This window comes from Rhizobium aureum (genome assembly GCF_030182495.1).
GTDB lineage: Bacteria > Pseudomonadota > Alphaproteobacteria > Rhizobiales > Rhizobiaceae > Rhizobium > Rhizobium tropici_C.
On the sequence record NZ_JAQJCI010000006.1, the window covers coordinates 1 to 56,772 of the forward strand.

The following is a 56,772-nucleotide window of genomic DNA, read 5'->3' on the forward strand; positions in this document are numbered from 1 at the left end:
ATCTTGGAAGGAAACACCTGGAAGAAGGTCAGTTGGCGTCACGGCACGAAAGGTCGACTGACAGCACGCTTCGCTGCCCTACGCATTCGGATTGCTGATGGCAACCCGCAACGCATCCTCGACAAGGGACAGCAGCACATGCCGGGCGAAGTGGCGTGGCTCGTTGGTGAATGGCGTTCAAACGACGAGCGCAAATACTACCTCTCCAATCTGCCGGCCGAGGCGACCTTGAAAGCGCTCGCGGCGGCCATCAAGGCGCGATGGGTCTGCGAGCAGGCCCATCAGCAGATGAAGGAAGAGCTCGGCCTCGATCACTTTGAAGGTCGATCATGGCAGGGCCTCCACCGACACGCGTTGATGACGATGATTGCCTATGCCTTTCTTCAACATCAACGCCTCAACAAGGCAAAGCGGGAAAAAAAGGAAGAGGCACGGCCCGCCTAAGCCGACACTGCCGGCCATCCGACGCGCTGTCATAGCCGCGCTCTCAAACCACCATCCACCACAACGATGTCCTCACTGCCGTATCAGGTTCCTAATGACCCCAAATTCAATTCTGCCAAAGTAGTGCTAGTGCATGTCATTGCCGCAAAACCGCTACGCACTTTTGCGCGACATGCCTTAGCGGCTGCGACCTCGTGTTCGGCCACGCCGGCGGGTTCGTCATCGATGTTCCCGCCGGTTGATATTTCATCACCCTCCGATCAGGGTCTCTCTTGCCATTGCCGAAAGGGATCAATCCTCACGGATGGCGCTGCTTTTGGCCGTATCCCGCATGAAGAGATAGATGACGAGCGAGATGCCGATCATTGCCGTCACATACCAGTAGAAGCCTTGCTCCCAGCCGCTGCTCTTGAACTTCAGTGCCACGAATTCGGCCGTACCGCCGAACAGCGTGTTGGCAAGAGCGTAGGGCAATGCGACGCCGAGGGCACGGATATGGGCCGGAAAAAGTTCCGCCTTCACCACCGCATTGATCGACGTGTAGCCGGTGACGATGATCAGCGCACCCATGACGAGCAGCCCTGCGATCAGCGGGTCCTTCGTGGTCTCGAGGGTCGAGAAGATCGGGTAGGTGAACAGCACGCCGCAAAGACCGAAGCCGATCATCAGCGGCTTGCGGCCGATCTTGTCGGAAAGCCCGCCTGCGATCGGCTGCAACAGCATGAAAACGAAGAGCGTGATCGCATTGATCTGGCTTGCCGTCTCGCGCGTGAATCCGGAGGTATTGACCAGGAATTTCTGCATGTAGATCGAATAGGCGTAGAAGGCGAGCGTGCCGCCGGCCGTCAGCAGCATCACCAGTGCGGTTTCCTTCGGATGCTGGGTGATGAGCATCCAGAAGCCGGATTTCTGCATATCGCTCGCGCGCACATTCTTGAAGCTCTCGGTTTCGGCAAGGCCGCGCCGCAGCCAGAAGACGACGACGGCAAGCGCCGCGCCGACGAAGAAGGGAATGCGCCATCCCCAGGCATTGAGCGTCTCCGCCGTCATAAAAGCCTGCAATATGATGAGGACGGCGATGGCGAGGAGCTGCCCCGAGATCAGCGTGACATACTGGAACGACGAGAAGAAACCCCGGCGCTGCCGGCCAGCCATTTCGGAAAGATAGGTCGCCGAAGCGCCGTATTCGCCTCCCACCGACAGGCCCTGCATCAGGCGGGCAAGGACCAGAAGTGCCGGTGCCGCCACGCCGATTGCTTCGTATCCCGGTGTCAGGGCGATGATCAGCGAGCCGGCACACATCAGCGTCACCGAAAGCGCCAACCCGGCCTTGCGACCCTTGCGGTCGGCATAAAGCCCCATGATCCAGGCGCCGATCGGCCGCATGACGAAGCCTACGGCGAAGACTGCTGCCGAGTTCAGCAACTGCGCCGTCTGATCGCCGGCGGGAAAGAAGTGCGGAGCAAAATAGAGTGCGAATGCGGCATAGACATACCAGTCGAACCATTCGACCAGATTGCCCGTCGAGCCGCCGATGATCGATTTGAGACGATTGCGTTTTCCGGCGGCATCCGCTGCTGCCGTCGTCTCGATGGAATCTTGCAATGTGTCCAGCATTGAACCTCTCCTCCCTTGGTCGCTTCAGCCGCCGCCATCACGATCGATCGCGACGGGATTTTGAGAGAAGCCGCATATGCGCTTGCCCGCCGGCCCATCGTTGCGAGACGGAACGGGCCAATACCGATTACTATCGAGGATCACTCTCCCAGTGCCATCATTGTTGCGTGTGGAAATCCCAGAGACGAGGACTATCAGGCGTCATGATACCCATATTGAAATATTTCATATTTTCATGATCTCACCGTGGTTCTTGCTATTATTTGCGCAAGATTCTGCATGGCAATTTCGAGGCTTGTGCAATATTCTGCACAAATGACTGCATTCGGATGGGCACGGATTCTACTTATAGCAATGGCTGGTGTGGCTGCCGCAGCCGGCATTTGGCTTACGGCGCTCTCGCTGTCGCGCCATGAGGCGCTGGCGCGGCTGGAAGCGGAGGCCGCCGGGCTTGCCGTGCAGCACAGCCGCCTGGTCGACAGCGAGCTGGCTCGTTTCCGGCTGTTGCCGATCGTGCTTGGCGAATATCGCGATCTAGGCGAGGCTCTTGCAAGCCCCACCGCCGACGCAGCCCGTCGGCTCGACCAAAAGCTCGGCTTTCTCGCCCATCAGACCGGTGCCTATATCATATATCTGGTCGACCATACCGGCCTCGTGATCTCCGCATCGAATGCGGGGACCGAGGATAGTTTCGTCGGCAAGAATTTCAGTTTCCGGCCCTATTTTTCCGAGGCGATGAAAGACGGCATGGCGGAATATTATGGCGCCGGTGCAATCAGCGGCCGGCCAGGCCTGTTTATCGCGCGCAGGGTCGGCGATGCGGCGGCGCCGGCCGGCGTCGTAGTCGTCAAATTCGAATTCGAACCCGTGTCGCGGATCTGGGCGAACGATCCGGGTAAAACGCTCGTCGTCGACGAACATCAGATCATCCTTGCCGCATCCGACCCGTCACAGGTGCTGACCGCGCTCGCGCCGCTATCGCCGGAGGACCGTGCCCGCGTCGTCGCGAGCGGCCAGTATCGGGACGCGGCGCTGGGGCCGGGGAACTACCGTGTGGAAGATGCCGGCCGTATTCGCGGACCGCGAGATCAGATCATGGTCGCAGCCGAGCAGCCGGTCGCCGGCACGCGTCTGCGCCTCCTGCATCTTCTCGATACGCGCATGGCCTTGCAGGAGGCCCGCGCGCAGGCTTGGCTGCTGGCCTTGCCAGTCATCCTCGGGCTCGTTGTCATCGGGGCTGCGATCTGGTGGCGAATGACCCGCGTCGCGCGGGCGGCGGCTGATCGGCGGGCGCTTGAAGAGGCCGTCGCCGCGCGCACGGCCGAACTGCGTGACGAGATGGCCGAACGCACCCGCGCCGAAGACCGCTATCGCGATGCCCGCGAAGAGCTTGCCCAGGCCAATCGGCTCGCTTCCGTCGGCTCGATCACGGCGGGGCTGATGCATGAAATCAACCAGCCGGTCGCCACCATTCGCACCTTGGCCGAAAACGCTCGCCACCATCTCGCCGCCAACCGCCTCGATCGCGTCGGAGCCAATCTCGATGCCGCGGTCGACGTGACGGCGCGCATAGGAACGATCATGCAGGAGATGCGGCGGTTTTCGCGCCGGGGGCGGCATGCCGCCGGGCCGGAACCGCTCGATGCCATCATCGCCTGTGCCTTGCTGTTGGTCGGGAACCGGTTCCGCAAGGCGGCTGTGCGGCTGGATCTTCCGCCACAGGGCCAACCGCAGGTGCTGGCCGAACGGGTGCGGCTGGAACAGGTTCTCGTCAATCTGCTGCAGAACGCCATCGATGCGGTGTCGAACGTCGACGATCCGCATGTTGCTTTGCTCGTCGAGGCCGCGGAGAAAGATACGGTGAGGCTGACGGTCGCCGACAATGGTCCGGGCATAGACCCGGACTTGGGGAAGGAGATATTCCGTCCCTTCATGACGGGCAAGCCCGATGGGTTGGGCCTTGGGCTTGGAATCGCCCAGGACATCATGAACGATCTTGGCGGATCATTGACGATCGGCCCGTCGCCGCTTGGTGGTGCGGCCTTCATAGTTACGATGAGGCGGGCATGACGCTGCAAGTGCCGCAGAAAGTGCTGCTGGTGGAAGACGACGGCCCTTTCAATGCCGCTCTCAGCGATTCCTTTGCCATAGCCGGTTTCGAGGTGGAGACGCATGGCGATGGGCAGTCGGCGCTGGCGAGCCTTGCCGTTGCGCTGCCGGGCGTGGTCGTCACCGACATCCGCCTGCCCCGCGTCGACGGACACGATCTCCTCGAGGCAGTGCAGGCGCGCGATCCCGACCTCCCCGTCATCCTGATGACCGGTCATGGCGATATCGCCATGGCGGTCGGTGCCTTGAAGCAGGGCGCTTATGATTTTATCGCCAAGCCTTTTGCCACGGATCACATGATCGCCTCCGTGCGCCGCGCGCTGGAAACGCGGCGTCTGGTGCTGGAAAACCGCCGCCTGCGGCAGGCCGCGGCGGAAGCGGAAGATACTTCGCCGCTTCTGGGCCAGACGCCGATCATGGCGCGATTGCGTGAAACGATACGCCAGGTCGCCGTCGCTGATGTGGATGTTCTGGTCGAAGGTGAAACCGGCACCGGCAAGGAACTCGTGGCGCGCCTCATCCACCGCTGGAGCAGGCGGCATGGGCGCAGCTTCGTCGCGGTCGATTGCGCCGCCCTGCCGGATGTGATCGCCGACGAAACCCTGTTCGGAAACCGCGCCCGGCGCGGACGCATCGCCGAGGCGGATCGCGGCACGCTTTTTATCGATGAGATCGACAGCATGTCGCCCATGCTGCAGGGGCAACTTCTGCGTGTGGTCGAGGAGCGCGAATTGCCCTCATCGACAGGCGAGCCGGCTCCCGTCAATCTCCGGATCGTCGCGGCGACCAAGACCGATCTGCATGGTTCGGTCGCCGAGGGCCATTTCCGCGCCGATCTGCTCTATCGGCTGGAGACCGTGCGGATCCGCATCCCGCCGCTACGCGAGCGCCGGGCCGATATCGGCCTGTTGTTCAGTGCCTTTCTCGACGATGCCGCGCGCCTACACGGTGTTGCGCGCCCGCAAATCGATGCTGCGATGGAGGCGCGTTTCCTGACTGATGATTGGCCGGGCAATGTCCGCGAATTGCGCAACTACGCAACCCAGGTCGTTCTGGGTCTGACGTCAGCCCGGAGCCGACCCGCTTCGGAACTTGGTCTGTCAGATCAGATGGATCAGTTCGAGGCGAGCGTCTTGCGCGCAGCGCTTGACCGGTTCGAGGGTGATATCGCCAAGGTCGCTGCGGCGCTGCAATTGCCGCGCCGCAGCCTCTATGCCCGCCTGCAACGCCACGGCATCAACCCATCGGTTTATCGAAAGCGAGATAATGCGCATGGTGACGGTGGGAGGGGCTGATCAAATATGGCTCGGTTCGTTCGTATAGCATTCGTGCATATTGCGTGCGACCCGCATCCTCAGTGAGCGCCTCCGCCACCGCCTGCCTGTGGGCGCTTGGTGAACAGCATCGTGATAGCCGCGATGGCGAGCACCACGCCGATGACTGCGAAGGTATCGCTGAATCCCATGATCAGCGCTTGCCTTTTGATGACTTGGCCGAGCGCGATGATTGCCTTCTGCTGGGCCGCCTGATGATCCGAAATACCGTGTGACAGGAAGTAGTTTGTCATCTGGTCTATTCGTTGACGAACCTCATCGCGAGCAAGGGTCACGGATTGGCCGATGATGTTGGAGTGAAACTGCTCGCGTTTGGTCAGGATGGTCCCAAGCGAGGCGGTTCCCACCGCGCCACCAAGATTTCTCAGCATGTTCGCCAGGCCGGAGGCCGCCGCCGCATCCGCAGGGGCAATGCCGGCCGTGGTGATTGCGGTAACCGGGGTGATGACGAACGCCTGGCCGATGGCGCGGATGATGTTCGGAATGAAGAACTGGTCCCCGGCATTGTCGGCCGAAAGCGTGACGTTCATGAAACAGCTGAGCGCAAAAACCGCAATGCCGAAGAAGGCAAGCCAGCGCACATCCACGCGTTTCATCATCAGCGGCACCAGCGGGATCAGCAGTAGCTGTGGCAACCCCGTCCATGCCAGGACGTTGCCGATCTGCTCGGCATTATACCTCTGCACCTGGCCGAGATATTGCGGCAGGATGTAGACTGTGCCGAACAGCGCGACGCCCACGAGAATATTCGCAAGCACGCCCAGCCCGAAGTTCCGTTGCTTCAGTAGCCGCAGTTTCACCAGCGGCTTCGAAACCTTCAGCTCGATGATAATGAAGAGCGTCAGGAACACGGCCGCGACGATGCTGAGCCGGACGATGAAGGGCGAGGAGAACCAGTCGTCCTTGTTGCCCTCTTCTAGCACGGTTTGCAGGGCGGAGAGGCCGATCGCCATCGTGACGATACCGGCCCAGTCGCCTTCGCGCAGCAATTTCAGCTGCATCGGCTGCTTGTCCAGCGCCAGCGCCAGCGCCACCACCATGATGGCGCTCGGGCCGGCATTGATGAAGAAGATGGTCTGCCAGCCGTAATTCTCGGTCAGGTAGCCGCCGATCGTCGGGCCGATGGCCGGAGCGAAAGTGACGGACAGGGCAAAGATCGCCAGCCCCAAGGGCTGCTGCGGCTTCGGAAGCTTCGTCAGCACCATGGTGAAGGCCATCGGGATCAACACGCCGCCGGCAAATCCCTGCAGACCACGCAGCACGATCATCGTTCCGAGATCGTGGGCAAAGGCGCAGGAGAGAGACAACAGCGGAAACAGAACCGAGTTCACCAGGATGTAACGGCGAAACGAGAAGACGCTGCTGAGATAGGCGGTGAGCGGAATGACGACGATCTCGCCGATCAGGTAGGAAGTCGAGATCCAGGCGCCATTATCAACTCCGGTGCCGATGCCCCCCTCGATGTCGAGGAGGGAGGCATTGGTGATCTGGATATTCAGGATCGCCATGAACGCGCCGATCATGCCGGCCAAAACCGCGATCCACTCTCTTGTCGATGCGCGCGGCTCCGCCGCTGCGGCCGGCATCGGACGGCCATCCATCGTAATCGTTGACATTGTGGGCTCCCGCCGTCAGTTCCGCTGTGCGGCGTCTGCTTTGGTGTTGATGCTCGGCTCGACGGACATTCCCGGGCGCAGTTCACCGCTCTTCATGGTCTGCGCGTCGAGCGCTATCCTGACCGGAATTCGCTGAACGACCTTGGTGAAATTGCCGGTCGCATTGTCAGGCGGCAGCAGCGCGAATTCCTGCCCGCTCGCCGGCGCAAGGCTATCGACATGGCCATGGAAGGTCTTGCCGGGGAACATGTCGACTTCGATATCGACGGGTTGACCGGCATGGACATCCGTCAGCTGCGTCTCCTTGTAATTGGCGACGACATAGGCTTGGTCGGTCGGCACGAGTGACATCAGCTGCGTTCCGGCCTGAACATATTGGCCGATGCGCAGCGTGCGGTTGCCGATCGTACCGTCGACGGGAGCAATAATGGTTGCATAGGAGAGGTTCAGCTCAGCCTGATGCTGGACCGCCTGGCTTTTCTGCAGGGCGGCTGTCGCCTGTGCGATCTGGGCCTTCAGAAGTTCGACCTGCTTGATGGCGCCTTCCAAGGTTGCGGTGTCCCGGACGATGGAAGCTTGCGCTGCGGCGATCTGCGATGCCGCCTGCTGCGCTGTCTGCACGGCGGCATAGCCGTTGGAGGCGAGGCTGGCATAGCGCCTGTTGTTCTGCTCTGCGAAGGTTTCGTTGGCCTTGTCCACATCCAGCGTGGCGCGCGCGGCCGCAATCGTCGACTGCTGGATATCCAGCGACGCCTGCTCGGCCTGTATGGTTGCCTGCGCGGCGGCGACATCGGCCTTTGCCTGGTCGAGCGCTGCGCGGAAATCGCGGTCGTCGATGCGGGCGAGCGGCTGGCCGGCCTTCACGGTCTCATTGTCCTTGACCAGGACTTCCGCCAGGTAGCCCGAGATTTTTGGGGCGATCGAGCTGTTGTCGGCCTGCACATAGGCGTCGTCGGTCGACACCTCGAAGCGGCCATTTTGCCAGTAATTGTGCCCGCAGTAACCCGCTGCAGCCATGATGACGATTGCGCCCGCGCCGTACATCAGGCGGCGCGGCATCTTGTTGCGCTTTGCGGCGGCATCGCCGGCCGCCGGGCCCTTCGGTGTCTCTGGACGGGGTTCGGTCGTCACCCCTTCCTTGACCTTCGCCTCGACACTCTCCTGCGCTTCGCCGGAAGTGTCCTTGGAGGTCACGATATGCAGATTGTTTGCCATGTACTTGCTCCTGACAGGGGTCGCTGCCGGGCAGGGGTAGCGGCCAAGTTCTATTTGGAAACTTGATATTTTCCAAAATAAGCGCTATAAGATGCAAGTCAACTATATTTTGGAAAATATTTATGGTCCTAAATCCAAAAACCACGAAACGACCACGAGGACGCCCACAGGTTCGTTGTGATGACGAAACTCGGGCAATCGTGCTCTCTTCGGCGCGCAAGCGCTTTCTGGAAGCGGGCTATGCCTCGGCATGCATCAACGACATCGCGCAGGGCGCCGGTGTCTCCACGAAGACGGTCTATCGGCTGTTCGAAAGCAAGGGCGAGATCTTCAATGCGGTGATTACGGATCGCATCGCCCGTTTCAACGTCGAAGTGGATCAGGGTCTCCTGAAGCATCCGGACCTGCATCACCAACTCGAGCAAATCCTGATCGCCTATGGCCGTCTGGCGCTGGATCCGGAAACGATCGCCATCAATCGGCTGGCGGTCGCCGAAGCGGATCGCTTTCCCGAAATCGCGGCGTCCTTCTACGAGCGGGCAATCAGGGCCTCGACCGTGGTCTTCGAGGTCTGGCTGCGCAGCCAGCGCGACAAGGGCGCGATCGGGATCGCGGATGTTTCTCTTGCCGCCGGCTTTCTGCGCGGGATGATGACGATGGAGCCGCAAAGGGCCGTCATGCTGGGCCAGCGGCAAGCGCCGGACGACGAAGAAATCAGGATGCGAGCCGCCGAATGCGCCGCGATTTTCCTGCGGGGTTGCGTTACCGCTTCGTCCTGAGCCTTTTCTGGACAGAAAAAGAGCAGACGGATATCACATCTGCCGGGAGCGAGGCCGCCCGCGTGACCGCGGACGGCTTCGGGATCGTTCAGGGCGCCACCGTAAAGCCATAGGTGCCGTTGGTCTTGTGCCCGTCCGTGGACAGAACATGCCATTCGACCGTGTACTTGCCGGGCGCAAGCCTGTCGCTCACGGGCACCATCAATGTCGTGTCGCCGTTCATCAGCATGCCTTCGCCGGTCTTGACCGCCGTCTTGTCAGGACCTGTGACCTTGATGCCGCTGAATTTCAGGTTGAGGCCTTCGCTAAAGGTGAGGTCGATTTCCGAGGGGGCGGCCTTCACCGTCCCGTCGGCCTCCGGAACGGCCGATTTCAGATGGGCATGGGCCATGACCTGGCCGGCAAGCGCGATGCTGATTGCGGCGGCAGCGAGGAGCATTTTCGTCATCGGGGACATATCTGGTTTCCTTATCATGTTGATGACCCGCGAAAGTTCGCGAGCGTGCGATGGCGATCCAGTGATCGCCGATATTCACCGGCGGGCCTGCCGGACGATATTATCTTTTTCGAGTGGCCGCCGAGACCACCGAACTATTCCCGTTGCAGCAGCTCCCGGATTTGTTTCGGCGCGGCATCGGCGAGCAGCGCGGACGCAATGTGATCCATACTGGAGGAGGGCGGGAGCAGCAGCACCAAGACGGCGGAAGCAAAAGCGTGTTTCGGCATGATCGATATCCTTGATCTGGAAAAGGAGAGACAGGCGAAGCCTCAGGCTCCCCCTGATCTCGTCAGGAAAAGAAGCGCCGGAGCGGCGGGACGAAACGAACCACGAGCTGGTCGAAGAGCAGCATCGCGGCGATGGCGGCTCCCGTCAGCGGAAAGGCCGCGCCGAAGATGATGGCGATGAACCAGAGGCCGACATAGACGGACTTTTGCGGCGGCATCGGCGGTACGCCGAGGCGGCCTGTTGGCCTGCGCTTCCACCACATGATCGCGGCCGTCACGCAGCACAGGATGATGGCCAGGCAAGCGGCGAGCATCAGAAGCTGGTTGAAGAGGCCCCATTCCTGTCCCTGATGGATATTGATGCACCATTCGATCGCCCTGCCGAGCGCCGGATACTGATCATAGGAGATATCGACGAGCCGCTTTCCGGAATATTGGTCGATATGAACAGTGCGTTCCTTGCCAAGATCGCCGAAATAATGGCTGGCGGTGTAGACGCCGGTCTCATCCGTCGGGATAGCAAGGTCAGCGCCGGCGATCATGCCCAGGCCGTGCATGATCTCCACGGCCCTGTTCAGGCCAATCGGCTTTGCCGACTGCGCCGCCGGGATATCGGACACCGGAACCGGCGCGTTTTCGACCACCCAGCCGGGCCGGCTGACGATGTCCTGCGTGACCCTCGTCGATTTCGGTACATCGTCCCAGACTGCGGCCGGTGTTCCGAAATTGTGAGCGGTCAGCCAGGCATTGACATTGGCGCCCCAATAGCCGGACCAGGGCATGCCGCTGAAGGCCAGGAAGAGGATGAGGATGCCGGCAAGCGCGCCAGTCACGGCATGCAGGTCGCGCCAGAAGACGCGCCGCGACGGATTGCCGCGAACCGTGAGCACGCCGCCGCTCTGCTGTCGCGGCCACCACAGATAGATGCCGGTCACCACGAGAACGAGGGCAAAGCCCGCAACGATCTCGATGAGGCGATTGGTCCATGTCCCGAAATATTCGAGGCTGTGGATACGCTTGACGACCCAGCCGAATTCCTGCTTCGAGCCGACCGATCCCAGAATGCTGCCGTCATAAGGGTTGACGTAGACGATGGTTGATCGGCCGTCCTTGGATACCGTCACCCAGGCCGAGCGGTTTGGCGCCGACGCTTCGTGATAGGAGATTGCGCGGGCGCCCGGAAAGGCCGCAAGCGCCGCATCGGCAATCCGTTGCGGCGGCAGCATCGTGCCGGTCCCGGCAACGAGGTAGCGGTGCGAATAGAAAGTATCGGCGATCTGATCCTTGAACAGGTAGAGCGAGCCGGTGATCGCGAGATTGAGCATGAAGGGAATGACAAGAAGACCGGCGAAAAAATGCCAGCGCCAGATCGCGCGATAGAGCGAGATATTGTGGGTTGTTGCTGCTGCAGGCTCTGCAGCGGTAAAGGCAGACATGAAATCCTCCGAAGATCGGCAGGCTGCCACAAGCGGTCGATCCGAGGAGGAGCGGCGATGGTTCGCCGTTTTGGGGTGAGCTTGCTTGCCGATAACCAGCCGGGCCAATCGGCCACGTTCGGCATGGTACAGCTTGGAACACCAATCCTCAGATTTCACGACCCGATGGTCGTGCACGCGGCAGCGTTGACGGTGGGCGTCACGGGCAGAGCCGCAACGCGGGTTCAGCCAACGGTTTCGAGGATGGGTGGTGCTCTTGGGCCGGTGTTGGGCGGATAAAGCTGCCGGTAGAAGGCTTCCGATTTTACAACGACGATCTCGCCGCGCTGGGAGACGAGACGCTCGTAAACGTCGGTGGGTGGCGTCGGCAGGACCGCGGCAGAGGCGATCCGGCACGCCTCGCATCCGGGCGCATAGGCTTTCCCGTGTACCTTGCCGTCGGCATCCTTATAGGTGATGCAGAGGATGGGCAGCGATCCATCCGGGAGCCGGTATTGGGCAATCTCCAGCGGGGATATCTCATCCGCCGTGGCGACGACAGGCTGATGGGCGAAGCCGACAAACAACAGCGCCACGGCGCAAAGGATGCGCACGCTCCACTGCCATGTCAGCGAAATTGTCTTCCGCATACCTGCCCCCGCCACCGCATGTCGCGGATACGGTCTGCAGTCATAGGGCAGGCCCATCGCAGGCGCAATGCGGCAATTCGTGCCGCACTGGGCGAGGGCGCCGAAAGCAATGCCTGCAGATTGCGATCTAGCTTCGCGCAAGGTCTGGTTGCGATAGTCGATCCCGGGGCAAATGTTGGTGAATTGCGCTGTGGGGGCGATCGATGATTTCAACGTATCTCGGCTATGTGACCGCGACAAAGGATATGACGTCGACGCTTGCGCGCATCGCCAAGCAGCAAACGGTCAAAAGCGACCAGCAATATTATGACGAGCACATCGGCAAGATCAAGAATGTGGATGAGTTCCTTGCCGACCACAGGCTCTATAACTATGCAATGAAGGCCTATGGCCTGGAAGACATGGCCTATGCCAAGGCCTTCATGAAGAAGGTTTTGACAAGTGACCTCAGCGACACGAACAGTTTCGCAAATAAATTGACCGATAGCCGCTACCGGCAATTTGCCGCAGCCTTCAACTTCGGTGGCAAGTCAAAGAATCAGACGGCTCAAACCGATGCCCAGAAAAGCGATACGATCGGGCTCTATGAGCAATCTTTCGCCAATGAGGCAACTTTGGCTACGAAAGAGAGCAAGTTCTATAGCAGCTGGATCGACAAGGTGTCGAATGTCGACGATATCGTCAACAGCAGCAGGATGAGAGACTATGTCCTGCGGGCGCATGGCATCAATCCGGACAATATATCAAAGTCGTTTCTCAAGTCGGTTCTGACCAGTGATGTCAGCGATCCGAACAGCTTCGTCAATCAGGCAGGCAACTTCTCTTCGGCATCGGTTCAGGCGACCTATAAGCTGATCGCATCGCAGTTCAATTTCAACGATGATGGAACGCTTTCTGCCCCGTCGGCACAAACGGCGCAGCAGAAGGAAGCGATGATTTCTCGCTACAACAATACGGTTCCGAGCCTGCTGACCCCAACCATGGCTGTCAGCAACGACGATTATTATCGCCATGCAATCACGAAGGTGACGTCGCTGAGCGAAATCACCGGGGACAACAGGCTTTTCTCCTATATCAAGGAGGCTTTCGGCCTCAGCGCCAAACTTACGCCGACTCAATTCAATCTTGCTTTCGCCAACCCCGTCTATGCCGATGTTTCCGGTATGAAGGATATGGTCGCTCATTTCAATTTCGCATCCGACGGGACGTTGCCGGCGGGGCAGCCCGCGCAATCGGCGCAAGCCATAGACGACATCTCCATCAAATATTTGAAGCAGGCAAAAGGCGCCAAGCAGGCCTTGTTCAAGGATGCTGAGGACCACTACAAGTCGGCGGTGGGAAAGATCAAGACGATCGAGGATTTCTTTGCCGCCAACGACACGAAGAGCAAGGACCTGCCGACGATTGAGGACATGGCGCTCCGTGCTTTCGGGATCGACAGGAACGAGGTCTCGCGGGACCAATTGCGCAAGATCCTGGAAAGCGACCCCTATGACAGCAAGAGCTATGTCAGTTCCCTCAAGGACGACAGATACGTCGAGCTTGCCAAGGCGTTCAACTTCGACAGCAAGGGCAATCTCCGGGATCCGGTCACGGCTCTGTCGCAGAGCTCGATCAACAGCTTCATCTCCGCTTATTCGAAGGCAAAAACATTCGGGCTGACGGGTGAGATGCGCGACAAGGCGATCAAGGATGCGAAGGACGCGGCGACGGAATTCAGCAAATCGATTGCCAAGGTCGATACGGTCGATGAACTTCTGGCGGATAAGAAACTCACGGAATTCATTCTCGTTGCCAATAATATCGACCCCAAGACGGTCGACAAGGCGACCTTGAAGAAGGCCTTTACCGCCGATCCTGAAGATGCCAAGGGATTCCTGAACACGCCGGCAGGCGCGAAGTTCAAGGCCATGGTGAATGTCTTCAATTTCGACGCCAAGGGCAACTTGACGAACGCGAAGATCGGGCCGGGGCAGAACAAGGGCGCACGCCTCGCCACGGACGATCTCTTTCTCCATCAGACGTTGGAGACGCAGCAGGGTGCCTCCAACGATGGTGTCCGCCTTGCGCTTTATTTCCAGCGAAAGGCGCCGCAGATCAATTCCGTCTACGACATCATGTCCGATCCGGCGCTTTACAACGTGATCAAGACCACCTACTCGCTGCCGGCCGCCATGTCGAACATGGATGTGAGCCGCCAGGCGAAGATGCTGGAGAAGCTTTTTCCGATCAAGGATTTGCATGATGCCGGTAAGGTAGACAACCTGCTGAAGCGGTTCTCCGCCGTATATGACGCGGCAAACGGCGCAAATACCGCCTCGCCTGCATCCGCCATCCTAAACCGCGGCTCCGGAGTTGGCATGAGCGCGGATCTCATGCTGTCGATTGCCCAGCTCAGGTCGCGATAGGATATTCCGCGTTTGCCGTGTTGGATCGGGCTGGCGCCGGCAGCGCGAGCTTAGCGATGCCCTGCGCCCCGCCAAGCCCAGGGATGAGCCGGATTAGGCCGGTTCGTCTGTAGCAAGGAAGTCTCCCTATCTGCTATGTCCGGCATGACGGAGCGCACTATATTGTTAATCGGGATATTGAAACCTGGCCGGATGATTGGGCATAGGCAGTGCCGACTTTCTCCGTCCAATAGTTTTCGCCTCATGAGTTGAAACGCAGCCGCTGTCGCAATGCGGGGCTGTCCATGGAGGAGATTCGGAATGACGGAGGATGAAAAGGCAATCCGCAACGTCGTGGAAACCTGGATCACCGCAAGCAAGGCGGGCGATACGGCAACCGTTTTGGGGCTGATGACTGATGATGTCGTCTTCATGGTGCCGGGCCGAGAGCCGTTTGGCAAGCAGGCCTTCGCCGCAGCCTCCAAGGGAAGGGGCGGCGTGAAGATGGACGGCTCCAGCGAGATCGTCGAATTGCGGGTGCTGGGCGACTGGGCCTTCATTCGCAATCACATCGACATCACGATCACATCGCCCGACGCCGATGCCATCAAACAATCGGGTTACACACTCACGCTTCTGCGCAAGGAGGCCGATGGCCGGTGGCGCCTTGCGCGGGATGCGAACCTTCTGACCGTACATAGCTGATCGTTGCAGCGTTCAGCCGTGTCGTAAATCCGTAGGATTTACGTCATGCGGCTTCGAGCGCGGATGCCAGATCGGCGATCAGGTCGTCTGGATGCTCTATGCCGATCGACAGGCGAATCGTCGATTCCAGCACGCCGATGCGATGGCGCACATCCATTGGAACGCCGGAATGCGTTGTTGTCGCCGGATGGGAGGCCAGCGATTCCGTGCCGCCGAGACTGACGGCGAGTTTGAAGATCTGCAGCGCATTCAGGAATTTGAACGATGCCGGCTGGCCGCCCTTGATATCGAAGGAGAAGGTGGAGCCTGCCCCGCTGCATTGGGCGGCGAAAGTCCGGCCTACGGCCGATGCGGGGTCGGTATAGGGTAGATAGTGTATCTGCTCGACTTTTGGGTGATCCCGCAGGAAATCGGCCACGGCCCGGGCGTTGCTATCGGCCCGTTCCATGCGGATCTGCAGCGTTTCCAACGAGCGGCCGAGCATCCAGCAGGAATGCGGATCGAGCTGCGTGCCGATCGCGCCGCGCAGCGCCTTGACCTGTTTGATGACGGCCTTGGAGCCAAGGGCGGCACCGGCGATCAGGTCGGAATGACCGCCGACATATTTGGTCAGCGAATAAAGGGAGATATCGGCGCCGTGCTCGATCGGGCGCTGGAAGACCGGTCCCAGCAAGGTATTGTCGCACGCGATGATCGGCGTGTGACCCTGCCTCTTGCCGATCGCATAGGCCACGCGGCGGATCATGGCGATATCGACCAGGCTATTGGTCGGATTGGCGGGCGTCTCCACGAGAATGACGGACACTCGGCCCTTGGTCATTGCTTCCTCGGCACTCGCCATTACCGAGGTTTCGCTGACGCCATCGGCGAACCCCACCGCCGCAACGCCGAGATTGAGGAATGTCTTGGCGATAAGCGTTTCCGTACCGCCATAGAGTGGCTGGGAATGCAGGATCGCATCGCCAGGGCGGACGAAGGTCAGCAGCGTGGTGGCGATCGCCGACATGCCGGAGGAGAACAGCGCGCCGCTTTCCGTCCGCTCGTAGACGGCAAGGCGGTCTTCGACGATTTCACTGTTGGGGTGGTTGAAGCGCGAATAGACGAGGCCGACGCCCCTGCCTGCCGGCGGCTCGTTGCGGCCGGAGATGTAGTTGAAGAAATCCCGCCCGTCCTCGGCCGATTTGAAGACGAAGGTGGAAGTCAGGAAAACGGGCGGCTTGACCGCGCCCTCGGACAGCTCGGGGTCGTAGCCGTAATTCAGCATCTGCGTTTCGGGATGCAGGGCGTGGTTGCCGATATGCGTTTTCGAGGGATGCGGCGCAGTCATGACGGTCTCCTCGGCCGATGAAGTGAATTTTAGACTCACATTATACATCACTTAAGGTGCCGGCTCGCTATTCGCCATTGGCTGCGATTCAGTTTCGATATTGGCGCTGATATAGGCTGGAACTATCCAACCCGCGCATCACTATCCGAAATACGACAGAAAGGTCGCTATATTCGTTAGCAGCGCTCGTCTTGACACAGTCCCATCCCAGTTTCGAGGGCCTGCGGCTTCGCTATGCGCGGTCCTTGCAGAAGCGATGCATTTTTCAACCGGCTGCTTCCTGTCGATGAGGTGTTCGGTGGCGAAATGCGCGAAGAAAACAAGTGGGGTTTACATTTGAAATCGAGCGTTCGAAAATTTGTATTTCGCGATCTTCAGAAAATCGATGGTTATATCGACCCGCCGGATGCGCTTGTCTTCCTGTCGTTAATCGAAAAGCAAAGGCAGGAGAAACTCGACGGCGGCCTCGTCGAAATCGGGGTCTATTATGGGCGGTCCTATTTCTTGCTGCGCAAGATCAGCGCACCCGATGACAATGTGCTTGCAATCGACCTCTTCGACATAGAACCGGGCGGTGCGCAATATCAACGCTTCCTCGACAACGGGAGATCACTGGGCATTCCTGTCGACGAAGATCTCGTCATAACCGGCGATAGCACCAGGCTCGATCCGCAAGCCATCATCGACAAGGTTGGGCAGGTTCGTTTTTTCAGCATCGATGGAGGACATTTGCTTCGCCACATCGTTGCCGACAGCCGGTTGGCGAAGAGCGTGCTGGCCGATCATGGCATCATCGCCTTCGACGATACGTTCAATCCAGCCTGGCCGGAGGTGACGATCGGTGTCTCGGATTTTCTGCGCAGGAACAGCGATACCTTTGCCGCCTTCTGCATGACAAAGTACAAGACCTATGTCTGCCGGCGGGATTTTCATGAGGTCTATCGAGCCGCGCTTGGCAAGGCACGGCATCTTCTGCCATTCGAGCATGCGGAGATGGATTTTCTCGGCTCGAAAGTCCTCAGGCTGCACAATCCCATCAACCGGAGGGTCGCCTATGAACTCCTGCAGCGGCTGGGCTTGGGCGCCGTATCCGAATGGGCCTATCGCCCAGTCTGACTTCGGGCCGGCCTTGCTTACCGATAGGCGGAGTTAAAGGGATTTCGTTTTTCAAGTAATCCTTCAGAGGGGCCCGGCCGAGGCGGACCCCTCATCGATCCTGATCAGTAGATTTCCGGCACGTACATTTCCGGCGGCACCGGCGTGCGGTGATAGTCTGCATTGCGCATGCGTTCCGGCAGCACGATTTCCGGCTTCGGTACGCTTTCGTAAGGGATCTGCGTCAGCAGATGGGCGATGCAGTTGAGACGCGCCTTCTTCTTGTCGACGGCATGGACGACCCACCACGGCGCTTCCGGAATATGCGTGCGTTCCAGCATCTCTTCCTTGGCCTTGGTGTATTCCTCCCAATGCACGCGGCTCTGCAGGTCCATCGGCGAAAGCTTCCACTGCTTCAGCGGGTCCTGGATGCGCATGTTGAAGCGGAATTCCTGCTCCTCGTCGGTAATCGAGAACCAGTATTTCAGGAGAATGATGCCGGAGCGTACGAGCATGCGCTCGAAATCCGGCACGGAGCGGAAAAACTCCTCCAATTCCTCCGGCGAGCAGAAGCCCATGACGCGCTCGACGCCGGCGCGGTTATACCAGCTGCGGTCGAACAGCACCATTTCGCCAGCCGTCGGCAGGTGGGCGGCATAGCGCTGGAAATACCATTGGTGCCGCTCGCGCTCGGTCGGAGCCGGCAGTGCGACCACGCGGCAGACGCGCGGATTGAGGCGCTGCGTGACACGCTTGATGGCGCCGCCCTTGCCGGCGGAATCGCGGCCCTCGAACAGCACGACGACCTTGAGTTTCTTGTACTGCACCCAATCCTGCAGGCGCACCAGCTCGTGCTGGAGGCGGAAGAGTTCGCGGAAATAGACACGGCGGTCCAGCGCCGTTTCGCCTTCGCCGATAAGGCCTTCTGCGACCAATTCGTCCAGCCGGTCCTCTTCAAGCTGCATCTCCAGCTCTTCGTCGAAGCTGTCGACGATCTCATCCTTGATGCGGCTGAGCGGATCCTGGGTTTCATCAGTCATTATGCGCCTCCTGCTCTGTTTTCATGTTGATGCTGTGGCCTATAGCCACAGAAAGCCGGCGCGGTTTTCGAACCTGCGCCGGCTATGGTTTCGGCATTACTCAGCGGTCCAGCCGCCGTCGACGGAAAGCGTCGTGCCGGTAATCTGCTTGGCGGCGTCGCCGCAGAGGAAGACGGCGATGGCGGCCACTTCGTCGACGGTCACGAATTCCTTCGTTGGCTGGGCGGCGAGCAGCACATCGTGCTTGACCTGCTCCTCCGTCATGTTGCGCGCCTTCATCGTCTCGGGGATCTGCTTCTCGACGAGCGGCGTCCAGACATAGCCGGGTGCGATGGAGTTGACGGTCACGCCGTCCTGCGCGGCTTCGAGCGCGATGGTCTTCGTGAGGCCGGTGATCCCGTGCTTGGCCGAGACATAGGCGGACTTGAAAGGCGAGGCGACCAGTGCGTGTGCCGAGGACGTGTTGATGATGCGGCCCCATTTGCGTGCCTTCATGCCGGGAATGGCTGCCTTGATGGCGTAGAAGGCGGCAAGCAGGTTGATGCGGATGATCGCTTCCCATTTGTCGTCGGGAAACTCCTCGATCGGGGCCACGAACTGGATGCCGGCATTATTGACGAGGATATCGAGGCTGCCGAAGGCCTCCTCGGCTTCGCGCACCATTGATGTCACTTCTTCGCCATTCATCATGTTGGCGCCGGAGTAGCGGCATTGCACGCCGAAATCGGCTTCGATGGCAGCCCGTTCCTTTTCGATCGCATCGGCATCGCCGAGGCCGTTGATCGTTACATTCGCGCCTTCGGCGGCAAAGGCGCGGGCGATCGCAAGGCCGATACCGCTCGTCGAACCGGTGACCAGCGCATTCTTCGAAATCAACGAACCCATTAGGCTACTCCCGCGATCGCTTTGACATGGTTGGGTAAGGGGAAATGCTCAGGATGAGCGCACACTGCCAGCCGGATATGTCGCTTTGATAACAGTGGCCGGTCCGCTCCCGCGCAACCATTTGGCAGCTGACACTTCACTGTCATGCAACCGTGCAAGTTTTCGCTCCGGCGCCCGGCGATTTCCTCCAACGACGGACATAAGATGAAGGTCGAAGACATTCTGAAGCATGCCTATGCTATGCCGCTGACCAACCCTTCCTATCCCCCGGGACCCTACCGATTCTTCGATCGCGAATATATCATCATCACCTACCGCACCACGCGCGAGGCGCTTGAGGCTGTCGTGCCGGAGCCGCTCGAAATCGACGAGCCGCTGGTGAAATACGAATTCATCCGCATGCCCGATTCCACTGGTTTCGGCGACTATACCGAGACCGGACAGGTCATCCCCGTGCGATATCGCGGGCAGCGGGGCGGCTATGTCCACTCCATGTATCTCGATGACGATGCGCCGATCACCGGCGGCCGCGAAATCTGGGGCTTTCCGAAGAAGCTTGCCAGTCCGAAGATCGTCAACGAGGGCGAGGTCATCGTCGGCACGCTGCATTACGGCAGCGTTCTCTGCGCGACCGGAACGATGGGTTACAAGCACAAGCCGATCGAGCAAGGACCGCTTTTGTCCGCCCTCTCGGAGCCGAATTTCCTGATCAAGATCGTGCCGCATGTCGATGCGACCCCGCGCATCTGCGAGCTCGTGCGCTACTATCTGACCGATATCACGATCAAGGAAGCCTGGACCTCGCCCGCTGCTCTCGATCTCAGGCCGCATGTCATGGCCGACGTGGCGCGGCTGCCTGTGCTGGAAGTGGTTTCGGCGGTTCATTTCACTGCCGATCTGACGCTTGGGCTTGGCGAAGTCGTTCACGACTATCTCGCCGAGCGCAGGTAACTGAAAGCCTCATTGTTAGACCTTAGTGGAGACGGACCGTGCTTGAACGAAACACCAAGGCCGCAGCCCCGACCATCCCGGAAATTGCCGCTCAATATGATCGCGTCGCCCTGGTCTTTCAGGGCGGCGGCGCGCTCGGCGCCTATCAGGCCGGCGTCTACCAGGCGCTTGCCGAAGCCGGATGCGAGCCGACCTGGCTTTCGGGTGTGTCGATCGGCGCGGTCAATGCCGCCATTATCGCCGGCAACGAACCAAGCCGGCGCCTGCAGCGTCTTGAACAGTTCTGGCAGATCATCTCCGGCCGCAAGATCTGGGCCTATACGCCCGAAGGCGATTTCTTCCGCGATATCCGTAATCGCACCAGCTCGTGGATGACGATGACCATGGGCCAGCCAGGCTTCTTCAAGCCGCGCTTTCCTAATCCATGGCTCGAATTGCCGGGCGCCGAAGGCGCGACGAGCTTCTACGATTCGGCGGAGCTGAAGAAGACATTGGAGATGCTGATCGATTTCGACCTTTTGAACGATGGCAAGAAGCGTTTCAGCGTCGGCGCGGTGAATGTCCGCACCGGCAATTTCGTCTATTTCGACACCGACAATATCCGCATTGGCCCTGAGCACATCATGGCGAGCGGCGCGCTGCCGCCGGCCTTGCCGGCCATCCGCATCGAAGGTGAATATTATTGGGATGGCGGCATCGTTTCCAATACGCCGCTGCAATATCTGCTCGATCAGGAAGAAGACCGGAGCTCGCTGGTCTTCCAGGTGGATCTCTTCAGCGCGCGTGGCGTCCTGCCGCGCAGCATGCCGGATGTGCTGTCGCGTCACAAGGACATCATGTATTCCAGCCGCACGCGGCAGAATACCGACAACTTCAAGCGCATTCACGGGCTGAAGATGAAGCTCCTGGGTGCGTTGAGGCGTGTCCCGAAGGATCAGCTGACACCGGAAGAGGAAGAGCTGATCGCCGATTACTCCGATGCCGGCGTCGTCAACATCGTGCATCTGATCTATCAGCACAAGAATTATGAAGGCCATGCCAAGGACTATGAGTTCTCCGGCACGTCGATGCGCGAGCATTGGGACATGGGACTGGAGGACACCAAGCGCACGCTGCGCCATAGCGAATGGCTGCTGCCGCCCTTCAGCGGCGATGCCGTCGCCATCCATGATCTGCACCGGGAAGATCCGGTCTGAGCCGATCGATCGCTGTCGGATTTCAGCAGTGGTTGCGCCGGAGCGAGCTGTGCTCAGCTCCGGTTGATCTATGCACGTAACTTTTCGACTTTTTCACGCGCCAAGCCGGCAGTCCATCGGCATCAGCTCTGTTTGAGACGGTGCCGATGAGCTGCCTGTTTGGCGCGGTTGCCGCACATCGCCATGCTGCACCAACGTCTGCGGTGGCCGCGCGTGTGGTCGACGAAAAGCAAGGTGCATGCGTGGCCCTCGCAGGCCTTCACGTCAGAGAAATCCTCCGTGCAGACGAAGCGTCCCAGCGCTTCGCCGATCGGCAATAGCAGAGCTTCGGGCGAGCGCCATTTCCGCATCGGCTGAAAGCTGAATTTACCGTTTTCACCCGCCGGGCTCGCGACGATCCGGGCGAAGCCTTCGTCGCGTTCCAGCAGGCGGTTCAGTGGCTCCAGTTCGTTCAGGACATCCGATGTCAGCGGCTTTCCCTTGTGGGAGTTTACGAAAGCCCTGAACCATTCACGCAGGCTTCTTGCCTGGTCGGCGACCTTGTCAAGCTCGCCGGGCAACGCCTGTTCGCGCATGGCCGCGAGCGTCTCTCGCGGAACGAGGCCGGCCTGTTCCAGCCAGCGCAGCAGGCCCTCTCCGTCGTCGATCCAGTCGATCGGCACATCCACGGGCGTTGCGACCGAATTGAGGAAATCCAGTCCCAGCGTGTCGCCGACAAAGATGGCGGGCGAATGGTTGTCCATCGACTACTCCTGTTCCGGCCAGCAGCGATGCTGAAAGGCCGCTCGAAAACACAGCCTCGATATAACCTGTTAAAAGCCGCTTGACAAGTTACGCATATCAAGAGTAACCCTATTAACGTCATTTCAACGGTTACTTCCCGGGTCGGAGGGAGAAGGCTGATGTCGTCGCAAAATGCAGATGTTGTTCTTGTCCATGGTGCCTGGGCGGATGGATCCGGCTGGGCAAAGGTGATCACGCCGTTGGCGGCCGACGGCTTTTCGGTAACCGCCGCTCCATTGCCGTTGACCTCCTTTGCGGAGGATGTTGCCGCGCTCGAACGCGCCCTGGAACGGACGGAAAAACCCGTGATCCTGGTGGGTCACGCCTATGCCGGCGCCATCATCGCCGCTGTTTCCAGCGAAAAGGTCAAGGCCCTGGTCTATGTTGCAGCGCTTGCGCCGGATGAGGGCGAGACCGTTGCCGATGTCTTTTATCGCGGCGAACCTCAGTTGCAGGCGCCGAGGCTGGCGCCCGACGGCCACGGGCTGATCTACCTTCCGCAGGATGCATTCGCGACCGCCTTCGCACAGAACGCGAAGGCTGACGAGCTGGCAGTTCTGGCGGCCTCGCAGCGACCGATCTCGCCGGCATGCATCACCGTTCCCGTCCGCCGTCCGCTCTGGAAGGATCGTCCCACCTGGTTCCTGATCGCCGAGGAGGACCGGATGATCCCGGTCGACAATCAGCGTTTCATGGCCGCGCGCATGAAGGCGCGGCAGCACGCCGTCCCGGCCGATCACATGCCGATGGTCACGGCTCCGGCCGCCATTGTCGAGATGATTCGGGACGCAGCCACCGCTATCTGAATTCTCTGTTTATAACTCCATAAGAGCAATCAAAAAGGTTATGAAAGGACCTTGTCATGACTGATATCAACTATCGCACCGTCAATGTCGAAGGTGTCAAAGTCTTTTATCGCGAGGCAGGTTCGCCCGGCGCGTCCAAGCTTCTGCTGCTGCACGGCTTCCCGAGTTCCAGCCACATGTATCGCGATCTCATTCCGCTTTTGGCCGATCGCTATCACATCATTGCGCCGGATCTTCCCGGCTTCGGACAATCCGACGCGCCGAAGGGCACCAACAGCTTCGACAGTATCGCCGAGACGATCGACCGCTTCACCGAAATCGTCGGTTTCGACCGCTATGCCATCTATGTCTTCGATTATGGTGCGCCGACCGGGTTCCGGCTGGCGGTGAAGCATCCGGAGCGGATCACGGCAATCATCTCCCAGAACGGCAATGCCTATGAGGAGGGTTTGAGCGAGGGTTGGAATCCGATCCAAGCCTATTGGCGCGAAGCCTCTGAGGAAAATCGTAATGCACTGAAGGCATTCCTGCAGCCGGACGCGACGGCGTGGCAATATACGCACGGCGTTCCTGATGCCACCAGGATTTCTCCGGATGGCTACTCGCTCGACAATTTCTATCTGGCCCGTCCGGGTGCGGAGAAAGTTCAGCTCGATCTCTTCGGGGATTACAAGAGCAACGTCGCGCTCTATCCGACCTTTCAGGATTACTTTCGCACTTATAAGCCGCGTCTGCTGGCGATCTGGGGCAAGCATGATCCGTTCTTCCTGCCGCCCGGAGCCGAGGCCTACCGCCGGGACATTCCCGATGCGGTCGTCAAGCTTCTCGACACCGGCCACTTTGCCCTCGAGACGCATGCGGCGGAAATCGCAGCCGAAATTCGCTCTTTCCTCGGCTGATAACGGGCCTTGCCGCGCCGATGAAAGATCGGCGCGGCAGGCTTTGGTTTGAGCCTTTGAGGCATTGGTCAAGCCGAGAGCTTGAATCCTTCGGCCTTAGCCTGTTCATTGACGCGGCCGCTATAGGGCAGAATGCGGCGGAGAACCTCTTGAGCAAGCGTCTGGGCGTTCTGCTGCGCCTTGTCGAGATTGCTGACGGTATCGGAATCGATCGAATAGAGGGTCTGGCCGTAGCCGAAGACCTCGCGATAGGCCGCACGCTCGATGATCGGCGTCGACAGTACATGAACCCGGCGGCTGGAGAGCAGTTCCTTCACGGATTGCAGCGCGCGGGTGGTGACCATCGGATTGACGCGGGTCAGAACCACCGAATGCGGGATGCGGATATCGGCCCGATCCTCGAGATATTGCAGCAGTTCGATGACGTTGGTCGCGCCTTCCGCATCCATGGCCGAGCCTTGGACGGGGATGAGCACGTAGTTCGAATAGCCGAGCGCCTGTGCCAGCAGCGGACTGCGGGCGCCGGGCAGGTCGATGAGCAGGAAATCGACCTCGGCGCGCAGCTTGCGCGCATGCTGGCCGAGATTGGCGGCTGTCACGTAGGAAACGACTGACAAAGAGGACGGTGCCTTCGAGCCCAGCCGCTCATGCCATTTGGAGATCCACAATTGCGGATCCGCATCGAGGATGGCCACCGAAAAGCCCATGCGGGCAAGCTCGCAGGCAACGATGACGACGGCTGTGGTCTTGCCGGCGCCGCCCTTGGTGTTGGCAAAGGTCAAAACGGCCATGGGAATTCCCTGTACTGATCGGTTGGGCAACGCAATGGGGTAGGCGAAGAGCTGTCATGGCTTGCTGAGATCGTTACGCATTTATGGTTAACAAACCTTTTTGAATTACGGCGTGACCGATCGTGCCAACTCTTTACCCGCCAGCTAGCGGCGTTTATCCGCCGCCAGAATTTCGCGGGCGATCTGGTTCAGCCCCACAGTCCTGTCGACACCGCCATGGGCGATCGCCTCCTTGGGCATGCCGAAGACCACCGAGGTTTCCTCGTCCTGGGCGATGGTGAAAGCGCCGGCATCGTGCATTTCCTTCATGCCGCGGGCACCGTCGTCACCCATGCCGGTCATGATGACGCCCATGGCATTTCCCGCGGCCGAGCGCGCAGCCGACCGGAAAAGCACGTCGACGGAAGGCCGATGCCGTGAAACGAGAGGGCCGTCCTTGATCGCGACGACATAGCGCGCACCCTGGCGTTCCAGAAGCGTATGCCTGCCGCCGGGGGCGATCAGCACGTGACCGCGCAGGACCGCATCGCCATGTTCGGCTTCCTTGACCTCCACCTCGCAAAGGCTGTTCAGGCGCTTGGCAAAGGCGGCGGTGAATTTCTCCGGCATATGCTGCACGATGATCATGCCAGGCGTATTGGCTGGAAGCGCCACGAGCAGTTCGCGCAGTGCCTCCGTGCCGCCCGTCGACGCCCCGACGCAGACGATCATTTCCGTCGTCTTGGCCATGGCCCTGCCGCTCGGCGGCGGCAGGACGGCATCGGCGGTCAGCTTGGCCGTCGGTCCGCTCGGAGTGGCCGCGCGACGCCGTAGCGCTCCAAGTCTCGCCGCTGCCGCACCCTTGACCGTCTCGCGGATCGTCGCCGCCGTCTCCGCAAGATGGTCGGCGGCGGCGATCCTGGGCTTGAGGATGATATCGACGGCTCCGGCTTCGAGGGCCTGCATCAAGGTTTCCGATCCGGCTTCGGTCAGCGAAGAGCACATGACGACCGGGATGGGGTGCTGTGCCATCAGCTTGCGCAGGAAGGTGATCCCGTCCATGCGCGGCATTTCGACATCGAGCGTGATGACGTCGGGAATTTCTTCCTGGATCTTCTTCGCTGCCATGAAGGGGTCGGCAGCGGCACCCATCACCTCGATATCCGGGTCGGCCGACAGCACCTGTGTCATGACCTGCCGGACGCTGGCGGAATCATCGACAATGAGTACGCGGATCTTCTTCGGCATGCGTCAGACCTTCCGAAACACGGTATTGGCGACCTGCTTGACCGGCAGGCTGAGGCCGCTGATCGTTTCGGAATGGCCGACATAGAGGAAGCCGCCGGTCGCCAGCTTCTCGCAGAGCCTGGAGAGCACCTTTTCCTGCGTCGGCTTGTCGAAATAGATCAGCACGTTTCGGCAGAAGACGATATGAACCTTGTCGCCGATCTCATAGGCGCGATCCATGAGATTGAGACGACCGAAGCCGATCCTCGAACGCAGCTTGGGATGGATTCGAACTTCGCCCCGTTCGGGGTCGCGCGCTTCCATGACATAACGCAGGCGCCGCTGCCGGTCGACCAGGTCGATCATCGCGGCGGGATAGACGCCTCTGCGTGCAACCTTCAGAACATCGGTCGAAAGGTCGGTGGCAAGGATGCTGTATTCCGGTGCGCCACGGATTTCCCGATAATCTTCCATCACCATGGCGATCGTATAGGGTTCGGCACCGATGGAGCAGGCTGCGCTCCAGATCCGCAGGTGATTGTGTCCCGCCGCCAGCAGTTCGGGGATGGCGGCATTTTCGAGATGCTCGAAATGCTTCGGTTCCCGAAAGAAATCCGTCTTGTTCGTCGTGACCGCGTCGATCAGGTGAATGGCCTCGCGATCGATACCGCCACGCTTGAACAGATAGTCGCAATAGCCGTCGAGATCGCCGATCCCCGTTGCTCGCAGCCGGCGCCTCAAACGTCCTTCCAGCATCGTGCGTTTGCCCGGAGGCATCTTGATGCCGCTATAATCGTAGATATAGCGGGCGAGCTGGTCGAAATTCCGCCGGCTCAGCCCCTTGTCCTCGTAGTCCCTTACATCCTGCATTGCCACTTTACGCCTCACTCACACAGCGGCGAACTCGGAGGCCTGATGGCCGGTGCCCACGCCCATCAACGAGACCTTGTCGCTCGATGAGAAGAGCTTTGCGAGATCGATGATCACGACGAAGCCGCCCTCACGGCGTACGACGCCGGCAATGTATTCCGACGGCCAGCGCACGCCGATATCGGGAGCGCTTTCGATCGACTGGTGCTTGAAGGATGTCACCTCGAAGACACGATCGGCGACGAGGCCCAACGTGAGGGCCTTGTGCGTGATCGGAATGTCGATCACGAGGATGCGCGTGTGCGGCGTCTTCGCAGTGGCGGACATGCCAAGCCGCAGGCGCAGATCGATGATCGGTACGCCTTGACCGCGCACGTCCCTGAGGCCGAGCAGGTAATGCGGTCCATGCGGAATACGGAAGGCGTCCTGATGGTCCAGGATCTCCCGGACCACTTCGACGGGCACGGCGAAGCATTCATCGCCAAGGCCGAAGGTTACATATTGAGCTTCGGTGCTGGATGCAGCCATTTATGCGCTCTCCTTGAATTCCGCATCGTCTGCGTCTGGTCCGCCCATGGACATGTCGAGAGAGAAGCCCTTGAGGCGGGCTTGCTGCGCGGCAACGCTGTTGTCGGTTCGTGCGGCCGGTGTCCTGGCAGCTGGTGCCTTGGCGACAGGCCGGGACTTGGCCGGGCTGGCGGGAGCGTGGACCGGCTGATGCACGGTCTGCGTCTTGCGGGCATTGGCCTGGTCGACCTTGAAGAAGGCGATGGAAGCCTGCAGCTCCTCTGCCTGGGCGGCCAGTTCTTCCGAGGTTGCCGACATCTCTTCGGAGGCACCGGCATTCTGCTGCGTCACCTTGTCGAGCTGCTGAATCGCCTCGTTGATCTGCGAGGCGCCGATATCCTGCTCGCGGCAGGCAGCCGAGATTTCGGCCACCAGTTCGGCGGTCTTGCGGATATCGGGCACGAGGCGCGACAGCATCTCGCCGGCTTCGGTCGCAACCGTGACGGTCTCACCCGAGAGGCTGGAGATTTCGGCGGCCGCTGCCTGGCTGCGTTCTGCCAGCTTGCGCACTTCGGAGGCGACGACGGCAAAGCCGCGGCCATGCTCGCCGGCACGGGCTGCCTCGACCGCGGCATTGAGGGCCAGCAGGTCGGTCTGGCGGGCGATCTCCTGGACGATGGAGATCTTCTCGGCGATGGTGCGCATGGCGTTGACGGCGCGGTCGACGGCCTGGCCGCTGACCTCAGCGTCTCTGGCGGACTGACGGGCGATCTTCTCGGTTTGAGCGGCGTTGTCGGCATTCTGCTTGATGTTGGCGGCCATCTCCTCCATCGAGGCGGAGGCTTCCTCGGCTGAAGAGGCCTGCTCGGTGGCGCCCTGCGAGAGCTGCTCGGAACCGGCCGACAGCTGCTGGCTGCCCGACGAGACATTGTCGGAAGCCGACAGAGCATCCGCAACGACACCGCGCAGGCGTTCGACCATCGATTGAAGCGAGGTGCCGAGCGTGTCCTTGTCCGACATCGGCTTCGGCTTGACCGTCAAGTCGCCGTTGGCGATCTGATCGGCGATCGTTGCGGTATTGCGCAGGTTGCCGGTCATGACGTTGATGGTATCGACCAGATCCTTGATCTCGTCATTGGTCTTGATTTCGATATTCTGGTTGAGATCACCGATGGCAACGCCTTCGGCGACCGCCTGGATTTTTTTGAGACCGCGGTTGATGCCGAGCGCTATCCAGATGGCGATCACGCTCGACAGTACGAACATGACGGCGAGCGAGGTCAGCAGAAGGTTCCGCGCGAAAGCATATTGGTCATTGGTCGCCTGGTCGGTCGCGTGCAGATCCGCAATGATCCCGTCGTTGATTTTGCCGACAATGTCGAGAAGAACGGTCGTCGCCTTTCGTCCTTCGCCCATGGATAGTTCAGCCGCTTTCCGATTGCTGTCTTCGGTATTTTCGACCGCGAGCTTCAAAACCTGGGCGTCGACTTCCTTCCAGGCCGGAAACTGTCTGGAAAACTCCGCGACCTTGTCTGCGATGGCAGAATCTTGCGCTAATTTCTCTACGAGTTGGTCGATCGTGGCCTCATTGGCACGAACCGCATCGACGTAACCGCTGATGGCCTGCGGATCGTTGTTCAGAATCGCATTCTTTTCATTGCGGATTGCATTCAGGACGGCGTTAGAAAGTTCGCCGGAGCTGCGTTGATTTGCGGCCGGACCCTGAATGATCTCGGTAATGGCCGAATTCAAGGAAGACAGGCTCATGATCGCCAGGACCGACATGCCCGTGGACATGACAATCAGCAGGCCGAATGCGAGGGCCAATTTGAGTTTGATGGTAAAGCGCATCTCTGAAGCTCCTGGAGATGGAGAGATTTGATAGTTAAAAAAGTCAGACGGGGAGCCGTCTTGATGCGCGAAGACCGATACATTCACCCTTCCGCGAACCGTTTCCGGTTCTTGAGGCCCGCAACAGCATTTGCCGGCCTTTGATCCGGCGCCTTCGGGCGCCGGATCGTGTCGAGATCAGGCCAGCCGCTCAGGCGCTCTGGCGAAAGTCGTTGTCGTCTGCGTCTGGTCCGCCCATGGACATGTCGAGGGAGAAGCCCTTGAGGCGGGCTTGCTGAGCGGCAACGCTGTTGTCGGTTCGTGTGGCCGGTGTCCTGGCAGCTGGTGCCTTGGCGACAGGCCTGGACTTGGCCGGGCTGGCGGTGTGATGGATCGGAGCATGGACCGGCTGATGCACGGCCTGGGCCTTGCGAGCATTGGCCTGGTCGACCTTGAAGAAGGCGATGGAAGCCTGCAGCTCCTCTGCCTGGGCGGCCAGTTCTTCCGAGGTTGCCGACATCTCTTCGGAGGCACCGGCATTCTGCTGCGTCACCTTGTCGAGCTGCTGGATCGCCTCGTTGATCTGCGAGGCGCCGATATCCTGCTCGCGGCAGGCAGCCGAGATTTCGGCCACCAGTTCGGCGGTCTTGCGGATATCGGGCACGAGGCGCGACAGCATCTCGCCGGCTTCGGTCGCGACCGTGACGGTCTCACCCGAGAGGCTGGAGATTTCGGCGGCCGCCGCCTGGCTGCGTTCGGCGAGCTTGCGCACTTCGGAGGCGACGACGGCAAAGCCGCGGCCATGCTCGCCGGCACGCGCTGCCTCGACCGCGGCATTGAGGGCCAGCAGGTCGGTCTGGCGGGCGATCTCCTGGACGATGGAGATCTTCTCGGCGATGGTGCGCATGGCGTTGACGGCGCGGTCGACGGCCTGGCCGCTGACCTCGGCGTCTCTGGCGGACTGACGTGCGATCTTCTCGGTCTGTGCGGCGTTGTCGGCATTCTGCTTGATGTTGGCGGCCATCTCCTCCATCGAGGCAGAGGCTTCCTCGGCGGAGGAGGCCTGTTCGGTGGCGCCCTGGGAGAGCTGCTCGGAACCGGCCGACAGCTGCTGGCTGCCCGAGGAGACATTGTCGGAAGCCGACAGAGCATCCGCGACGACACCGCGCAGCCGTTCGATCATCGAGTTGACGTGGCCAAGAAGTTCGCCGATCTCGTCCTTCGTCCGTATTTCCGCAAACTCGCTCAGATCACCGTCGGCCACCGTTTGGACCGTCTTGACGGCACGGCTGATGCCCTTGTTGATCGAAACGACGATCCAGAGAGCCGAGACGAATGCAACGATCGAAGCGGTGGCGGCGATAATGATGAGAATGAAGCGTGCATTGGCGTAGTCGGCGTCCGAATCCTGATCCGCCTGTTTCAGCCTCGCACGTTCGGTATCGAAGATCTGAGCCAGAACACCGTCGATCTTGGTGCTGATGTCGCGTCCTTCCGTCGACGAAATTTCAAGCGCACCGTTGCCGTTGCCCGCAAGTGCCATGCTGCGAATGCGGTCGTCGGCATTTCGCCAGGCAGCAGACAGATCCTTGATCTGCGACCAATAGGCCATGTCCTGATCGGTGGTGTTGGCCAGTATTTTTGCAAAATCCGCATCGAATGCGGAACGCGCTGCATCGCTCTTGGCGATATAGCCTTTCGTCTCGTCGGCGGACGCGGAGGACAGCATGTTCTTCTGCTGCCGCAGCTGCTGCAGGACGGCGATGTCGAGATTCTGCGCAAGTCGCAGGCGTTCGGCAGGCCCTGACAATGTATCGGACCAATTGTCGTTCACCTGACCGAGGGTTTTGATGCTGTAGACGGCCGTGCCAAGAAGCATGGCGATCACGACAGCAAACGTTAGAAGCAGCTTGAGCTTGATCGTAAAACGCATCTGATGGCCTCCTTGTCCTAAAAATTCACGCTGTTGCTCGAAGTGTACCCGCCCGCTGCGACGAGAAGATCGCCTGCAAATTCGGGAGGATGATGAATTCGCCATCGCGCTTTACGAGGGCGTGGATGTAATCGGCGCGCCAGCGCATGCCGATGACGGGCGGCGGCTCGCTTGCGGCTCTAGAAAGCTGCGTGACCTCATGCACCTTGTCGGTGCGGATGCCGATCAGGGTCGTTTCTCCGTCCAGCTCGAGTTCGGTGACGACGATGCGGCTGTCGATGGTGACGTTGCCGGCTTCCATGCCGAAGGCGATGCGGATATCGGCAAGCGGAATGACCTTGCCGCGGAAGTTGATGACGCTGCCGACGAAGGGCAGGCTGCCGGGAACGCTGGTCTCGGGCAGCAGATCGAGGATTTCCTGCACGACGACCGCATCGATGGCAAAGGTTTCGCCATTGAGGCTGAAGGTCAGCACGGAAAGCTCGTCGGCGCCTTTCCAAATGGCGCGATAGTCTGATTTTAGGTCTGCGTCGGTCATCCTGCTGCCCGCAATTGCGCCTCCTGGTGCTGTCCGGCCGTGATGAGGTGAACGACATCGAGGATCAGGGCCACGTTGCCGTCGCCGAGAATGGTCGCGCCGGAAAAGGTGGAAACATGGTCGTGCAGCTTCGACATCGACTTGATGACGGTCTGATGGTCGCCGATGATCTGATCGACGACGAGGCCGACTCGGTCGCTGCCCGTCGAGATCACCACCACCTTCTGATAGGGATCGGGTTCCGTGCCGGTGCGGAAGAGTTCCCGCAGGCGCAGGAACGGCACGAGATCGTCGCGCAGAGAGATGAAGCTGCGTCCGCGCGAGCGCAGGTCCTGCTCGACCGAGAGCTCGAGGCATTCTTCCACCGCGGCGAGCGGGATCACGTAGCGCCCATTGCCGACACGAACGAGAAGGCCGTCGATGATGGCGAGCGTCAGCGGAATGCGCAACGCGATCTCGGAGCCCTTGCCGAACTCGCTCGTGATGTCGATTGCTCCGCGCAGCGTCTCGATCGTCTTCTTGACCACGTCCATCCCGACGCCGCGGCCGGAAAGGTTGGTGACCTTTTCGGCAGTGGAGAAGCCGGGCTGGAAGATCAGCTGCAGCAGCTCCTTGTCCGAAAGCTGGGCGCCGGGCCGGATAAGGCCGTTGGCTTCCGCCTTCGCGCGCACCCTCTGCCTGTCGATGCCGCGTCCGTCGTCCTTGATGGAGATGACGACTTCGCTGCCGGTCTGGTGTGCGGAAAGGATGACGCGCCCGGTCACCGGCTTGCCGGCTGCGACCCGATCATCCGGGCTTTCCAGGCCGTGATCGATGGAGTTGCGCACGAGGTGAACGAGCGGATCGGCCAGCCGGTCGATGACCGTCTTGTCGACTTCCGTGCCCTCGCCCTCGGTGACGAGTTCGATATCCTTGCCGGTCTCTCGGGCAAGGTCATGGACCAGCCGACGGAAGCGGCTGAAGAGGCTTGCAACCGGCATCATGCGCAGAACCATCATCGTGTCGCGCAGCTCGCCGGCCAGGCGCTCTATTTCTTCCGATACCGAGCGCAGGCCGAGATCGGCGGCCGAATTCGCCATCTGGCTCAGCCGCGACTGGGCGATGACCAGCTCGCCGACCCGGTCCATCATTTCGTCCAGGCGCAGGGCCGGGACGCGGACATTGTCTGCCTGCTTCTGCGATTTTGCGTCGGCCGGCGGGGCCTTTCCGGCATCGACCGGGTGGGCGGCAGCCTTCGATCCTTTGTCTTCGACGGGCCGCTCGACCTTGGCGACGACAGGTGCCGGGGCCGGCTCCTTTGGCGCCGCAAGCTCGTTCAGCTCCATCGTCATCTCGTCCATGACGAAGATAAAGACGTCTTCGATGTCGGAGCGCGGTTTTTCCGTCGTCAGACGAACCGTCCAGCCGATGTGCAGATCGCGCGGCTCCAGCTCGGCCAGCAGCGGAATGGCATCGGTATCGGCTTCGATCCGGCATTCACCAAGCTCGCGCAGCTCGTCCAGCAGCCCGAGCGGATTGGTGCCGTTGGCCATCGAATTGGCGGGCAGGCTGAATTTCAGATGCCAGGTCTTTGCACCGCCGGCATCCGGAACGACGGCAGGGATGACCGGCGTACTGGCCGGTGCAGCCGATGCACTCGTCGATCCGGCCGCACCGACAGCCTGACGCAGTTTTTCCAGGAGAACGGAACTCATGGCCTCGTGGTCGCCGTTCGGGTTTTCCAGCAGTGCCTGCATATGGCCCTGAGCGTCGAGAACGGCGCTGACCAGCTCCTTGGTGGCCGGCGCTTCGCCCTTGCGAACGCGGTCGAAGGCCGTCTCGCAATGGTGGGTGAAGGCGGCGAGCTGATCGAAGCCGAACATGGAGCCCGATCCCTTGAGCGTATGAAGACCCCTGAAGACCGCATCGACCTGAGCCCGGTCGCTGAGGTCGCGCATCAGATCGAGGAGGCCTGCCTCGATCAACTCGAGCTGCTCGGCGGCCTCCGTCCTGAAGACGGCGATCGGATCGAGTTCGTTCATTTGCCGAGAACCTTGCGCGCGATCTTGATGAGGGTTTCAGGGTCGAAGGGCTTCGTCAGCCATCCCGTCGCTCCGGCGGCCTTGGCCTGTTGCTTGAGATCGCCATCCGACTCCGTGGTCAGGAAGATGACGGGTGTCCCCATATAGGCCGGCAGCTGCCGCAGGTTGCGGATCATGGTCAGTCCGTCCATGTTCGGCATGTTGAGATCGGTGACGACGAGATCGAAATTGCCCGATTTCAGCTTGTCGAGACCATCGGCGCCATCGACCGCTTCGGTGACGGAATATCCGGCGTTGGTCAGCGCAATGCGCGTCGTCAGCCGAATGCTGGCGGAGTCATCGACGGTGAGAATATTGGCGCTCATGCTGCTTTTCCTTCTAGCCAGAAACTGTCTTCTTGCCGGTCCTCGCCAAGGAGGCCCGCGCGTTGCAGGACGGTCAGAAAATTGCCGTCCGCCGGTTTGTTCAATGCGATTGTCACGCCGGCGCGGCTTGCCGTCTGCCGTGCGGACAGAAGCAGCTGCGGCAGGGTGAGATCGATCTCTTCATTGTCGTCGATGTCGATGACCAGGGAACGGCTGCGCAAGGCCGCTTCCTGGAGGTAGACCTGGATGATGTCCCTGACATTGGTGATCGTCTTGATCGTCAGTGGTCCGTGAAGGTGTAGAATTTCAGTCTGCTCGTTCATGCCGGACCTCGGGATAGCTGAAGTGTGGGAACCGTTGTCGTTACGTCGCCGCGATCTTCGGATTCAAAGAGTGCCTTGATATCCACCCAGCGGCGGCAGAAGGCGGCAACGCAAGCCGGATCGAAATGGGTGCCGCTGCTGTTGACGACCTCACGGAATGCGTCGGCGATCGGCCAGGCGGCCTTGTAAGCCCGTTTCGAGCAGAGCGCGTCGAAGACGTCGGCGATGGCAACGATGCGGGCCTCTATCGGGATAGAGGTGCCGGAAAGCCCCTTCGGGTAGCCGGCACCATCCCATCTTTCATGATGGCTCTCGGCGATCTTGCCCGCCATCTGGATGAGCTCGCTGGAACTGTCGCGCAGGATCTCGGCGCCGAAATCCGTGTGCTCCTGCATCTGCCGCCGCTCGTCCTGGCTTAGCGGACCGGGCTTCGAAAGAATGGCGTCCGGCAAGCCGATCTTGCCGACATCGTGAAGGGCGCTGGCAAGGAAAATCATGCGGCATTGCCCGGCATCCAGGCCGACTTCCTCGGCGATTATCCGTGCGACGAGCGCGACCCTATCCAGATGGTCCGCCGTCTCTCCGTGACGGCAGGCGATCGCCTTGGAAAGGCGCCAGATGATTTCCTCCTCGCGCCGCTCTATCCGTTTCATGGCGGCGTCGAAATCGCGCTGCAGGGTCGCCGCTTTGGTCGCCAGCGCCAGTCGTTCTTCTCCTATGCTGAGAATGTTGCGGACGCGGATCGTCAGTTCCGTCTCGTCGATCGGCTTGGTCAGGAATTCCGTCGCGCCTGCCTTCATCGCTGCCAGCTTGATATCCGCTTCCCTACGGGAGGTAATCATGATGGCGGGAATATGAGAGGTAAGCGAATTCTTACGTATATGGGCGATGACCTCGACGCCGTTCATATCGGGCATCATGTAGTCGACAAGAACGAGATCCGGTGTCTTGTCGTCAAGCCGCGCCAAAGCATCGTTCGGCCGGAGGAAAGACAAGACTTCGCTGCCTTTGATCGCTTCGACTGCCCGGCGAAGCGTGGCGACAACGGAAGGACTGTCATCTATTACGAAGACGCGCATAGTTACCCCGCGGAGCGCCCGCGGCATATACGCGGACCTGCTCACGATTTTCGGCTTGGAGGTTGTTGGAGGCCTTTCTTATGAAAGGGCCGCGTCACAATGATTGTGAATCTTGGCTGAGGTAACGAAATCGTTAAATGGCTAACGGTGTGTTAAACTTCGTCTCAACCTGTAGGTGATTTTGCAATTAACTGCGATAAAGTGATAAGCTTGCGCTTTTCTGATATTAAATATCGGCGTCGTCGCTAACATTGCGGCGACTGACGCGCGTCGACGACGGCGAGACACCGTACATGGCTCGATAGCGCGCCGCGAAATATCCCATATGACTGAAGCCCCAGCGTGTGGCTATTTCCGATATATTCTCGTCGAGATTGCCATAAAGCAGATCGTGATGGATCTGCTGGAGCCGCAGGCGCTGCACGTAGTTCAAGGGGTTCATGCCCATATTGTGCTGGAAGGAGAGCTGCAGGCTGCGCACGCTCTGGCCGGCATTCCGCGCGATATCCAGCACGGTGAACTCGTCACCCAAATGAGCCTGGATCCAGTCCAGCGCCCGTTTGAGATTGCGCGGGCGGGCGCTCTGAATCATGGTTTTCGATGCCGATCTCGGCCATGATTGCACGAAGGTCGTTACCAGCGCCTCCTCGAACAGAGAAGCACCCAATGGAGAGCCGGCAAAAGGATGCTCGCCCGGTTCCAGAAGCAGGGCAGCCATACGGTGGATCGTTCGAACACCCTTGTCGCCGGTGCCGGCGATCGTGTCGAAGCCGCGAAAAAACAACCCAGGATCGTCTTTTCCGATGTCGATCAATGTCAGGCAATGAACGCGCGGTATGGCGAGGGCAATTTTGCCGGCATCCCTGGACGCTTTGATCCTTGTAGGCCCAGGAGACTGCAGCATGAAGGTGGTTCCCGCCATGGCCGTGAACTCCTGATCCTCGGTCTCGACATGGAAGGTCCCGCTTTCAACGAAATGCAGTTCTATACGATCTGCGGGATCGAATAGATAACGGATTTCGTAACCCGTTTCCGAAGAGATCTTCCAGACCGCCATCTTTCGGATGGTCGTCAGGGTAATATCGAGGCGAAAATGCGAGGCCTCGGGCATGCGTTCGAAAACAGCGGGTAGGCCGGCATGCGCGAGCCTTTCCTGCAATTCCTCGGTTTCGCAGAACGACCAAGCATATTTTCCGATCGCTATGTCCATCTTACTTCAATCCGCTTCAGCGGGCGCGTTGGTGAGTAGGGCCGCAGGTGACCGAGGCCTGAAAAAAGGCATGGCGTGCACGCACGCTATCTATAGGGTCCGGGTCTTGCTCAGGGCTTTCCGGCGCCACCTCGGGGATTGTGGCAATGCAGTAACATCGCCGTTTCGTCCTCGGCGTTAACTCCGTGTTTTTCTGTTCGTCTTAGTTTTCCGGAATGGTTCTAGGCGGAGTCCAAGACAGTATGGCGTATGCAGCGACAAGCCGACAATTTACCCCTTCGACGGATAGTTTCGTCGATCGCCTGGAAAGTGCCCGATTGCAGATCGAGCAGCGTTTCCTGGATGGTGGTGCGGTGCTGATCACCGTCACGGAAGCGCTCGCCAAGCTGGTCAGCCTGCTGGAACACATCGGCAGCTCACTGAAGGAGGAGAATGCGACCGAAGCGACGGCTCGCCTTCTCCAGACGGTGGATCTCCTGAACAAGCTGCCACCGGCCGAAGCGCGGCGCCACGCATGCGTGGCCTCGATCAGCCAGACCGGGCAATCGCTTGCTGAGCACGTGCTCTCGATGGAAGAAACGCTGCGCTATCTGAGAACCTTCGCCGCGACCGCCAAAATAGCGGGTGCGCGCATTCCGGATTTTTCGAGCTTCGCCAGCGAAATCGTCGAGCGCATCGAATTCGCCACCAAGGAGGTCAAGGCGCTGTCGCTGCAGATCCGCTCGCTGGAGGTGCAGATCGAAACCGCCGCCGCCAGTGAGGATGGGTCGCTGGCCCAGCATCTGAACGGCATACCGTCCATTGTCCAGCGTCTCGTGTCGAATGCCGAGGAGATCCAGGTCCAGCGCCGCAATCTTTCGGAGCTGGCGGATACGGTTGCCGGCCTGGCGCGCAAGATCCAGAGCAAGGTCGCCCATACACTCTCGGCCATGCAGATCGGTGATATAACACGGCAGAGGGTCGAGCATTGCCAGGCTGCCCACATGATGACCGAAGCCTATCTCGCGTCCGAAGCTCCGGCCGATCTTTCCGCCGCCGATCGCCAGCGCCTCTCGCAATTGACGATGACGCTGATCTTCGAGCTGCTCGGCGAGACGACCAAGGGATTCGATCGCGAGACCGCCAAGATCGTCGACAATATCCGCGGCTTCAGCGGCGATATCGGCACGCTGCTCAACCTCTACCAGACGATGATGTCGCAGAGCGGTGAGGACGGAAAGAGCCCGATCCATTCGCTGCGTGGCGATCTTTCCGCCGCCCGGGCTGTTGTCGATCGCATTGATGTCGCCGCGGCCGGAGCAAATCGGCTCAGCGAGAAGACGTCCGAAATGGTCAAGGAACTGACCGCAAGCATTCAGACCATTCAGCTGGTACGGCGTGATATTCAATACATGGCGCTCAACACCAATCTGCGCTGCGGCAAGCTTGGCGAGGAGGGGCGGGCAATCAATGTCGTCGCCGGCGAATTGCGGTCGTTTGCATCGCTGCTCGACGAGGATGCCGAGAAGATCCTGGTCGGGCTCGGCACGCTTGAAACGCAGACCGCCGGCCTCAAGGACTGGCGCCAGACCGGCGAGCCGGAAAACTCTTCCGGTCTCGGCAGCCATATCGACGCAGCTCTCGTCCATATCGGCGAAGCTGGGGCGTCGATGGATATGAATGTGCGGGAACTGCGCCAATGCGGCGAGACCATGACCTCGCAGGTGACCGAAATTGTCGCGAGCCTGGATTTTCGTTCCGGGATCGGGGAAATCCTGGCATCCTGCACCAGCGAGGCCGCACTTGCGCGCCGCGCATTTGCCGGCACGAGCGGACTGGAAGTGCCTGTGGCGGCCATTTCCGAGCGCATTTTCAAGATCTATACCATGGCCGCCGAACGCGAGATCCACGCGAGCATCTTCGGCGTGGTGAACCCTGTGGCCGAAAGCGGGCCAGCCCCAGCCAGCGATGAGGAGCTGTTCGCGGACGCTCTCTTCTGATTGCGATCTCGCGTGTCCAGCGACAGTCGCCGGCGTGACGGGCGAGGGCCTGTTGCGGCCTTTCTCTGTGCCTTCGTGATGCGAAGCCTACGTCTCATGCCATGCCCCATGAAAGGCTGACGCCGTCTTGATGTTCCCTTGACAATTCCGGCGCAGATGGTTCGGCGAAGCCAGTTTGCCGGATCTTTGCATGAATCGAGAGACATTGATCGCCGGGACGCCTGACGGCGTCGTATCCAGAATTCCCCTTCGCGCAACCGCGCCGGAGGACGCCGATGGAGCGCGTTCAGCACGATATGTCGTGCTGAAGAGGGTATTGACGTTTGGATTGCGGGTGCGCTGGAAGCGAGCGCTTCTCTTTTGGGGTCGCTTCGCGGCCAATCCGCTCCTCACCATCCGCTGGTGGCGCTTTGCCGCGGCCTTCGCCGCCGAGCAGGGATTGCCGCCTCCGCACGACGAGCTGCTGCAGAAGCCGCTCTCGAAATTTCTGGTCTATGGGATGCTGAACTCCCTGCGTCTTACGCTCCTCACCGATCATTTTGCGATCGCGGCAAGAATCCTTTCGGCGGAGAGCATGGCGCGGCTCTGGCGTGGCGAATGGCTGGAAATGGGTCTCGTCCAGGGACGCAGCGAAACCTATGCATGCCTTATCGCGCTTGCCGATCGCAGCGGCGGGCGCCATGAGGGCGCCTTTGCGGTCAAACTCATGCGCGTCGAAGACAAAGCCGTTCTCTGCACCGCCAGATTTACTTTTGTCAGCCAGGGTCCGGAGGATCGGTATACTTTCCTCGTCGGGAGCATGCAGGGGCCGCGCAATGCGAAGCAACGGATCGTCGAAGTGACCCGCGATCTTTTCGGCCTGCGTCCGAAGGAGGCGATACTGGTCGTCCTGCAAGGCCTGGTGACGGAAGGCGGCATGCAGCACTTCCTCGCCGTCTCGCAGGTCAAGCATCCGATCCGGTATCGCCGCCGCACGCGGCAATCGATGATGCTGTCGAACGTCGATGCTTTCTGGACCGAACGAGGCGCCGAACCCGAGGATACCTACGGCTTCAGAGTGCCATTTTCCAGAATCTGCGGAGCCGACAGGCGCAGCCGGAGCAAAATGTGTTTCTACAGTGTCGGCGAACTCTTCCATTGATCATCGGAGGCGGCCGCGCGAGCCGGATTCAACCATTCTATTTCTTGGCTTTCACGCAAATCCGGAAAGGAAACCGCGCTTTCCCGGAATTGCCTTTTATTGGCAAGGTTCGTGTGCTCTTTCCTGCTCGACGCTTGCAGGCAGATGGATTGCGACCATGGCGCCGCCTTCCGGCCGGTTTGCAAATTCCAGATACCCGCCATGGGCAACTGCTATTGCCTGCACGACGGATAGCCCCAGCCCTGTGCCGCCGGTTGCACGCGAACGTGAGGTATCGCCTCGCCAGAACGGGTTGACGGCGACGGCGTCCATGTCCTGCGGAAATCCCGGGCCGCGATCGAGGAGGCGGATGACGATGCTTTCATCCGGCAAGCGCTCGGTTTCGCATCGCAGCCAACCGCCGTCGGCGGCATAACGGCAAGCATTTTCAAGAAGCGCCAGAAGCGCCTGTCGCAGGCGGGGAGAATCCGCCGAGGCCCAGGCGGGCTGCAGATGCGTTTCAATCCGTAGCTTGCTTGCGTCCAGCATCGGCTTTGCCGAGGCAATGACAGTCTCGGCCAATTGCGATGCGTCGATGCGCCGGCGTTCGACCACCAGCTTCTGGCCGATGGCCAGAGACAAGGTGCGCAGGTCCTCGACAATCCGGCCGAGACCCTCGACCTGAAGGAGGAGGTCGGAGACGATCTTGCGGTCCATCGGGAAAATGCCGTCGATCATGCCCTGCAGCGATCCCTGCAGGATCGTCAGCGGGGTTCGCAGCTCGTGCGCGATCGCCATGTTGTTGAAGCGCAGCCTCTCCTCCATCGTCTCCAGCCCTGTCGCCAGCGCATTGAAGGTTTCGACAAGGCTCGCGACCTCGCGGGTGCTACGGTGGGAAGCGGCAACGCGAACGGAGAAATCGCCTGATTTCAGACCATCCGCGGCCAAGGTGAGCTCCTCAAGCGGACTTGCAAGGCGCCGCGCCAGATAGATACCGATGAGGGCGCAGATCAAAGCGGAAAGCAAGCCGCCTATCAGCACGGAAAGCTGTACCTTGAAATCCGTCGGCTCCGTCAAGGAATTGAGGTGTTCAAACAGGATCCTGAGGGAATCGCCGTCCGGAACCTTGTTCTCGCTCAGCATCGTGTAGGCCGTCGCGGCCCTTGGCGGTAGGGCGTCGGTAATGTTCTTCTCCAGATAGGAGGCATACCAGTTGACCTCCAGATATGTCAGGCCGACGCTGAGGAGCAACATGATAGCGGTAACGATGGCCGTGAGCGTGGCCAGCGGCAGGCAGGGAAATCTTGGTATCTTCATCTCGGATCCGAAAAACGATAGCCGATGCCGCGCACCGCAGGAAAAAAGCCGTTCTGTCCCATGTCTTCCAGCTTGCGCCGAAGGTTGGAAATATGCGTGTCGACGGTGCGGACCAAGGCCTCGCTTTCGGGCAGACAGGCATCGAGAATGTCCGCGCGCGCGAACGCCTGCGTGGGGTGGCGGATCATGTAGGCGAGAATCCTAAATTCGCTGAGCGTCAGGAGCAATGGAATGCGGTGCCCGTCCTTGAGGACAAAGACGGAATAGCTGCCGAAATCGACCTCGATGGCACCGAAACGCCGAATGGTTTCCGCCCGGTCACCCTGCGTCCGTCGCAGAACCGCCCTGACGCGAGCAACGACTTCCTGCGGGTTGAAGGGTTTGACGACATAGTCGTCGGCTCCGAGGCGCAGTCCGCTCAGGCGGTCTATGTCGTCGGCAACGGCCGTCACCATGATGACGGGCGTCGAGCCGGCCTGGCGCAAGCGACCAAGCACCCCGAAACCATCCAGTTTCGGTAGCCGTACATCCAGGAGCACGATGTCGGGCTTTAGAAGCGCGTGATGCTGAAGCGCGGTTTCGCCGTCGCCGGCGCGGACCGTACGAAAGCCGTCCCGCGTCAGATAGCCCTCCAATATCTGTGCGATAGCCGGTTCATCCTCCACGATGAGAACGAGACTGTTGTCCACCCTAGCGCCCTATTTTTTCGTTTTCCTTAGCGGCTTCGCCGCCCGACTCGTACTATCGCGGACGAAACCCGCTTCCGCAATTTCCAAACGGTCTTCCGGACGTCTGGCGATCGATTCTGAACACAGCCTTGATGCGATCTTGGTCAATTCTTGACAATCGCGATTCAGATTGCCGCCGTTCCGCCTCGGGAGATATGGCATGTGGAAATTTGCATTGTATTCTTGGAATTCCGCGTCCGGGCGTTCGGGCAGATCGGAGACCGGCGCGACCACGGATGGAGAGCTTGCGGTCATCGGCATGATGATCGTCTGGACCAGTTTTGTCTTCGTAGTCTTTCCCAAACTCGATCTTGCCGTTGCACGCCTGTTCGCTCATGGGCAGGTGTTCTGGCTTGCGGAGAATCCCTTCCTGAAGGCGGTACGGGACATCAGCCGCCAAAGCCAATCTTACCTTCTCTGCACCATGGCGGTGATTGTCATTCTCCATGTCTTCCTGCCGAGGCGGCTTCGTTTCTGCCCTCCGCACAAGCCCTTGTTCGTGCTTTTGAGTTTTGCCGCCGGGCCGCTCCTGATCGTGCAGACGTTGAAAGTCGCAATCGGACGCGTGCGTCCGCGCGATCTCATCGAGTTCGGCGGCATTGCGGATTTCACCCCGGTATGGCAGTTCTCGGCCGCCTGTTCTCGCAATTGCTCTTTCCCTTCCGGGGAGGCTGCGGCGGCTGCCGCCGGGCTTTCGCTGCTGGTTTTCGTGCCCGCCGGAGGCAGGTGGATTGCCGCGCTGCTTCTGACGCCGTGCCTGTTGTTCGTGGCGTTCAACCGCGTCATTTTCGGTGCTCATTTCCTGTCGGATGTGATGCTCGGCTGGCTTCTGACCATGTTGGGCATGGCGCTGATCTGGCGCTGGGTGGAAGCGAACTCGCGGGCGATCGATCGCTTCGTAACGCGCTTCATGTTCCGGTAAGCCGTCTTTTGCGTTTCTCTTTCGCCGTTGGGCAGGGCGGGCGAGCATTATTGTCGCCGGAATAGGTGATACTGACAGAACGCATGTTACAGACCTTAATACAACGTTTGTTCACCTTTCCATCGATCAGGGTTTACTTATTTACTGTTGGCATGCCGGCGGATGCGACGAAGGTCGAGCGCCGGATGGTTCATGGGGCCGACAGGGTGAGAGTGATGGGATGGTCTTGGTAGATTGGGCATTACGTGGAATGCTCGACATGGATCGCCGAAGAAGGGCGGGCGCTCGCAACGGCCACTTCGAGCCATGGGTCGTGCTCGCCGTGGAAAGTTTCGAGCGGGAAATGCTGGTTTTCTACAGGCGTTCGCAGTTCAAGGTCATTCATACGGCGGCATGACGGCCGCAGTGCAAACGCAACATACGGGTGTGAAAGCCGTCTCCGTATGCGGCGGTGAAGCGGGCGTGGATGTTGCAGGCGCGCTAGGGGCGCGCTTGCACTGTGCACGGCGTCAGCCGAGCCACATGGACAGTTCAATATCCTCGCCGAAAGCTACGGACATGTATCCGCTTGTCGGCGAGCGCACCCAGGTCAGATAATCGGGGCAGAAGTCTGCATTGTCGGCAAGCACGAGGGCTCCCGGCCTGAAATGGCTCTCCACCAGCTTCAGAATGTCGGGATAGAGCGCCTTGGCGCCATCGAGGAGCAGCAGGTCGATAGTATCCGGTAGGCCGGAACTCAACGTCTGCAGGGCATCGCCTTCCCGGATCTCCACGAGATCGATTAGGCCGGCGCCTGCCAGATTTTCCCGTGCCCGCGCCACCTTGGAGGGCTCGAATTCGGTGGTAATGAGGCGCCCACCGCCATTGTCCCGCAGCGCGGCGGCAAGATGGAGGGTGGAGATGCCGAAGGAGGTCCCAAATTCCACGATGGTCCGGGCACCGGTGCTGCGCGCCAGCATATAGAGCAAGCTACCTGCCTCCCGCGAGATGGCGAGCGGAATGTCCTTCAGCCGAGCGTAGAAATCGAGATAGTCGGTCTTGCTGCGCACCAGACGCGCGCGCTCCTCGCTGGAGAGGCCGCTCCAGTAAGCGGCAACCGATGGCGTTGTTGCCGGCGACGCAGCCTCCGCTTCCTCGAACAGGCGATTGAGCAATGGAGCGAGCGGGGGATTCGTCAGTGTGGTCATGTTCTCTCCGTTCAGAGCTGAGGTTTCTGCTTGCGGCGAAAATACGAATAATTCATCGCATTTTCTAATCGCGTTGACCGATGCTACGTGTGGAGTGATCGTATCCATTTGAAAATACATCGAAAAATAGACACCCCTGACCATGCGAGCGCAATTTCTCCGGCGCAGCCATTCGCATTTCAGGAGGCATCGGAGACATCGAAGCCGACGATATTGACCGGATGGTCGAAGCCCCTCAGCGCGTGGCTGCCGAAAGACCTGCATTGGACGCCGGCTGCCTCGGCGATATCAGCTGTCATCAGCATGACTGCGTCCAGCTCCTTGGCCAGCGCCTGCAATCGGGCCGAACGGTTTACTGGCGTCCCGATGATCGCAAACGAAAATCTGCCCGCCGAACCGATGTTGCCGTGGACGACTTCGCCGATATCGATGCCGATCCGCGCCCGTAATGGCGGCGCCGTCTTTCTCGACGGCATGGCATTGACGAGCTCCAGTGCCCGCAGCCCTTCCAGCGCGGCTTTTACCGCGGCGGCACAGAGCGGCTGTTCGCTTCCGGCGTCCGGAATGGGGAAGAACATGACGACGGCGTCGCCGACATGGCCGGACACCTGACCGCCGGCGCCGGACACAGGCCGGGTCATCGTCTCGAAGAACAGATTGAGATGATCGATGAGAGACCGGGGATCCAGTCGCTCGGTCAGCGAGGTGAACTGGAACAGGTCGCAATAGATCACGATCGCCCGAATTTGCTCGACCTCGCCAAGACCCACGCGGCCGTCGAGCAAGGCGGTTGCAGCATTGCGCCCGAGATAGGTCTGCAACAGGACGCGCGCGGCAGCGGCATTCAATCGGGCTCCGATAGCAAGTGCGAAAACCGGCGTCACGAGGTGCAGCAGCTCTATCTCCGACATTGAAAATCCGCCGGGGCGGTCGGTGATGAGCAGGCTCATCACGTCGTCGAAGAAACCGAGCGTGATATCTGGGGCAAGATAATTGGCAAAGGCTATGGCGTCAGTTGTTCCGCCGTGCGGAATGGATGCGAGGCGGCCGCTGCTGGCATTAAGACGGAGAACCGTTGCATCCTCCTCCAGCATGGCAGCGAAGATCTTGCCGGCAAGGATATCGTCTTCGGTGCCTTCGCCGTCTCGCCGCCAGCGAATGAAATGCTGTGCTCTCTCCGGATCGACGGCATCACAGGCGACCTCGATCGTCGAAATATCGAGACCCACGCCATTCAGCGTGCGGCCGAGGAGAATGACGAGCTCCGAGTCGCTTGCGCCGGCGAGTGCTGCTTCCACCAGCTCTCGGCTCACGCGCGAGAACGTCTTTGCCAGGGTTTCGGCCTCGATCGACCTCGTTACCGGTCCGTTGCTTTCATCGCCATGTTCTTCGGTTTGCATGGGACGCAAAATACGATTAATTCGTCAGCTTTCCTATTCGCATTGGCAGGCATCGATATGACGGATCGTCCAAGAGCCCGGATTTCCTCGCGAAAGCAGCCGAAGCAGGTTCGCTCGACCGAACTCGTTTCCGCAATCCTGAGTGCCGCGGCTCAGGTTTTGGCAAAGGAGGGCGCCCAGCGTTTCACCACGGCACGCGTTGCCGAAAAGGCCGGCGTCAGCGTCGGATCCTTGTATCAATATTTCCCCAATAAGGCGGCGATCCTCTTCCGTCTGCAGAGTGACGAATGGCGGCAGACGTCGGACCTACTGCGCCGCATCCTGGAAGACGCCGCGACGCCGCCGCTGGACCGATTGCGCGCTCTCGTCCATGCATTCATCCGCTCCGAATGCGAGGAGGCCGCCATGCGTGTCGCGCTTAACGACGCAGCGCCGCTTTATCGCGACGCACCGGAAGCGCATGAGGCGAGGTCATCCGGAGACCGTATCCTGCAGCAGTTCATGCGCGAAGCCTTGCCACAGGTTGATGATGCGGTCCGCATCCTGGCGGCGGACTTGATCGCGACGACGCTCAGTGCGACGGGAAAACAGCTTTCGGAGAGCCAGCAAACAGCGCAGGAGATCGAGGCCTATGGTGATGCCATGGCGGACATGTTCTGCGCCTATATCGAAAGCCTCAAGCGTCGATGAGAGGCGGTGCAGCATGGTTGCGCGCTCAGGCACAACGCTGTGTTGACACCCTTTCGACAAGCGCCTATTGGAAAAACCAGCCGGTTCCGCTGGCCGTAAGCGTTTGACGTCAAGCAACGCACTCAACGATCCTCGATGGTCGGAGTGCGTTTTGTTGTGCCTTCGCCGATCGAGGAAAGCCTGGAGACCATCATGGCTTTTCAATCGACACATGATCCGGCGCGCGGTCGCCTTCTGCTGCTGAGCGTCATTCTCTTTATCTCCTATCTTTGCGTCGGCATGACATTTCCGATCGTGCCGATCTACGTGACCGAGCAGTTGAAGCTCGGCAATGTCTGGGCCGGGCTCGGCGTCGGCATTGCCTTTCTTGCGACCATTCTGACACGCGGCTACGCCGGTAGTCTTTCCGACCATCGGGGCGCCAAAGTTGCAGTCGTTCGAGGGCTGGCATTCTACATGGCCGGCGCTCTGATATCACTGGCCGCCGGCCTGATCGTTGCTGCGACGATACCGTCATTTCTGCTTCTTCTTGCCGGCCGCCTGCTTCTTGGCCTGGGTGAAAGCCTTGTCGCCGTCGGCGTGATCGCCTGGGGCATCGGTTTCGTCGGGCCTGCGCGTTCGGGCAGGGTCCTCGCCCTGGTCGGGGCCGCGATCTACGGCGCTCTTGCTGTCGGCGGTCCCATCGGGCTGGTACTGCTCGATCGGTTCGGCTTTGCCGGCGCAATGGGGATCAGTGCCGCTCTTCCCTTCCTGGGACTGCTGGCGATCTCCCATATTCCCGGCGTTGCGCCACATCCCGGGGCGAAGCGGCCACCGCTCTGGAGCGTCATCAATCTTATATGGCTGCATGGATCCATCGTGTGCCTGCAGGGTATAGGCTTTGCGGCGATCGGCGCCTTTTTTACGCTGTATTTCCACGATCGCGGCTGGAACTATGCCGGACTGGGCCTGACCGCCTTTGGTGGTGGCTTCGTGCTGGTGCGCCTGCTCTTCGGTCATCTGCCGGATCGTCTCGGCGGTTTGCCTGTTGCAGCCATGTCGCTTTCCATCGAAGCGATCGGCCAATTCCTGATCTGGAATGCAAACGATCCCATTCTTGCGCTGGTTGGTGCATTTCTGACGGGGCTCGGATGCTCGATGATCTTCCCGGCCATGGGTCGGGAGGTCGTCCGGCTGGTGGACCCGCATCTGCGCGGCACTGCACTTGGTGGTTTCTCGGCCTTCCAGGATCTTGCCTATGGGCTGACCGGGCCGCTGGCTGGCATGCTGGCCGACAAAGCCGGTTATGGCAGCGTCTTCTTGGCAGGGACCGTCAGCGCGGCCGGCGGCCTATTGATCGCATTCTCGCTTCGCAGGGCGCGGGCCGCCGCGTTTAACTAAGCCGCATCTGGTCCCCACCTCCGGTGGGGATCAGCCATTGCCGCGTGGAACCGTTCGTCAAGAGTAAAGATCGAGAAGCAGCTACAGAGCGCGAAAAACGACGCCATAGTGATAGGGCGGCAGCTCGACCGTAGCTTGCGCTATGAAGTCACCGGCTTCGACGATGGCAGCGAGCGTTGCAGGCGGCATGCGCATCTCGCTCTTCGGCCCGCGCGGCTGTCCAAGTACCGTGGTTTCCTCGCGCGGCTGCGCCTTCCAGTTGACGATGCCGAACAATCCCTCTGCAGCAAGCACGGAACGGACGGCACGAACGAGGGCAAGCTGATCGGGAACGCCATGGAACGTGTTTGCCATCAGAACATAATCGATCTTTTCGGGAAGATGTCCTGCCACATCAAGCGCGTCGGCGTGAATCCATTTTTGCACGGATACCCTTTGTCGCGCGGTTTCCGCTCTCGCCATCTCGATCATGCTTTCATCCAGATCGAGCGCATAGACCTTTCCTTCGACGAGTTTCGCCAGCGGCGCCGTAAAGTATCCATCGCCGCAACACAGATCGAGAACCGTCATGCCCGGCGTGATACCGAGCGCTCGGAGCATGCCTTGCGGATCGGGCCAAAGCGCCGACCACCAGTCGCGGTCGGGCATCGATGTGGCCGGAAATGCTTCACCCATGACGGGCCTCCGCAAGGGGTTGAGTTGATCGCAGCCGGCTGGCATGCAGCCCGAGCTACCGCATCTGCAATATGATGGGGCTGCTGCTTGCCGGATCGGTATGCTCGCGCAGGGATTTCACGTCAACAGGCGCGACCGCCCCGCCGCGGTTTCCCCAGGAGGACCGAACGAAGGTCAGGACATCGGCGATCTGCTGGTCCGAAAGCTGCTGCCTGAATGGCGGCATGCGATAGGCGTCCGGAATGCCGTTCGCCACGACGCGGCTGGAGCCGTTCAGCGTCACGTTGATCTGAGAGGCGTTTTCCTTTGCGAGCGATGCGGCGGAGCCGGCCAGCGGCGGGATCCATTGTTCCTTTCCGCGACCATCGATGCCATGGCAGAAGCTGCATTTCGCGACGAATGTCTGGGCACCGGGCACTTGCTGACGGGCAGGCAGGGCGACGTCCTTGGCCGTAGCTTCGTCATATTGCCAGGGGGTACCGTCGCGTGCCGGGTCGCCTGGCAAGGACTTCAGATAATGGCTGATGGATCTGAGATCGTCATCGGTCATGAACTGGGTCGAATTGTTGAAGGCATCGGCCATGGAGCCGAAGACGACGGCATGGCCGTTTCGGCCGGTCTTGAGAAAGGCGTATATGTCCTCTTCGGTCCATCGGCCGAGGCCTGTATTCGGATCGCCGCGCAGGCTCGGGGCATACCATCCGTCGAGAAGGGCGCCGGAAAGATAGAGCGGGCTGCTTTCATCGAGCGCTTTTTCCGCCATGGTGATCGCGCGCGGCGTGTGACAGCTGCCGCAATGGCCCGGTCCCTGGACGAGATAGGCGCCTCGATTCCACCGATCGTCACCGGCGGCTTTAGGCTGATAGGCTCCGCTTTCGGTAAAGACCGCATTCCAGAGCGCAAGCGGCCAACGCATGTTCATCGGCCATTGGATTTCGGAAGGTTTGTTCGCCTGGCGAACGGGCTCGACCCTGTTCATGAAATAGGCGTAGAGCGCGCGGATATCGTCGTCGCTCATTTTCACATAGGAGGGGTAGGGCATTGCCGGATAGAGGCGATGTCCGTCGCGTGCAATGCCCTGGCGGACGGCGCGGTCGAAATCGGCCAGCGTATAGTCGCCTATGCCGGTTTCCTTGTCCGGCGTTATGTTGGTCGCAAAGATCGCGCCGAGCGGCGTTCCCATTTCCAGGCCGCCGGCAAAGGGTGCGCTCTTCGGTGTGCTGTGACAGGCAACGCAGTCCCCCAGGCGCGCGACATACTCGCCATGTTGGAGCAGCTCCTGTGAAGGTGTCTGCACCGCGGCGACGCTATCGAAGGGAGATGCCGGCTTGCGGGTTACGAACCACGCGACGCCGCCGGCCACAAGCACGACAATCAAAAGAAGAACCAGAAGAAATCTCTTCAAGAATGTGCCCTCATGTCTTTGCTTCGGGATTTCGGACTCGGCTGTTTGAAGGAGCCAAGCACGCCGGCTCTCGGACCGGAGTGGGCCGAGAGCCGGAATTGTGCCTGGCGCAGCGTTTGCCGCGCCTCAGCTTTCAAAGGTGTAGTTGGAGAGAGGCATGCTGCGTATCCGCTTGCCCGTCAGCGTCGAAACCGCATTGGCGACCGCCGGCGGGATGGCTGGCAGCCCCGGCTCGCCGATGCCGCCCATCTCCGCCCCGCTTTCGACGATGCGGACGTGGACGCGGGCCATGCGGTCTGGCGGCAAGATCGGATAGAGGTCATAGTTGCGCGCCACCGGCTCGCCGTTCTTGTAGACGGCTTCCTCCATCAGCACCTGCGATATTCCGAGCGCGGTTGCCGAATTGACCTGTGCCTCGATGATCGCCGGATTGACGATGCTGCCGGGATCGATGGCTTCCCAGACGTCGTGCACAACCACCTGTCCGTTGCGGATGGAGACTTCGGCGATCGCCGCCGTATGACTGCCGAAGGGAGAGGCCATGGCGACGCCCCGCGCCCGCTTTGAACCATCGTCCGCGGTGAAGGGACCCCGCTTCCAGCCGCCGGAGAGATCGCCGACGGCTTTCAAGAGATTGCTCAGCCGCTCGTTCTTCTGCAGCAGTTTGAGGCGCATCTCGTAGGGATCCTGCCCGCCCTTGTCGGCCAGTTCGTCCAGGAATGTCTCATAGAAGAAGTCGTTCATGGAGTTGCCGACCGAGCGCCAGTAGGCAAGCATCGTCGGGTTTTTCACATAGATCTGAGCGATACGGTAGTTCGGGATGGCATAGGATTTTCCGGTCAGGCCCTCAAGAGCCGTTGGATCGAGCGAATCCTCCTTGTGGCCGAAAACGCCTTCCGTCGGCCCTTCGCAGGCGCTGATGGCCTCGAGCGCGACCGGCATGCCGCTGGCGTCGAGCGCTCCGCGGAAGCGCACGGCTGCCATCGGGCGCAGCGGATCGCGCAGAAACTCCTCCTCGCGGCTCCAGATGAGCTTGATCGGCCGCCCGACGTCCTTTGCAAGCTGGATGGCCTGCGGATAGGGATTGGCGGACGGATAGAGGAAATGTCGTCCGAAGAAGCCACCCAGGATGGGACTGTGTACCGTCACCTTTGATGATTCAAGCCCGGTCAGCTTGGCGATATCGGCCTGGAATTGTTCGGGCGCTTGATTTGGCATCCAGACTTCCAGGCTGCCATCCGGATTGAATCGCGCCAGTGTGGACGGCGGCTCCAGCTGCGCGTGATGAAGATACTGGCTCTTGTAAGTGGCCGAAACGACGGTCTTGGCGGCATCGAACGCTTTGGCGATGTCGCCGACATTCTCCGCCTCTTTGCCGTTGCCGGGCTCGTTGGCGAGCCTGTCGTTGAAGGCTGCGGTCGAGAAATCCGCCGGCATATAGCGGAAGGCGGGATTTGCATCCGGGCCGGGTTCACGCCAATCGACCTGAGCAGCCTCCGCTGCCCGCTTGGCATTCCACCAGCGTTCGGCAACGACGGCGACGGCACCGGGCAGGCTGTGGACGGAATGCACGCCCGGCATTGCCTTGAGCTGATCCTCATTACGGATCCTGCCGATGGTCAGGCCAAGGCGCGGGGCGTGCTGGACGGCGGCATGCAGCATGCCGTCGACTTTGCAGTCTATGGCGTAGACCGCCTTGCCGGTCGATTTGTCGTGCATGTCCAGCCGCTCGACCGGTTTGCCGATCCAGCGGAATTTGCTCGGGTCCCGAAGCGTTACGCTCTCGGGAGCGGGAACCGGCAGATCCAGCGCCTCGGCAGCGATGTCGCCATAGGCAAGGCTGCGTCCCGATGCGGCATGGATTACGCGGCCGGGCTCGGTGGTCAGCTCGGCAATCGGCGCATCCAGGCGCTTGGCGGCGGCTTGCAGGATCATGTTGCGCGCCAGTGCGCCGAGCCGGCGCATGGTCTCATAGCTGGTGCGCACCGACATGCTGCCGCCGGTAATGCGCATCTTGCCATGCACGACCAGATAGTCGCTGCCTGTCGGGGCATTTTCGACGACGAAGCTTTTCGGATCGGCGTCGAGCTCCTCGCCGACGATCTGAGCCATCGCCGTGAAGACGCCCTGGCCGCCTTCGACGAAGGGGCTCATGAAGCGGATGGCGTTGTCCGGACGGATTTCGAGGAATGCCGGAACGCGCGTGCCGGGCGGCATGGCGGTTGCGGTCTGCTGGGCGCGTGCGCGGCCGACCGGAACGCCGAAGCCGAGCACGAAGGCACCCGCTGCGGCCCCGGCGGAGGTCAGGAGAAAATGCCGGCGCGAGATATTGACCGGAGATCCGGTCGGGAATTCATCTTCCGGAACGAGATTGCGGCTGGTCTCGGTCATAGCGTTTCTCCTTCTTTCGAGGAGAGGTCTTTGACCGCCGCTTCAATCGCGTTGTAGGTTCCGCACCGACAGAGGTTGATCATCGCCGCGGCGATCTCGTCATCGGAGGGATTGGGTGTCTGTTTAAGAAGTGCCGTTGCCGCGACGACCTGCCCCGATTGACAGTAGCCGCATTGCGGAACCTGATGCTTGACCCAGGCAGCGACCACCCGCTTGCCGACGGGGTCCGTTTCGATCGCTTCGATCGTCGTGATCTGGCGACCGACAACGCTATCGAGCGGCGTCACGCATGAGCGCACTACCTCTCCATCGACAAGAACCGAACAGGCGCCGCATTGCGCCAGCCCGCAGCCGTATTTCGTGCCAGTCATGCCGAGCTCGTCGCGGATGATCCAAAGGAGCGGCGTGTCTCCGTCCGAGTTGACCTGATATGACTGGCTATTGATCTGAAGATTCATGAAGCGCCTCCTGAGGCTTTCGATCGTGAACCTTCCATGCCAGGCGCCGTGCGATGATCTGAATGCTCAACAAGCGGATGACGCGTGACTCAGGCTCACAACCCGGGACTATAACACTGAATTCATTTCCCCTAAAAGATTAGTAGGTGAATCGTGATAGCTATTAGAGGCTGGCTTCATAAATCAGCCGCTCGCTCCCGATTAACGGGAAGCGGTGTCCCAGCGGCCAACTCGCATCAGAGGCCTTGAAGGCGGCATCTCCTTGTTTTTAATGCATGATCGCGCAGCTGTGATCCTGTACGTCTTCCCCGCCCATGCCGGGCAGCGCCACGTCCGTCAACACGATAAAGCCGGGGCCATCGGCGAAATTGGCGCCGGTCACCACGAGATTGTGATCGCCCATTTCCTTTGCAGGGTGCTTCAATGTTTTGGCGAGAGCCAGGAACGGATTGAAATCGCCCAATGTCTCGCCCTTGACACGGATCGCCGCGAACTTATGGCCGGCAATCGCATCGGGAAGGGGCGCCCAGTCCGTTCCGATCTTGTCGGCGTCCGCCTTCAGGGCGGCCCGTGCATCGGCGCTCAAACAATCGATATGGATATGCAGCTGGTTCTGCGAGCGGGCCTGCAGCGCGTTGACAGCGAGGCTCATGCCATCGCGCGGGACGGGGCGCGGCAGGCGAGAATCGACATCGCCCTGTTCGGCCCAGGCATCGGCAAAGAAGTTAGGCGTCGCCGGATCGAGAAGATCGGCACTTTCGATTCCGGTGATCTTATCGGTCGGAATCAGGAGAAATTGCGCAACCCCCCGCAGATCCTTCAGCATTGCGTAATGCTCGGCCGTGTTCACCGAAAGGCAGGGCGCAGTCTGCACGACGCATTTGTCATGCACGATCTTCCACAGCACGTCGGAATCGGCAAAGGCCGGTGCGAAAAGGAAGGGAAGAAATGATGCGGCAAGAGCGGCAACGCGGCGAGAGAAAGTCATGGCGTGAAATTTCCCTGGTTCAAACAATTCGGCATTTTTCCAAATTTCGGACGGCTTAGCATAGGCCTATTAGGCCGATGTGACGGCTTGACGGCCGTTGCGCGTCAAATCAGGACCGCATCCCACTGCATATCTGTTCCGCTTCATCCTCACGTAAGGCCGCCCATTAATCCTCTATCCGTCTTCAGCCATCGGCGTCGACGGAGATAAAGGGGCGAAAGAATCCAGTCGGCTGCAGGATCGAACTGGCGATATTGGCGACGATCTGGCCCGGCGCTTCGCTTTTCGCCCTGGCCTCCTTCCAGGCCGGATCAGCCAGGAATTCCGCCCATTTCCGCTCGCGCTCCTCCAGCGATTGCCATTCGAGGAAATAGATGAGGTCGTTGCTGGAGGGCCCGACCATCGTCGTCCAGAAACCGAGGGGACGGATGCCGAGCCGGTCCCAGATCGCCAGCGTCGCCATTTCGAAACGCTCCTGGAGCGCTGGCAGCTTGCCGGGCAAGCAAGTATAGATGCGCATTTCATGGATCATAGAAAATCCTCGTTGAGTGAATTCGGAACAGGCCGGGGCCGTCCCTCAGGGGCCAATTTGAAATAGCTGAGCGATAACAGTAGGCTGTGATTCCTTTTAGTGGTGAATCGAAATGTGTTCCCATGATCTGGATTACTATTGCTCAATTTGAGCATAACAGAGATGCGCTTTATTTTTCAAGTGAGTTGATGGACCGGGAGGGGCGTTGATCGATCCCCTTATCCCACCGGCACCCAGTGGGGCAACCGAGGACAAACAGCAGAGGCTCTTTCGGCCCACCTCCCGCCTATCCTTCATCTCGATCGGTCCAAGTCGCCCGAATGTCGGGGCTTGACGAAAACAAACGAGGCGGTACTTTAAACGGAGGCGCCTCCGTTTATAGGTGGCGTTCCGCGTCTAATTCCGATGAGCCGGCTATTGTGAGGACATGCTGGCAATTCGCCTTCCTGAAAAATCATAGAGCAACCGGTAGACCAACGAACAAACTCTACTAGTTTTCGTAGGTCTCATTTTCGTGACGATGGCAGGAGCCTTATCATGACACGAACCATCCATATCGCACTCGACATCAATGGGCAGCGCCGCGAGCTTGACCTCGAACCGCGCGTCACCCTGCTCGATGCACTGCGTGAACACCTCTCGCTCACGGGCACCAAAAAGGGCTGCGATCAGGGCCAGTGCGGCGCCTGTACCTGCCATGTCGACGGCAAGCGCGTGCTCTCCTGTCTGACGCTGGCTGCGCAGGTGGAAGGCCGCGAGATTACGACCATCGAGGGGTTGGCCGGAGACGCGGGGGATCTGCATCCGGTGCAGGCTGCGTTCATCGAACACGACGCCTTCCAGTGCGGCTATTGCACGCCGGGCCAGATCATGTCGGCGGTTGCCTGCATTCGCGAGGGACATGCCGGTTCCGACGCCGAGATTCGCGAATATATGTCCGGCAATCTCTGTCGGTGCGGGGCCTATAACAACATCGTTGCGGCCGTGCGCCAGGCGGCGGAGGTGGCATGATGCGAAACTTTTCCTATCTGCGCGCCGCATCTGCGGCCGAAGCCGGCCAGGCGGCGCAACAGGCCGGCGCGATGATCCTTGCCGGCGGCACGACGCTGCTCGATCTCGCCAAATGCGGGGTGAGCGAGCCTGACGCAGTCATCGACGTCACCCATATTTCCGGCATGAGCGGCATTGCGGTCGATGCGGCCGGTGCCAGGATTGGCGCGCTTGCCAGAATGAGCGAGGTCGCCGACCATGAGGCTATCCGCACAGCATTTCCGGCGGTCTCGGAATCGCTGGCATTGGCCGCGTCCGCCCAGCTCCGAAACATGGCAACGATCGGCGGCAATCTTCTGCAACGAACGCGCTGTCCCTACTTCCGCGATCCGGGCACCTTTTCCGCCTGCAACAAGCGCAAGCCCGGTTCCGGCTGCGCGGCGATCGGCGGTATCACGCGCAACCACGCCGTGCTCGGAACGAGCCAGGCATGCATCGCGTCCTATCCAGGCGATTTGGCGGTCGCTCTGGCCGCATTCGACGCCGTGGTGGAGACGGATAGCCGCAAGGTCACCGTCGACGATTTCTTCCTTCCGCCCGGCGATACGCCGGACAAGGAAACCGTCCTGAAGCGCGGCGAAATCATCACTACCGTCACTATTCCTGCCTCCGCCGCGGCCCGGAACTCCACCTACCTCAAGATCCGCGATCGGCAATCCTATGAATTTGCTGCTGCGAGTGCCGCAGTCGGTCTGGAGCTTGAATCCGACGGCAGGACGATCCGCGATATCCGCGTGGCAATTGGCGGCGTCGCCACCAAGCCCTGGCGGGCGCATGTCGTCGAGCAGGCGCTGATCGGTAAGGCTCTTGATGCTGAACTCGTGGAGAAGGCCAGCCGTCTCGCGATGGAGGGCGCCGTCGCGCATGGCGGCAACCGTTACAAGATCGAACTCGCGCCGCGCGTCATCGCCCGCGCCATTCTGAAGATGGGAGGTCTTGCATGACCATGATGGAACCCCGCAAACATGGCGATGCTTCCGATGGTACGGTCGGCGGTCGTCAGTCGCGCTTCGAAGGCAATATGAAGGTGACGGGAACGGCGACCTATGCGCTGGAATATCCTGTCGAGAACCTCGCTTACGCCGTCCTTGTCCAGAGCACGATCCCGGCCGGGCGTGTCGTCAAAGTCGACATGTCGGCCGCACTCGCAATGCCGGGCGTACTTCTGGTGCTGACGCCGGAGGACGACCTCGGCCTTAAGCTCGGCGCCGACTGGGGCGGCAACAAGCCCGTTGAAGGTCCCTATTATCCGCTGCCGCGCAAGGTGCAGTTCAACGGTCAGTCGATCGCCGCCGTGGTCGCTGAAAGCCGCGAGCAGGCAACGGAGGCGGCTGGGCTGATCCACATTACCTACGAAGAGAGCGAGCACGTCGCCGATCTCAACGATCCGAATGCCGGCGAAGGCAAGCTGATGGAGCCGCTCTCGGTTGCCTGGGGCGATGCCGAGGCAGCACTTGCCGCATCCCCCGTTAGGATCGAAGCGGAATATTCGACGCCGCGCGAATATCACGTCGCGATGGAGCCGCATGGTCTGACGGCGAAGTGGGATGGCGACCAACTGACGATCTGGGAGCCGAGCCAATGGTCGCATGGCATGGCGCGCATGTATTCCGAATGGTTCGACATGCCCTATGAGAATGTCCGCATTATCTCGCCTTTCATCGGCGGCGGCTTCGGATCGAAAGGGATGCCGCTTGCCTATGGCGCGGTTGCCGTCGCGGCGGCAAGAAAGCTAGGCCGGCCGGTGAAACTTGCGGTCACCCGCCCGCAGAATTTCACCAGCTATGGCGGGCGCGCCGCGACCAGGCAGAAAATCGCGCTCGGCGCGACGAAGGATGGCATCCTGCAGGCGATCGTCCATCGCGGTGCCAGCGAAACCTCGCTCGATGCCGACTGGC

52 protein-coding genes and 1 pseudogene (1 of these 53 only partly in view) are annotated in these 56,772 nt (G+C 60.4%); 20 read left to right on the forward strand and 33 right to left on the reverse strand.

Translation table 11 applies throughout. The annotated features are described in order from the left end of the window. Positions 1-525: pseudogene (locus PH552_RS16215) on the forward strand (transposase); the annotation flags it as partial. 210 nt (positions 526-735) lie between these two features. Here the strand turns inward: PH552_RS16215 and PH552_RS16220 are convergent. Then, positions 736-2,061, reverse strand: a complete 1,326-nt coding sequence (locus tag PH552_RS16220) for an MFS transporter (RefSeq protein ID WP_112342809.1) — start codon at positions 2,059-2,061, stop codon at positions 736-738. A 354-nt stretch (positions 2,062-2,415) separates the two neighbouring features. On the opposite strand from PH552_RS16220, the gene PH552_RS16225 reads away from it, so the two are divergent. Then, a complete protein-coding gene (locus tag PH552_RS16225; RefSeq protein WP_246698636.1) occupies positions 2,416-4,131 on the forward strand; it encodes a sensor histidine kinase in 1,716 nt (571 codons plus the stop codon). After that, positions 4,128-5,465, forward strand: coding sequence for a sigma-54-dependent transcriptional regulator (locus PH552_RS16230; RefSeq protein WP_183764924.1), 1,338 nt, complete (start codon positions 4,128-4,130; stop codon positions 5,463-5,465). The genes PH552_RS16225 and PH552_RS16230 overlap by 4 nt, the downstream gene beginning before the upstream one ends. A gap of 59 nt (positions 5,466-5,524) precedes the next feature. Here the strand turns inward: PH552_RS16230 and PH552_RS16235 are convergent, their stop codons facing one another. Then, a complete protein-coding gene (locus tag PH552_RS16235; RefSeq protein ID WP_432422006.1) occupies positions 5,525-7,120 on the reverse strand; it encodes a DHA2 family efflux MFS transporter permease subunit in 1,596 nt (531 codons plus the stop codon). A gap of 15 nt (positions 7,121-7,135) precedes the next feature. Further along, positions 7,136-8,335 carry an HlyD family secretion protein gene (locus PH552_RS16240; RefSeq protein WP_181592370.1) on the reverse strand — a complete coding sequence of 400 codons (1,200 nt, stop codon included), beginning with the start codon at positions 8,333-8,335 and terminating at the stop codon, positions 7,136-7,138. 122 nt (positions 8,336-8,457) lie between these two features. Between PH552_RS16240 and PH552_RS16245 the strand changes: the two genes are divergently transcribed. Beyond that, entirely contained in the window at positions 8,458-9,114 is a 657-nt protein-coding gene (locus PH552_RS16245; protein ID WP_112342806.1) for a TetR/AcrR family transcriptional regulator C-terminal domain-containing protein, read from the forward strand. 88 nt (positions 9,115-9,202) lie between these two features. Here PH552_RS16245 and copC read toward each other — a convergent pair whose 3' ends face one another. The 4 genes from copC to PH552_RS16265 form a co-directional block, all read right to left on the reverse strand. Next, complete coding sequence (copC, locus tag PH552_RS16250; RefSeq protein WP_112342805.1) at positions 9,203-9,571, reverse strand: copper homeostasis periplasmic binding protein CopC; 369 nt, start codon at positions 9,569-9,571, stop codon at positions 9,203-9,205. Positions 9,572-9,705: 134 nt separating this feature from the next. Further along, on the reverse strand, positions 9,706-9,840 hold the full coding sequence (locus tag PH552_RS16255) for a hypothetical protein (protein ID WP_281024010.1): 135 nt from the start codon (positions 9,838-9,840) through the stop codon (positions 9,706-9,708). A 62-nt stretch (positions 9,841-9,902) separates the two neighbouring features. After that, entirely contained in the window at positions 9,903-11,276 is a 1,374-nt protein-coding gene (locus tag PH552_RS16260) for a PepSY-associated TM helix domain-containing protein (protein ID WP_145644639.1), read from the reverse strand. Positions 11,277-11,500: 224 nt separating this feature from the next. Continuing rightward, complete coding sequence (locus PH552_RS16265; protein WP_112342803.1) at positions 11,501-11,905, reverse strand: hypothetical protein; 405 nt, start codon at positions 11,903-11,905, stop codon at positions 11,501-11,503. Positions 11,906-12,108: 203 nt separating this feature from the next. Here PH552_RS16265 and PH552_RS16270 point away from each other — a divergent pair, with 203 nt between their 5' ends. Together PH552_RS16270 and PH552_RS16275 are read left to right on the forward strand one after the other, a co-directional pair. Beyond that, entirely contained in the window at positions 12,109-14,313 is a 2,205-nt protein-coding gene (locus PH552_RS16270; protein WP_112342802.1) for a DUF1217 domain-containing protein, read from the forward strand. A 300-nt stretch (positions 14,314-14,613) separates the two neighbouring features. Continuing rightward, on the forward strand, positions 14,614-14,997 hold the full coding sequence (locus PH552_RS16275) for a YybH family protein (protein WP_112342801.1): 384 nt from the start codon (positions 14,614-14,616) through the stop codon (positions 14,995-14,997). 43 nt (positions 14,998-15,040) lie between these two features. Here the strand turns inward: PH552_RS16275 and PH552_RS16280 are convergent, their stop codons facing one another. Further along, on the reverse strand, positions 15,041-16,324 hold the full coding sequence (locus tag PH552_RS16280) for a cystathionine gamma-synthase family protein (RefSeq protein ID WP_112342800.1): 1,284 nt from the start codon (positions 16,322-16,324) through the stop codon (positions 15,041-15,043). A 336-nt stretch (positions 16,325-16,660) separates the two neighbouring features. Here PH552_RS16280 and PH552_RS16285 point away from each other — a divergent pair, with 336 nt between their 5' ends. Then, positions 16,661-17,440, forward strand: a complete 780-nt coding sequence (locus PH552_RS16285) for a class I SAM-dependent methyltransferase (RefSeq protein ID WP_112342811.1) — start codon at positions 16,661-16,663, stop codon at positions 17,438-17,440. Between the two features lie 104 nt (positions 17,441-17,544). On the opposite strand, the gene ppk2 is transcribed toward PH552_RS16285, so the two are convergent. Together ppk2 and PH552_RS16295 are read right to left on the reverse strand one after the other, a co-directional pair. After that, positions 17,545-18,459 carry a polyphosphate kinase 2 gene (gene ppk2, locus PH552_RS16290; protein ID WP_112342799.1) on the reverse strand — a complete coding sequence of 305 codons (915 nt, stop codon included), beginning with the start codon at positions 18,457-18,459 and terminating at the stop codon, positions 17,545-17,547. Positions 18,460-18,555: 96 nt separating this feature from the next. Beyond that, entirely contained in the window at positions 18,556-19,344 is a 789-nt protein-coding gene (locus PH552_RS16295; RefSeq protein WP_112342798.1) for a 3-hydroxybutyrate dehydrogenase, read from the reverse strand. A 204-nt stretch (positions 19,345-19,548) separates the two neighbouring features. On the opposite strand from PH552_RS16295, the gene PH552_RS16300 reads away from it, so the two are divergent. Both PH552_RS16300 and PH552_RS16305 read left to right on the forward strand, forming a co-directional pair. Next, positions 19,549-20,295 (forward strand): acetoacetate decarboxylase, encoded by a 747-nt coding sequence (locus PH552_RS16300; protein ID WP_112342810.1) that lies wholly within the window; start codon positions 19,549-19,551, stop codon positions 20,293-20,295. A 38-nt stretch (positions 20,296-20,333) separates the two neighbouring features. Next, positions 20,334-21,491: a patatin-like phospholipase family protein gene (locus PH552_RS16305; RefSeq protein WP_112342797.1), complete on the forward strand. Its 1,158-nt coding sequence runs from the start codon at positions 20,334-20,336 to the stop codon at positions 21,489-21,491. 122 nt (positions 21,492-21,613) lie between these two features. Here PH552_RS16305 and PH552_RS16310 read toward each other — a convergent pair whose 3' ends face one another. Beyond that, positions 21,614-22,234, reverse strand: a complete 621-nt coding sequence (locus PH552_RS16310) for a CGNR zinc finger domain-containing protein (RefSeq protein WP_112342796.1) — start codon at positions 22,232-22,234, stop codon at positions 21,614-21,616. Between the two features lie 159 nt (positions 22,235-22,393). Between PH552_RS16310 and PH552_RS16315 the strand changes: the two genes are divergently transcribed. Further along, the gene (locus tag PH552_RS16315) at positions 22,394-23,080 is read left to right on the forward strand and encodes an alpha/beta fold hydrolase (RefSeq protein ID WP_112342795.1); all 687 of its coding nucleotides are present in this window, start codon (positions 22,394-22,396) and stop codon (positions 23,078-23,080) included. Positions 23,081-23,136: 56 nt separating this feature from the next. Then, complete coding sequence (locus tag PH552_RS16320; RefSeq protein WP_112342794.1) at positions 23,137-23,979, forward strand: alpha/beta fold hydrolase; 843 nt, start codon at positions 23,137-23,139, stop codon at positions 23,977-23,979. Positions 23,980-24,047: 68 nt separating this feature from the next. Here the strand turns inward: PH552_RS16320 and PH552_RS16325 are convergent, their stop codons facing one another. The 12 genes from PH552_RS16325 to PH552_RS16380 all read right to left on the reverse strand — a co-directional run bounded on the left by PH552_RS16325 (position 24,048) and on the right by PH552_RS16380 (position 36,652). Continuing rightward, a complete protein-coding gene (locus tag PH552_RS16325) occupies positions 24,048-24,770 on the reverse strand; it encodes a ParA family protein (protein WP_112342793.1) in 723 nt (240 codons plus the stop codon). Positions 24,771-24,914: 144 nt separating this feature from the next. Beyond that, the gene (locus tag PH552_RS16330; RefSeq protein ID WP_112342792.1) at positions 24,915-25,997 is read right to left on the reverse strand and encodes a protein-glutamate methylesterase/protein-glutamine glutaminase; all 1,083 of its coding nucleotides are present in this window, start codon (positions 25,995-25,997) and stop codon (positions 24,915-24,917) included. A gap of 3 nt (positions 25,998-26,000) precedes the next feature. After that, complete coding sequence (locus PH552_RS16335; RefSeq protein WP_112342791.1) at positions 26,001-26,846, reverse strand: CheR family methyltransferase; 846 nt, start codon at positions 26,844-26,846, stop codon at positions 26,001-26,003. A gap of 18 nt (positions 26,847-26,864) precedes the next feature. Further along, complete coding sequence (locus PH552_RS16340) at positions 26,865-27,374, reverse strand: chemotaxis protein CheW (protein ID WP_285166179.1); 510 nt, start codon at positions 27,372-27,374, stop codon at positions 26,865-26,867. Continuing rightward, on the reverse strand, positions 27,375-29,204 hold the full coding sequence (locus tag PH552_RS16345) for a methyl-accepting chemotaxis protein (RefSeq protein WP_183764921.1): 1,830 nt from the start codon (positions 29,202-29,204) through the stop codon (positions 27,375-27,377). It lies immediately after the preceding gene. Between the two features lie 190 nt (positions 29,205-29,394). After that, the gene (locus tag PH552_RS16350; protein WP_145644636.1) at positions 29,395-31,116 is read right to left on the reverse strand and encodes a methyl-accepting chemotaxis protein; all 1,722 of its coding nucleotides are present in this window, start codon (positions 31,114-31,116) and stop codon (positions 29,395-29,397) included. Positions 31,117-31,141: 25 nt separating this feature from the next. Continuing rightward, positions 31,142-31,654: a chemotaxis protein CheW gene (locus tag PH552_RS16355; RefSeq protein ID WP_112342487.1), complete on the reverse strand. Its 513-nt coding sequence runs from the start codon at positions 31,652-31,654 to the stop codon at positions 31,142-31,144. Then, positions 31,651-33,675 (reverse strand): chemotaxis protein CheA, encoded by a 2,025-nt coding sequence (locus PH552_RS16360; protein WP_112342486.1) that lies wholly within the window; start codon positions 33,673-33,675, stop codon positions 31,651-31,653. The genes PH552_RS16355 and PH552_RS16360 overlap by 4 nt, the downstream gene beginning before the upstream one ends. Continuing rightward, a complete protein-coding gene (locus tag PH552_RS16365) occupies positions 33,672-34,040 on the reverse strand; it encodes a response regulator (RefSeq protein ID WP_112342485.1) in 369 nt (122 codons plus the stop codon). Before PH552_RS16365 ends, PH552_RS16360 begins: the two co-directional genes overlap by 4 nt. Then, positions 34,037-34,363 (reverse strand): SulP family inorganic anion transporter, encoded by a 327-nt coding sequence (locus PH552_RS16370; RefSeq protein WP_112342484.1) that lies wholly within the window; start codon positions 34,361-34,363, stop codon positions 34,037-34,039. The genes PH552_RS16365 and PH552_RS16370 overlap by 4 nt, the downstream gene beginning before the upstream one ends. Next, positions 34,360-35,442, reverse strand: coding sequence for an HD-GYP domain-containing protein (locus PH552_RS16375; RefSeq protein ID WP_112342483.1), 1,083 nt, complete (start codon positions 35,440-35,442; stop codon positions 34,360-34,362). The genes PH552_RS16370 and PH552_RS16375 overlap by 4 nt, the downstream gene beginning before the upstream one ends. A gap of 226 nt (positions 35,443-35,668) precedes the next feature. After that, entirely contained in the window at positions 35,669-36,652 is a 984-nt protein-coding gene (locus PH552_RS16380; protein WP_112342482.1) for an AraC family transcriptional regulator, read from the reverse strand. A gap of 242 nt (positions 36,653-36,894) precedes the next feature. Between PH552_RS16380 and PH552_RS16385 the strand changes: the two genes are divergently transcribed. Beyond that, a complete protein-coding gene (locus tag PH552_RS16385; RefSeq protein WP_145644635.1) occupies positions 36,895-38,631 on the forward strand; it encodes a hypothetical protein in 1,737 nt (578 codons plus the stop codon). 190 nt (positions 38,632-38,821) lie between these two features. Continuing rightward, positions 38,822-39,772, forward strand: a complete 951-nt coding sequence (locus PH552_RS16390) for a DUF535 family protein (RefSeq protein ID WP_112342480.1) — start codon at positions 38,822-38,824, stop codon at positions 39,770-39,772. A 96-nt stretch (positions 39,773-39,868) separates the two neighbouring features. Here PH552_RS16390 and PH552_RS16395 read toward each other — a convergent pair whose 3' ends face one another. Then, positions 39,869-41,068: an ATP-binding protein gene (locus PH552_RS16395; protein ID WP_112342479.1), complete on the reverse strand. Its 1,200-nt coding sequence runs from the start codon at positions 41,066-41,068 to the stop codon at positions 39,869-39,871. Then, positions 41,065-41,757, reverse strand: coding sequence for a response regulator (locus tag PH552_RS16400; RefSeq protein ID WP_112342478.1), 693 nt, complete (start codon positions 41,755-41,757; stop codon positions 41,065-41,067). Before PH552_RS16400 ends, PH552_RS16395 begins: the two co-directional genes overlap by 4 nt. Positions 41,758-41,971: 214 nt before the next feature. Here PH552_RS16400 and PH552_RS16405 point away from each other — a divergent pair, with 214 nt between their 5' ends. Continuing rightward, complete coding sequence (locus tag PH552_RS16405; RefSeq protein ID WP_246698635.1) at positions 41,972-42,718, forward strand: phosphatase PAP2 family protein; 747 nt, start codon at positions 41,972-41,974, stop codon at positions 42,716-42,718. A 259-nt stretch (positions 42,719-42,977) separates the two neighbouring features. Further along, positions 42,978-43,115 (forward strand): hypothetical protein, encoded by a 138-nt coding sequence (locus tag PH552_RS16410; protein WP_162736960.1) that lies wholly within the window; start codon positions 42,978-42,980, stop codon positions 43,113-43,115. A gap of 112 nt (positions 43,116-43,227) precedes the next feature. On the opposite strand, the gene PH552_RS16415 is transcribed toward PH552_RS16410, so the two are convergent. Continuing rightward, entirely contained in the window at positions 43,228-43,905 is a 678-nt protein-coding gene (locus PH552_RS16415; protein WP_112342476.1) for an O-methyltransferase, read from the reverse strand. Between the two features lie 179 nt (positions 43,906-44,084). Beyond that, the gene (locus PH552_RS16420; RefSeq protein WP_112342475.1) at positions 44,085-45,305 is read right to left on the reverse strand and encodes an adenylate/guanylate cyclase domain-containing protein; all 1,221 of its coding nucleotides are present in this window, start codon (positions 45,303-45,305) and stop codon (positions 44,085-44,087) included. Between the two features lie 57 nt (positions 45,306-45,362). Here PH552_RS16420 and PH552_RS16425 point away from each other — a divergent pair, with 57 nt between their 5' ends. Next, positions 45,363-45,995: a TetR/AcrR family transcriptional regulator gene (locus PH552_RS16425; RefSeq protein WP_112342514.1), complete on the forward strand. Its 633-nt coding sequence runs from the start codon at positions 45,363-45,365 to the stop codon at positions 45,993-45,995. A gap of 192 nt (positions 45,996-46,187) precedes the next feature. Further along, on the forward strand, positions 46,188-47,375 hold the full coding sequence (locus tag PH552_RS16430; RefSeq protein ID WP_112342513.1) for an arabinose transporter: 1,188 nt from the start codon (positions 46,188-46,190) through the stop codon (positions 47,373-47,375). Between the two features lie 81 nt (positions 47,376-47,456). Here the strand turns inward: PH552_RS16430 and PH552_RS16435 are convergent, their stop codons facing one another. From PH552_RS16435 to PH552_RS16460, 6 genes are all read right to left on the reverse strand, one after another. Beyond that, on the reverse strand, positions 47,457-48,050 hold the full coding sequence (locus tag PH552_RS16435; RefSeq protein ID WP_112342474.1) for a class I SAM-dependent methyltransferase: 594 nt from the start codon (positions 48,048-48,050) through the stop codon (positions 47,457-47,459). Positions 48,051-48,105: 55 nt separating this feature from the next. Continuing rightward, complete coding sequence (locus PH552_RS16440) at positions 48,106-49,455, reverse strand: c-type cytochrome (RefSeq protein ID WP_112342473.1); 1,350 nt, start codon at positions 49,453-49,455, stop codon at positions 48,106-48,108. 126 nt (positions 49,456-49,581) lie between these two features. Beyond that, positions 49,582-51,846: a xanthine dehydrogenase family protein molybdopterin-binding subunit gene (locus PH552_RS16445; protein WP_112342472.1), complete on the reverse strand. Its 2,265-nt coding sequence runs from the start codon at positions 51,844-51,846 to the stop codon at positions 49,582-49,584. Continuing rightward, complete coding sequence (locus PH552_RS16450; RefSeq protein WP_112342471.1) at positions 51,843-52,304, reverse strand: (2Fe-2S)-binding protein; 462 nt, start codon at positions 52,302-52,304, stop codon at positions 51,843-51,845. The genes PH552_RS16445 and PH552_RS16450 overlap by 4 nt, the downstream gene beginning before the upstream one ends. Before the next feature lie 268 nt (positions 52,305-52,572). Further along, positions 52,573-53,292: a CDP-diacylglycerol diphosphatase gene (locus PH552_RS16455; protein WP_112342470.1), complete on the reverse strand. Its 720-nt coding sequence runs from the start codon at positions 53,290-53,292 to the stop codon at positions 52,573-52,575. Positions 53,293-53,476: 184 nt separating this feature from the next. Further along, on the reverse strand, positions 53,477-53,824 hold the full coding sequence (locus PH552_RS16460; protein ID WP_112342469.1) for an NIPSNAP family protein: 348 nt from the start codon (positions 53,822-53,824) through the stop codon (positions 53,477-53,479). A 537-nt stretch (positions 53,825-54,361) separates the two neighbouring features. Here PH552_RS16460 and PH552_RS16465 point away from each other — a divergent pair. The 3 genes in view from PH552_RS16465 to PH552_RS16475 are tightly spaced (each overlapping or abutting the next) and all read left to right on the forward strand, a layout consistent with a single transcriptional unit that may run on beyond the window. Beyond that, positions 54,362-54,835, forward strand: coding sequence for a (2Fe-2S)-binding protein (locus PH552_RS16465; RefSeq protein WP_112342468.1), 474 nt, complete (start codon positions 54,362-54,364; stop codon positions 54,833-54,835). Beyond that, positions 54,835-55,818 (forward strand): FAD binding domain-containing protein, encoded by a 984-nt coding sequence (locus tag PH552_RS16470; RefSeq protein WP_285166201.1) that lies wholly within the window; start codon positions 54,835-54,837, stop codon positions 55,816-55,818. The genes PH552_RS16465 and PH552_RS16470 overlap by 1 nt, the downstream gene beginning before the upstream one ends. Next, a protein-coding gene (locus PH552_RS16475; protein ID WP_112342467.1) for a xanthine dehydrogenase family protein molybdopterin-binding subunit crosses the window boundary here: on the forward strand, positions 55,815-56,772 show its beginning. 1,331 nt of this gene lie beyond the right edge of the window; only the first 958 of its 2,289 coding nucleotides appear in the window; the start codon lies at positions 55,815-55,817; the stop codon falls past the right edge of the window. The genes PH552_RS16470 and PH552_RS16475 overlap by 4 nt, the downstream gene beginning before the upstream one ends.

Excerpts from the sequence above, each read along its gene's own strand:
- PH552_RS16450 (WP_112342471.1), bottom strand. The coding sequence starts at position 52,304 with ATGAATCTTCAGATCAATAGCCAGTCATATCAGGTCAACTCGGACGGA.
- PH552_RS16460 (WP_112342469.1), bottom strand. The coding sequence starts at position 53,824 with ATGATCCATGAAATGCGCATCTATACTTGCTTGCCCGGCAAGCTGCCA.
- PH552_RS16360 (WP_112342486.1), bottom strand. The coding sequence starts at position 33,675 with ATGAACGAACTCGATCCGATCGCCGTCTTCAGGACGGAGGCCGCCGAG.
- PH552_RS16245 (WP_112342806.1), top strand. The coding sequence starts at position 8,458 with ATGGTCCTAAATCCAAAAACCACGAAACGACCACGAGGACGCCCACAG.
- PH552_RS16445 (WP_112342472.1), bottom strand. The coding sequence starts at position 51,846 with ATGACCGAGACCAGCCGCAATCTCGTTCCGGAAGATGAATTCCCGACC.
- PH552_RS16235 (WP_432422006.1), bottom strand. The coding sequence starts at position 7,120 with ATGTCAACGATTACGATGGATGGCCGTCCGATGCCGGCCGCAGCGGCG.
- PH552_RS16255 (WP_281024010.1), bottom strand. The coding sequence starts at position 9,840 with ATGCCGAAACACGCTTTTGCTTCCGCCGTCTTGGTGCTGCTGCTCCCG.
- copC (WP_112342805.1), bottom strand. The coding sequence starts at position 9,571 with ATGTCCCCGATGACGAAAATGCTCCTCGCTGCCGCCGCAATCAGCATC.
- ppk2 (WP_112342799.1), bottom strand. The coding sequence starts at position 18,459 with ATGACTGATGAAACCCAGGATCCGCTCAGCCGCATCAAGGATGAGATC.
- PH552_RS16470 (WP_285166201.1), top strand. The coding sequence starts at position 54,835 with ATGCGAAACTTTTCCTATCTGCGCGCCGCATCTGCGGCCGAAGCCGGC.
- PH552_RS16320 (WP_112342794.1), top strand. The coding sequence starts at position 23,137 with ATGACTGATATCAACTATCGCACCGTCAATGTCGAAGGTGTCAAAGTC.
- PH552_RS16300 (WP_112342810.1), top strand. The coding sequence starts at position 19,549 with ATGAAGGTCGAAGACATTCTGAAGCATGCCTATGCTATGCCGCTGACC.
- PH552_RS16455 (WP_112342470.1), bottom strand. The coding sequence starts at position 53,292 with ATGACTTTCTCTCGCCGCGTTGCCGCTCTTGCCGCATCATTTCTTCCC.
- PH552_RS16225 (WP_246698636.1), top strand. The coding sequence starts at position 2,416 with ATGGCTGGTGTGGCTGCCGCAGCCGGCATTTGGCTTACGGCGCTCTCG.
- PH552_RS16270 (WP_112342802.1), top strand. The coding sequence starts at position 12,109 with ATGATTTCAACGTATCTCGGCTATGTGACCGCGACAAAGGATATGACG.
- PH552_RS16345 (WP_183764921.1), bottom strand. The coding sequence starts at position 29,204 with ATGCGCTTTACCATCAAACTCAAATTGGCCCTCGCATTCGGCCTGCTG.
- PH552_RS16275 (WP_112342801.1), top strand. The coding sequence starts at position 14,614 with ATGACGGAGGATGAAAAGGCAATCCGCAACGTCGTGGAAACCTGGATC.
- PH552_RS16430 (WP_112342513.1), top strand. The coding sequence starts at position 46,188 with ATGGCTTTTCAATCGACACATGATCCGGCGCGCGGTCGCCTTCTGCTG.
- PH552_RS16260 (WP_145644639.1), bottom strand. The coding sequence starts at position 11,276 with ATGTCTGCCTTTACCGCTGCAGAGCCTGCAGCAGCAACAACCCACAAT.
- PH552_RS16315 (WP_112342795.1), top strand. The coding sequence starts at position 22,394 with ATGTCGTCGCAAAATGCAGATGTTGTTCTTGTCCATGGTGCCTGGGCG.
- PH552_RS16420 (WP_112342475.1), bottom strand. The coding sequence starts at position 45,305 with ATGCAAACCGAAGAACATGGCGATGAAAGCAACGGACCGGTAACGAGG.
- PH552_RS16220 (WP_112342809.1), bottom strand. The coding sequence starts at position 2,061 with ATGCTGGACACATTGCAAGATTCCATCGAGACGACGGCAGCAGCGGAT.
- PH552_RS16415 (WP_112342476.1), bottom strand. The coding sequence starts at position 43,905 with ATGACCACACTGACGAATCCCCCGCTCGCTCCATTGCTCAATCGCCTG.
- PH552_RS16265 (WP_112342803.1), bottom strand. The coding sequence starts at position 11,905 with ATGCGGAAGACAATTTCGCTGACATGGCAGTGGAGCGTGCGCATCCTT.
- PH552_RS16365 (WP_112342485.1), bottom strand. The coding sequence starts at position 34,040 with ATGAGCGCCAATATTCTCACCGTCGATGACTCCGCCAGCATTCGGCTG.
- PH552_RS16330 (WP_112342792.1), bottom strand. The coding sequence starts at position 25,997 with ATGCCGAAGAAGATCCGCGTACTCATTGTCGATGATTCCGCCAGCGTC.
- PH552_RS16395 (WP_112342479.1), bottom strand. The coding sequence starts at position 41,068 with ATGAAGATACCAAGATTTCCCTGCCTGCCGCTGGCCACGCTCACGGCC.
- PH552_RS16435 (WP_112342474.1), bottom strand. The coding sequence starts at position 48,050 with ATGGGTGAAGCATTTCCGGCCACATCGATGCCCGACCGCGACTGGTGG.
- PH552_RS16425 (WP_112342514.1), top strand. The coding sequence starts at position 45,363 with ATGACGGATCGTCCAAGAGCCCGGATTTCCTCGCGAAAGCAGCCGAAG.
- PH552_RS16340 (WP_285166179.1), bottom strand. The coding sequence starts at position 27,374 with ATGGCTGCATCCAGCACCGAAGCTCAATATGTAACCTTCGGCCTTGGC.
- PH552_RS16370 (WP_112342484.1), bottom strand. The coding sequence starts at position 34,363 with ATGAACGAGCAGACTGAAATTCTACACCTTCACGGACCACTGACGATC.
- PH552_RS16310 (WP_112342796.1), bottom strand. The coding sequence starts at position 22,234 with ATGGACAACCATTCGCCCGCCATCTTTGTCGGCGACACGCTGGGACTG.
- PH552_RS16295 (WP_112342798.1), bottom strand. The coding sequence starts at position 19,344 with ATGGGTTCGTTGATTTCGAAGAATGCGCTGGTCACCGGTTCGACGAGC.
- PH552_RS16335 (WP_112342791.1), bottom strand. The coding sequence starts at position 26,846 with ATGCAGGATGTAAGGGACTACGAGGACAAGGGGCTGAGCCGGCGGAAT.
- PH552_RS16385 (WP_145644635.1), top strand. The coding sequence starts at position 36,895 with ATGGCGTATGCAGCGACAAGCCGACAATTTACCCCTTCGACGGATAGT.
- PH552_RS16390 (WP_112342480.1), top strand. The coding sequence starts at position 38,822 with ATGAATCGAGAGACATTGATCGCCGGGACGCCTGACGGCGTCGTATCC.
- PH552_RS16410 (WP_162736960.1), top strand. The coding sequence starts at position 42,978 with ATGGATCGCCGAAGAAGGGCGGGCGCTCGCAACGGCCACTTCGAGCCA.
- PH552_RS16380 (WP_112342482.1), bottom strand. The coding sequence starts at position 36,652 with ATGGACATAGCGATCGGAAAATATGCTTGGTCGTTCTGCGAAACCGAG.
- PH552_RS16375 (WP_112342483.1), bottom strand. The coding sequence starts at position 35,442 with ATGCGCGTCTTCGTAATAGATGACAGTCCTTCCGTTGTCGCCACGCTT.
- PH552_RS16325 (WP_112342793.1), bottom strand. The coding sequence starts at position 24,770 with ATGGCCGTTTTGACCTTTGCCAACACCAAGGGCGGCGCCGGCAAGACC.
- PH552_RS16280 (WP_112342800.1), bottom strand. The coding sequence starts at position 16,324 with ATGACTGCGCCGCATCCCTCGAAAACGCATATCGGCAACCACGCCCTG.
- PH552_RS16230 (WP_183764924.1), top strand. The coding sequence starts at position 4,128 with ATGACGCTGCAAGTGCCGCAGAAAGTGCTGCTGGTGGAAGACGACGGC.
- PH552_RS16465 (WP_112342468.1), top strand. The coding sequence starts at position 54,362 with ATGACACGAACCATCCATATCGCACTCGACATCAATGGGCAGCGCCGC.
- PH552_RS16350 (WP_145644636.1), bottom strand. The coding sequence starts at position 31,116 with ATGCGTTTTACGATCAAGCTCAAGCTGCTTCTAACGTTTGCTGTCGTG.
- PH552_RS16240 (WP_181592370.1), bottom strand. The coding sequence starts at position 8,335 with ATGGCAAACAATCTGCATATCGTGACCTCCAAGGACACTTCCGGCGAA.
- PH552_RS16355 (WP_112342487.1), bottom strand. The coding sequence starts at position 31,654 with ATGACCGACGCAGACCTAAAATCAGACTATCGCGCCATTTGGAAAGGC.